33 protein-coding genes, 1 tRNA gene and 2 pseudogenes are annotated in these 45,315 nt (G+C 70.0%); 13 read left to right on the forward strand and 23 right to left on the reverse strand.

What is annotated here, in order from left to right; genetic code table 11:
• The first annotated feature begins 648 nt into the window (after window positions 1–648).
• The gene (locus tag VGR06_RS31675) at window positions 649–2,901 is read left to right on the forward strand and encodes a hypothetical protein (RefSeq protein ID WP_327562847.1); all 2,253 of its coding nucleotides are present in this window, start codon (window positions 649–651) and stop codon (window positions 2,899–2,901) included.
• Between the two features lie 43 nt (window positions 2,902–2,944).
• On the opposite strand, the gene VGR06_RS31680 is transcribed toward VGR06_RS31675, so the two are convergent.
• From VGR06_RS31680 to VGR06_RS31690, 3 genes are all read right to left on the reverse strand, one after another.
• The gene (locus VGR06_RS31680; RefSeq protein ID WP_327562848.1) at window positions 2,945–3,721 is read right to left on the reverse strand and encodes a hypothetical protein; all 777 of its coding nucleotides are present in this window, start codon (window positions 3,719–3,721) and stop codon (window positions 2,945–2,947) included.
• A gap of 105 nt (window positions 3,722–3,826) precedes the next feature.
• Complete coding sequence (locus tag VGR06_RS31685; RefSeq protein ID WP_327562849.1) at window positions 3,827–4,507, reverse strand: B3/B4 domain-containing protein; 681 nt, start codon at window positions 4,505–4,507, stop codon at window positions 3,827–3,829.
• Window position 4,508: 1 nt separating this feature from the next.
• Window positions 4,509–5,120, reverse strand: coding sequence for a LysE family translocator (locus tag VGR06_RS31690; protein WP_327562850.1), 612 nt, complete (start codon window positions 5,118–5,120; stop codon window positions 4,509–4,511).
• 77 nt (window positions 5,121–5,197) lie between these two features.
• Here VGR06_RS31690 and VGR06_RS31695 point away from each other — a divergent pair, with 77 nt between their 5' ends.
• Complete coding sequence (locus VGR06_RS31695) at window positions 5,198–5,671, forward strand: DUF1203 domain-containing protein (RefSeq protein ID WP_327562851.1); 474 nt, start codon at window positions 5,198–5,200, stop codon at window positions 5,669–5,671.
• Window positions 5,672–5,694: 23 nt separating this feature from the next.
• On the forward strand, window positions 5,695–6,486 hold the full coding sequence (locus tag VGR06_RS31700; RefSeq protein WP_327562852.1) for an SDR family oxidoreductase: 792 nt from the start codon (window positions 5,695–5,697) through the stop codon (window positions 6,484–6,486).
• Between the two features lie 19 nt (window positions 6,487–6,505).
• On the opposite strand, the gene VGR06_RS31705 is transcribed toward VGR06_RS31700, so the two are convergent.
• Window positions 6,506–7,069, reverse strand: a complete 564-nt coding sequence (locus tag VGR06_RS31705) for a GNAT family N-acetyltransferase (RefSeq protein ID WP_327562853.1) — start codon at window positions 7,067–7,069, stop codon at window positions 6,506–6,508.
• A gap of 80 nt (window positions 7,070–7,149) precedes the next feature.
• Entirely contained in the window at window positions 7,150–9,309 is a 2,160-nt protein-coding gene (locus VGR06_RS31710) for an MMPL family transporter (RefSeq protein ID WP_327562854.1), read from the reverse strand.
• 258 nt (window positions 9,310–9,567) lie between these two features.
• On the opposite strand from VGR06_RS31710, the gene VGR06_RS31715 reads away from it, so the two are divergent.
• Entirely contained in the window at window positions 9,568–10,398 is an 831-nt protein-coding gene (locus VGR06_RS31715; RefSeq protein WP_327562855.1) for a hypothetical protein, read from the forward strand.
• A 101-nt stretch (window positions 10,399–10,499) separates the two neighbouring features.
• Here the strand turns inward: VGR06_RS31715 and VGR06_RS31720 are convergent, their stop codons facing one another.
• Entirely contained in the window at window positions 10,500–11,306 is an 807-nt protein-coding gene (locus tag VGR06_RS31720; RefSeq protein ID WP_327562856.1) for an Fpg/Nei family DNA glycosylase, read from the reverse strand.
• 5 nt (window positions 11,307–11,311) lie between these two features.
• Window positions 11,312–11,773, reverse strand: a complete 462-nt coding sequence (locus VGR06_RS31725; RefSeq protein WP_327562857.1) for a ribose-5-phosphate isomerase — start codon at window positions 11,771–11,773, stop codon at window positions 11,312–11,314.
• A 17-nt stretch (window positions 11,774–11,790) separates the two neighbouring features.
• On the opposite strand from VGR06_RS31725, the gene VGR06_RS31730 reads away from it, so the two are divergent.
• Window positions 11,791–12,582, forward strand: coding sequence for a 2-phosphosulfolactate phosphatase (locus tag VGR06_RS31730; protein ID WP_327562858.1), 792 nt, complete (start codon window positions 11,791–11,793; stop codon window positions 12,580–12,582).
• Window positions 12,579–12,827, forward strand: a complete 249-nt coding sequence (locus VGR06_RS31735) for a hypothetical protein (RefSeq protein WP_414637377.1) — start codon at window positions 12,579–12,581, stop codon at window positions 12,825–12,827. Before VGR06_RS31730 ends, VGR06_RS31735 begins: the two co-directional genes overlap by 4 nt.
• 17 nt (window positions 12,828–12,844) lie before the next feature.
• Here VGR06_RS31735 and VGR06_RS31740 read toward each other — a convergent pair whose 3' ends face one another.
• The 3 genes from VGR06_RS31740 to VGR06_RS31750 all read right to left on the reverse strand — a co-directional run bounded on the left by VGR06_RS31740 (window position 12,845) and on the right by VGR06_RS31750 (window position 16,449).
• A complete protein-coding gene (locus VGR06_RS31740; RefSeq protein WP_327562859.1) occupies window positions 12,845–14,275 on the reverse strand; it encodes an aldehyde dehydrogenase family protein in 1,431 nt (476 codons plus the stop codon).
• A gap of 96 nt (window positions 14,276–14,371) precedes the next feature.
• Window positions 14,372–15,406: an FkbM family methyltransferase gene (locus VGR06_RS31745; RefSeq protein ID WP_327562860.1), complete on the reverse strand. Its 1,035-nt coding sequence runs from the start codon at window positions 15,404–15,406 to the stop codon at window positions 14,372–14,374.
• Between the two features lie 425 nt (window positions 15,407–15,831).
• Window positions 15,832–16,449, reverse strand: coding sequence for a disulfide bond formation protein DsbA (locus tag VGR06_RS31750; RefSeq protein WP_327562861.1), 618 nt, complete (start codon window positions 16,447–16,449; stop codon window positions 15,832–15,834).
• Window positions 16,450–16,558: 109 nt separating this feature from the next.
• Between VGR06_RS31750 and pepN the strand changes: the two genes are divergently transcribed.
• Complete coding sequence (gene pepN / locus VGR06_RS31755) at window positions 16,559–19,120, forward strand: aminopeptidase N (RefSeq protein WP_327562862.1); 2,562 nt, start codon at window positions 16,559–16,561, stop codon at window positions 19,118–19,120.
• Between the two features lie 419 nt (window positions 19,121–19,539).
• On the opposite strand, the gene VGR06_RS31760 is transcribed toward pepN, so the two are convergent.
• Window positions 19,540–20,031 carry a DUF5130 family protein gene (locus VGR06_RS31760; protein ID WP_414637378.1) on the reverse strand — a complete coding sequence of 164 codons (492 nt, stop codon included), beginning with the start codon at window positions 20,029–20,031 and terminating at the stop codon, window positions 19,540–19,542.
• Complete coding sequence (locus VGR06_RS31765; RefSeq protein WP_327562863.1) at window positions 20,018–20,266, reverse strand: hypothetical protein; 249 nt, start codon at window positions 20,264–20,266, stop codon at window positions 20,018–20,020. The genes VGR06_RS31760 and VGR06_RS31765 overlap by 14 nt, the downstream gene beginning before the upstream one ends.
• 390 nt (window positions 20,267–20,656) lie before the next feature.
• Between VGR06_RS31765 and VGR06_RS31770 the strand changes: the two genes are divergently transcribed.
• On the forward strand, window positions 20,657–20,791 hold the full coding sequence (locus tag VGR06_RS31770; RefSeq protein WP_327562864.1) for a hypothetical protein: 135 nt from the start codon (window positions 20,657–20,659) through the stop codon (window positions 20,789–20,791).
• Between the two features lie 4 nt (window positions 20,792–20,795).
• Here the strand turns inward: VGR06_RS31770 and VGR06_RS31775 are convergent, their stop codons facing one another.
• A complete protein-coding gene (locus VGR06_RS31775) occupies window positions 20,796–21,440 on the reverse strand; it encodes an HNH endonuclease (protein ID WP_414637379.1) in 645 nt (214 codons plus the stop codon).
• 142 nt (window positions 21,441–21,582) lie between these two features.
• Here VGR06_RS31775 and VGR06_RS31780 point away from each other — a divergent pair, with 142 nt between their 5' ends.
• From VGR06_RS31780 to VGR06_RS31790, 3 genes are all read left to right on the forward strand, one after another.
• Complete coding sequence (locus tag VGR06_RS31780; protein ID WP_327562865.1) at window positions 21,583–22,557, forward strand: mechanosensitive ion channel family protein; 975 nt, start codon at window positions 21,583–21,585, stop codon at window positions 22,555–22,557.
• A gap of 48 nt (window positions 22,558–22,605) precedes the next feature.
• On the forward strand, window positions 22,606–22,992 hold the full coding sequence (locus tag VGR06_RS31785; protein ID WP_414637380.1) for a globin: 387 nt from the start codon (window positions 22,606–22,608) through the stop codon (window positions 22,990–22,992).
• Between the two features lie 239 nt (window positions 22,993–23,231).
• Window positions 23,232–25,715 carry an ATP-binding protein gene (locus VGR06_RS31790; protein WP_327562866.1) on the forward strand — a complete coding sequence of 828 codons (2,484 nt, stop codon included), beginning with the start codon at window positions 23,232–23,234 and terminating at the stop codon, window positions 25,713–25,715.
• Between the two features lie 100 nt (window positions 25,716–25,815).
• Here VGR06_RS31790 and VGR06_RS31795 read toward each other — a convergent pair whose 3' ends face one another.
• The 8 genes from VGR06_RS31795 to VGR06_RS31830 form a co-directional block, all read right to left on the reverse strand.
• Window positions 25,816–26,451, reverse strand: coding sequence for a hypothetical protein (locus VGR06_RS31795; RefSeq protein WP_327562867.1), 636 nt, complete (start codon window positions 26,449–26,451; stop codon window positions 25,816–25,818).
• Window positions 26,444–26,890, reverse strand: a complete 447-nt coding sequence (locus tag VGR06_RS31800; RefSeq protein WP_327562868.1) for a thioesterase family protein — start codon at window positions 26,888–26,890, stop codon at window positions 26,444–26,446. Before VGR06_RS31800 ends, VGR06_RS31795 begins: the two co-directional genes overlap by 8 nt.
• On the reverse strand, window positions 26,890–31,851 hold the full coding sequence (locus VGR06_RS31805) for an NAD-glutamate dehydrogenase (RefSeq protein WP_327562869.1): 4,962 nt from the start codon (window positions 31,849–31,851) through the stop codon (window positions 26,890–26,892). The genes VGR06_RS31800 and VGR06_RS31805 overlap by 1 nt, the downstream gene beginning before the upstream one ends.
• Before the next feature lie 154 nt (window positions 31,852–32,005).
• Window positions 32,006–35,026 (reverse strand): diguanylate cyclase domain-containing protein, encoded by a 3,021-nt coding sequence (locus VGR06_RS31810; protein ID WP_327562870.1) that lies wholly within the window; start codon window positions 35,024–35,026, stop codon window positions 32,006–32,008.
• 14 nt (window positions 35,027–35,040) lie between these two features.
• Complete coding sequence (ettA, locus tag VGR06_RS31815) at window positions 35,041–36,717, reverse strand: energy-dependent translational throttle protein EttA (protein WP_327562871.1); 1,677 nt, start codon at window positions 36,715–36,717, stop codon at window positions 35,041–35,043.
• Window positions 36,718–36,875: 158 nt separating this feature from the next.
• Window positions 36,876–37,328, reverse strand: a complete 453-nt coding sequence (ssb, locus tag VGR06_RS31820; protein ID WP_327562872.1) for a single-stranded DNA-binding protein — start codon at window positions 37,326–37,328, stop codon at window positions 36,876–36,878.
• A gap of 728 nt (window positions 37,329–38,056) precedes the next feature.
• Window positions 38,057–40,048 carry a cytochrome c oxidase assembly protein gene (locus VGR06_RS31825; protein WP_327562873.1) on the reverse strand — a complete coding sequence of 664 codons (1,992 nt, stop codon included), beginning with the start codon at window positions 40,046–40,048 and terminating at the stop codon, window positions 38,057–38,059.
• Between the two features lie 51 nt (window positions 40,049–40,099).
• Complete coding sequence (locus VGR06_RS31830) at window positions 40,100–41,314, reverse strand: MFS transporter (protein ID WP_327562874.1); 1,215 nt, start codon at window positions 41,312–41,314, stop codon at window positions 40,100–40,102.
• Between the two features lie 73 nt (window positions 41,315–41,387).
• Between VGR06_RS31830 and VGR06_RS31835 the strand changes: the two genes are divergently transcribed.
• Window positions 41,388–42,470: a LacI family DNA-binding transcriptional regulator gene (locus tag VGR06_RS31835; RefSeq protein ID WP_327562875.1), complete on the forward strand. Its 1,083-nt coding sequence runs from the start codon at window positions 41,388–41,390 to the stop codon at window positions 42,468–42,470.
• A 131-nt stretch (window positions 42,471–42,601) separates the two neighbouring features.
• Window positions 42,602–42,674 (forward strand) — tRNA-Arg (locus VGR06_RS31840).
• Between the two features lie 622 nt (window positions 42,675–43,296).
• Here the strand turns inward: VGR06_RS31840 and VGR06_RS44100 are convergent.
• Together VGR06_RS44100 and VGR06_RS31850 are read right to left on the reverse strand one after the other, a co-directional pair.
• A pseudogene (locus tag VGR06_RS44100) lies at window positions 43,297–44,355 on the reverse strand (recombinase family protein); the annotation flags it as partial.
• A 333-nt stretch (window positions 44,356–44,688) separates the two neighbouring features.
• Window positions 44,689–45,315 (reverse strand): annotated as a pseudogene (locus VGR06_RS31850) (cell division protein FtsK); the annotation flags it as partial.

The raw sequence follows: 45,315 nt of genomic DNA on the forward strand, positions 1-45,315 counted from the left end.
GCGTCGCTGCGCGATGGCCTTCGGCCACCCTTGACCCCGACGTCCCGGTGCTAACTGCGGCAAGGGCGAGGGTGACGGGCGGCGACTGAGCCGGCAGAACCTTACTTTCGATCTTGTCGGCTCACCGGTACAGGAGGGCAGATGCGAGGCAGCAGGGCGAGACCCCGGTCCGAATCAGCTCGCGTTCTGGAACTGCTTTGAGCTGGAACGACGGCCAGCGCGGCGGGCCATTGACGGGCCATTAGGGCGGTCAACCAGGGTCAACAGCGGGCAGCGCGGACACCCTGCGTGCCCAGATCGAGGGCAGGGCGCGCGGGAGCCGGCCGCTCGCTCTTTCAAGCTGGCCATGCGGGTTCGATTCCCGTCACCCGCTCACGTTGACGCGGTTCACGGTACGGAACGTGATTCTGGGCAAATTGTGGCGGGCAAATTTGTCAATTGGGGCTCTCACCCGCGTGGGGGAATTGGGTGGTTGGGGTAACGGATTCGGTACTGGGTGCGACCCATGGTTGGGCCCTATCCACCTTCCCGGGAGCAATGTCCGGATTTTGACTACTCCTGCTCGGTAGTGCCACGAAGGCCGCCGGGGAAGGAAAGATTATGCGTGCCCGAACATATTTGACACGAAGACCTGCACGGTGGGTTGCGGTGCTGGCGGCGGTGTTGCTGCCGGGAGCGCTGGTCACGGTCGGGACACCGGCTGTGGCGGTGGTCGGCGGGACGAACGTGTTGTACACGTTGGACGCCGATTTTGATCAAGGTGTGTTGCAGGACGTCAACCACAATGCGCCGAACAACAACCAGTTGCAGTTGGACCGGCGGAGTGTGTTCTTTCCGTATGTCAACATTGCGAACTCCGGCCGCGGCACGATGGTGCGCATCGACGTCGATACCGGGGCGATCATCGGTGAATGGTGGTCGGCGCCGGACGGGCGGTTCCGCAACCCGTCGCGGACGACCGTGGACCGGCTCGGCAACACGTGGTTGTCCAACCGGGACGAGTCGCAGGACTACAACGGCGACGGCAACCCGGACGGCTCGGTCACCAGGATCGGTGTGGTGGTCGGCGGGACCCGGGTGAACGCGGACGGCAGCGCCAACTCCAGCGGCGACTTCCTGGCCGGGCCGTTCGCCTACAACACCTGTGTCGACCGCAACGGTGACGGGCTAGTCGCCACCTCGCGCGGATTGACCGACATCCGGCCGTGGACCAACGCCGGCGGGGTGGACAACGACGGCGGGGTGGACACCGCGGCCGACGAGTGCCTGATCAACTACACCAGGGTGCCCGGCACCAACACCCGCACGGTGGCCGTGGACACCAACAACGACATCTGGACCGGCGGCGCGGACAACGAGCACCAGCAGGTCTCCGGGATGACCGGGGCGACGTTCGGTCCGGTGGTCAACCTCGGATGCGGTGGCTACGGCGGCCTGATCGACCAGGCCGGCACGCTGTGGTCGGCCCGGTTCGGCAACAATCTGCTGCGCTACGTGCCGAGCGCGGGCACCGGTGCCTGCCTCGACACCAGTCACGGTGACTACGGGCTCGGCCTGGATCCGAACACCAACCACGTCTGGCACACCACGGTCGACCGCGGCCTGGTGATGGAGCTCGACCCCGGCGGGACGGTGCTCAACTCCTACCCGCACGGCAACCAGTTCGCCCAGGGTGTCGCGGTGGACCGCAACCACAACGTGTGGGTGGCGCACTCGATCCTCGGGCCGCAGACCACGGTCGGGCATGTCCGGACCGACGGCACGTTCGTCGGCAACGTGCCGCTGCCCGGCGGCGCGGGACCGACCGGCGTCGCGGTGGACAGCAACGGGAAGATCTGGGTCGCGAACCTCAACACCAGCAACGCGATGCGGATCGACCCGAATGCCGGGCCGATCGGTGGCGGCGGCTTCCCGGTCGGCGCGGTCGATCTGACCGTCGACCTGGGCGCAGGCGCGTTCCCATACAACTACAGCGACATGACCGGTTCGGTGCTCGGCGAGATCACCGCGCCGGTCGGCACCTGGTCGGTCGTCCAGGACGGCGGCAGCGCCGGGCAGACCTGGGGCACCATCACCTGGAACACCGAGCCGCAGGGCAGGGTGCCGCCCGGCACGAGCATCACGGTCGAGGCCCGGGTGGCCGACACCGAGGCGGCGCTGGCCGGCCAGCCGTTCACGCCGGTCGGCAACGGCACGCTGTTCTCGTTGACCGGGCGCTTCATCGAGGCCCGGGCGACGTTGCGGGCCAGCCCCAGCGGCACCAGCCCGGTGCTGTCCGACCTGCGGATCAAGACCGCGGAACGCACCGGCGTGTTCTCCTGCCAGGCGACCGCGCTCAACCTGGCCGGCATCATCGTGGCCCGGGCGAACCCGCCGGACGTGCCGTGCGTCGACGACCACGCCAACGTGGCGAACATCAACCTCAACGCCGGGATCCTGTCGGTGCGGGCCAACGTGCTGGACGCCCGGACCGACCAGACACCGGACAGCCTCACCGGCGTCCCGCCCGCCGCCGGGGACAGCGCCACCGCCACGGCCCAGGTGGACTCCACCCGGGTGACGGCGACGCTGGTGAACATCGAGATCGGGGTGATCAGGTCCACCGCGACCGCCCGCTGCGTGGCCGGGCCGACCGGCCTGAGACCGGAGTTCAGCGGCTCGTCCACGATCGCCAGCCTGAAGATCAACGGTGTCTCCATCACGGTCGGCAGCGCGCCGCTGACCATCCCGCTGCTGATCGGCTCGCTGAGCCTCAACCGCACCGTCACGACCGGTACCAGCGTGACCCAGCAGGCCGTCGTGCTGGACACGGTGCTCACCGACCTCGTGCTCGGTGAGTCCAAGGCGAACGTGGAGGGCAAACCCGGTACTCCCACCGGAAACCCCTGCGCCGTCGCTTAGCGCACCCCCGCGGCCCCGGCACCTCCCCGTGCCGGGGCCGCGATCACATGACCGGTCGGATGCTGGCCACGAGGAACTCTATTTCTCCTTCGGTGGGGACGGGCGCGTCGTCGGTGTCGCCGTCGAGGCTGGCCAGCACGAAGACCAGGTAGTAGGTGTTTCCGTGATCGAGCACCAGACCTTTCAGAACGCCGAAGCGGCTTCCGCACATCAGCGGAGATCTCGCCCGGATGGTCGCCTCTATCTGGATGCCGTCGTAGGTGCTACCGCTGACCGACGCCCGGCGGACCCTGCGAAACGGCCAGTACTGGATGGCAACCCGGCCTTCCCAGAATTGTTTGATCAGCCGCTCCGCATATTTATGGGCGACGACGGACAGCTCGGTCGGACGCCTGCCGATCTCCAGGGAGAAGATGTTCACGCGGGCGTACATGTCGCTTTCGCAGGGAAATACCTGGAGGGATCGCAGGTAGACGGGTTCGGGGATGTTCATCCGAAGTTCGCGGGTTGCGTTATCGATGCGCGGGGGAACGGTCAGCATCGGCGGGATGTGGAGGATCTCCCTTTCCGGAACCGGTGAGCCGGCGACCGGGTTGCCGGCCGATGGGAGCCGGATCAGGGCGGAGATCGCGATGCCGCTGATCGCGGTCAGGACGGCACAGGTCACGCTCAGCCAGCGGTTCGCCCGGGTCTGCGGCGGGTGATACAGGTGGATTCCGCCGTAGACGATGCCGGCTTGGGCGGCGGTTCGGGCGGCACCGCTGAGCTCGTTGTGCGTGGCGTCGACGGGCTGGGTCGGCTCATCGTGTCGCTCGCGCATGGCGGCCGCCCCCTCAGCGAACGCCACCCTGTTTGGACAAGGGTGCTGGCTACCACAGCTACGGACAAAGGCTGTGAGGGCGCTGAGGGTGTGCCAAGAAGTTGGTCAGAAGTCGAAGCGGGGACTGGATTCGGTCAGGATCGCCGAGCGGGGTGGGCGCGGCCAGGTCGTGGCGAGCGCGTCGGTCAGATGCTCGATGTCGGTGCGGGCGGTGGGGTGGAGGGCTTCGGCGACGATGAGGGCGGTGGTGGTGGTGGGGCGGATGGTGGAGTGGGCGCTTTGGCGGTGGCTCCAGCGGCGGGCGTGGGCGTGGTTGGCGGCGTCGGCGAAAATGATTTCTTGGGGGGCAGGGTGCTCGGTGGTGCCGGTGAAGGTTGAGTGGGTTTCGGTGCCGGTGGCGCGGCGGACTTCGAGGAAATCGGTGACGTGGGCGGTGTCGAAGACGGCGATGGGGATGGCGTAGGCGAGGGAGACGGCGTTGCAGAGGTCGACGAGGGGGTGGATGGTGGGGAGGGTGCCTTCCTTCTTGAACCGGCGGAGGAGGGATTCGGCGGCGCAGCGGTATTGGGTGGGTTTGAGGCCCATGGCGCTGAAAGTCCGGCGCCAGGCCTGGATTTCCGGGAGGGCGCCTTCGGATGTGGTGGCCAGGCGGGCGGCGGCGGTGGCGTAGAACGGCGTGAGCCGGTCGTCGATCGCGACGTCTGGGGTGATGCCGTCGATGACGAGGGCGGCCGGGACGAGGGTGGGGAAGTCGCGCCAGACTTCGGGAGCGTGCTGGAAATGCATGTCAGTTGTTGGTGAACGCGAGGCGGGCGCCGAGGGCGACGAAGGCGGCGGCGAAGGTGCGGCGCATCCAGGTCAGGATTCTGGGGCGGGAGATGACGTGGTTTCGGATGGCGGCGGCGAAGTAGCCGTAGACGACGAATACCACGAGGGTGAGCAGCATGAACACGGCGCTGAGCTCAATCATGCGGAGCAGCGCGCGGGGTTCGGTGGTGGACACGAACTGTGGGAGGAACGCGAAGAAGAAGATGGTGAGCTTGGGGTTGAGAATGTTGATGAGGATGGCGGACACGACGACCCGGGCGGCGGAGCGCGGGGCGGTGTCGCGGTCGACGGTGAGCGTGCCCTTGTCGCGCAGCATGGTCCAGGCCAGGTAGAGCAGGTACGCGACACCGAGGTACTTCAGGGTCTGGAACGCGACGGCGCTGGTGTGCAGCAGCGCGGCGAGGCCGGTGCTGGCGGCGATCATGTGCGGCAGGATGCCGAGCGTGCAGCCGACAGCGGCGATGACGCTGGCGCGGGCGCCGCGGGACAGGCCGGCCGCCATCGTGTAGAGCACGCCGGTGCCCGGTGTGGCGACCACGATGAGCGACGTCAGCAGGAACTCGAGGGTCACGGCCGATCATGCTACCCGGTCAACGCAATGGCGGATTTCCGCCAGAACGGGACCGGCCGCACGGGCAGGCTGGGGACATGGGCGACGTGAGATATCTGGCGATTGATCCGGAGCGGCTGCGGCGCATGCGGGAGCGGGGTGCCGACGAGTTCGGCAACGAGTGGGCACGGCGGACGGCCGAGGGGTGGGAGCCGTTGCGCTGCTGCCTCACGATGGCGGAGCGGGGCGCGGACATCGCGCTGATCTGCTACACGCCGTGGACCGAACCGAGCCCGTGGTCGGAGGCCGGGCCGGTTTTCGTCCACTTCGGACAGTGCGGCGGGTACGAGACACCCGAGTTGTACCCGGAGGCGTTGCGGGGCGGGCGGCGCATGCTGAACCCGTTCGACCGCAGCGGGGCACGGGCGTACGACCACATCACGTTCGTGGGGCCGGACGATGACCACGACGCGGCCGTCCGGCACATCCTGGCCCAGCCGGACGTGGCGTACCTGCACGTGCGCAGCGCCACGGCGGGCTGCTTCACGTTCGAGGCGCGACCGGTGCGCTGAGCCCGGCCGATAGCATGCACCGCATGGAACTTCGCGGGAAGTCGGTGCTGGTGACGGGGGCGACCGGTGGGCTCGGGCAGGCCATCGCCCGGCGCCTGCGCGCCGAGGGGTGCGAGCTGACGCTGACCGGGCGCCGAGCGGACCTGTTGGAGCCGCTGGCCAAGGACGTCAACGGCACGGCGCTCGTCGCCGATCTGTCCACTTCGGACGATGTGGACCGGGTGGCCGCGGCGTGCGCGGAGGTCGACATCCTGGTGGCCAACGCCGGGGTACCCGGCAACGGGCCGCTCGAGGAGTACACCGTCGAGCAGCTGGACCGGGTGCTGGACGTGAACCTCCGCTCCCCCATCGTGCTGACCAGGCTCATCGGTGAGCGCATGCTGGAGCGCGGCCACGGCCATGTCGTGTTCATCTCGTCGTTGTCCGGCAAGACCACCACGCCGGTGACGTCGCTGTACAACGCCACGAAGTTCGGGCTGCGCGGGTTCGCGTTGGCGCTGCGCAGCGACTGGGTGCCGCGCGGCGTCGGGGTCAGCTGCGTCAACCCCGGGCCGATCGCCGGGGCGGGCATGTTCCACGACGGCGGCGCAACCTTGCCCGCCGGGGTGAAGCCGCGCACCCCGGAGGACGTCGCGGCGGCCGTGGTGCGCGCCGTGGTGCACAACAAGGCCGAAATCGACGTGGCGGATCTGGCGACCAGGGCCGGCGCCACGCTCGCCCTCCTCGCTCCGCAGACCGCCGCCCGGCTCGGCAAGTTCGTCGGCGCGGACAAAGTCGCCTACCACTTGGCCGAGGCGCACAAGGACAAGCGGTGAGCCAACCCTCGGGACGCGCTCACCGGGTAGACCGGGTGTACTCCACCTCGAGCACCGGGCGGCCGTCGCCGAAGTCACGTTCCCGTTGGTTGCCGCTCTCCTCGAAGCCGTACCGGGTGTAGAACCGGCGGGCCCGGTTCGCGCCGGCGAGTGTCCACAGGCGAACGCGCCGGTACCCGGCGTCGGTCAGGGCGTCCCACGTGCCGTCCATCAGGGTGCCCGCGACGCCGGTGCCCCACACGGACGGATGCGCGTAGAAGCCGTAGATCTCGCCCTCGCCCAGACGTGGCCGGAACGGTGGCCGCACGGCCGGCGGCTCAGCCGTCCGGCCGTGCGGTCCAAAGTAGGCGAACGCGCAGACAAGATCACCGCGCACCGCCACCAGGAGCGGGGTGGCGGCGAAGTCCGGCTCGGCGAAGCGGCGCGCCCACCGCTCGCGCCGCTTGGCCACGAACCGTTCCAACCACAGCGGTTCGAACAGGTCCCGGTAGGCCACCTGCCACGCGTCGGCGTGCACGTCCCCAATGGACGCCGCGTCGGAGATGGTGGCGTCGCGCAGGAGGACCGGTACGTCGACCCTCATCGATCATGCTTCCGCTTGGCTACCACGCGAACACGATACGTCCATCCGGAGCGGGACTCCACCTTTCTCCGGAGGTGGAATCAGCCCGTCCGCGACTCTCCGACCAGCGCATGTGTCGGCTCGGCACCGGAAATTTCCTCCGGTTCCACGTCATGCTTTCGGAAAAGCCTGTGCGGCCACCACATCCAGCGCCCGACGTCGAGCGTCAGCGAGGTCACCAGCACGGCCCGGACGATGATCGTGTCGATGATCACGCCGACCGCCACGGCGAACCCGAGCTCCGCGGTGAACGTCAGCGGCAGCGTGCCGAGCACTGCGAACGTGCCGGCCAGCACCAGCCCGGCCGACGTGATCACACCGCCGGTGGCGGACAACCCGATCAGCGCGCCGCGCCGGGTGCCCCACTGCCTCGACTCCTCGTGCACCCGGGTCATCAGGAAGATGTTGTAGTCGATGCCCAGCGACACCAGGAACACGAACACGAACAGCGGGAACGACGCGTCCGCGCCCTCGAAGCCGAACACGTTGTTGAAGAAGAACGCACTGATGCCGAGGGCGGAGAAGAACGACAGCACCACGGTCGCCATCAGGATCAGCGGCGCCACCACCGCCCGGAGCAGGCCGGCCAGGATGAAGAACACCACGACGAGCACGATCGGGATGATCAGGTTGCGGTCGTGGGTGTTCGCCACCGACGTGTCGTGCAGGATCCCGGCCATGCCGCCGGCCTTCGCCTCGGCGCCCGGCACCTGGTGGATCGCGGCGCGCACCCGGTCCACCGTGTCCGCCGCGGCCGGGCTGTCCGGCGCGTCGGTCGAGGTGCCCTCCAGGTAGGCCCAGCCGTCCTTGACCACCGGGTCCTTCACCGAGCCCGGCACGATGCCCGGCACCGACCCGAACACCTGACGCACCTGGTCCGCCTGGTCCGCCTTGGCCACCACCTCGACCGGCTGGGCACTGCCGGCCGGGAAGTGCCGGGCCTGCACCTGCTCGCCGATCACCGACTCCTTGGGGTCACCGGTGAACGAGCCGGCGTTGGTGAGCCCGCTGGCCTTCAGCGACAGCGAGCCGAGCGCGAACACGCCGAGCACCAGCGCGGTGGCGACCCAGGTGACCCGCGGGCGCCGCCCGATGAAGCCGCCGACCTTGGACCAGAAGCCGGTCTCGGTGTGGTCCGCGGTGCCGAACGCCGGCCGCACCGGCCAGAAGATCCACCGTCCGACGATCACCAGCAGCGCCGGCAGCAACGTGACCATGGCCAGCAGCGCCACGCCGACGCCGATGGCCGCCACCGGGCCGAGCCCGGCCGTGGAGTTGAGGTCGGCGAACGTCAGGCACACCATGCCGACGATGACCGTGGCGGCGCTGGCCCAGATGGCCGGGCCGGCGCGGTGCAAGGCGAACGCCATGGCCTCGTGCCGGTCGTCGTGCCGGCGCAGCTCTTCCCGATATCGGGCGACGAGCAGCAACGCGTAGTCGGTGCCGGCGCCGAACACCAGCACGGTGAGAATGCCGGCGCTCTGCCCGTTCACGGTCAGGCCGGCGTACTTGGCCAGCAGGTAGATCACGCCCTGGGCGGCGAACAGCGCGATGCCGACCGTGATCACCGGCAGCAGCCAGAGGATGGGGCTGCGGTAGGTGATCAGGAGTATGACGATCACCACGGCCAGCGCGGCGTAGAGGAGCGCGCCGTCGATCCCGCCGAACGCCTCGGCCTGGTCGGCGCCCATGCCCGCGGGACCGGTGACGTAGACGGACATCCCGTCGTTCGCGGTGGCGATGCCGCGCAGCTGGTCGACGATGCCGGGCAGCTTGTCCCAGCCGTCCTTGCCGGCGTTGATCGGCACGATGACCTGCACCGCCTGCGGGTTCGGTTGCTCGGCGGACGGGATCGGGCCGACCACGTCGCGGTCGACACGCTCCACGTCGCCGAACTTCCTGGTCTGCTCGGCGATCGTGCCGAGGTCCGATTGGCTCAGGCCGGACTGCTTCTCGTACACCACGATGGCCGGGATCTCGTTGCTGGACCGGAACCGCTCGGTGACCTCCAGTACCTTGGTGGACTCGGCGTCGCCCGGCAGCCACGACTGCATCTGGTTGTCCTCGACGCTGGTCAGCTTGTTCGCCAGCGGCGAGAGCGCGGCGAACGCGACCAGCCAGAGCACCACCACGGCCCATTTGCCTATCCGGTTCGACGGCAGCTTGGCCAATCTGCCGACACCACTCATCAACGCGTTCACGTCACGATTCCCCTCGTTACCCCGGCCCGCCTGCCGTCAGGTTAGCCGTGGGCACCGTCGTGAAGGGACTTATTTGCGCGGTGATTTTGGCTACGTCTCAGCGTTTTCTCAGAGTTAACACAGTTATGCGGCGTACTGTGCGCGGGCCGTTACGCAGCGGTGGTCGCGCCGCACGGGAACCGACACGGTAGCGTCCCCGTTGTCGAAGATAGGTTGTCCGGTTTGTGGCAACGAGGCGGTGTCCACCCAGGAGGTTCCATGGCCGCGACGATCATCGTGATAGTGCTGGTCCTCGCCGTCATCGCGGGCGCGCTCGTGCTGAACCGCAACCGTGCGGCCGCGCGGGCACACCAGCTTGAGGACGCCAAGGCGGACGCCCGGCGCTGGGTGGAGCGGCTCGGCGGCCAGGTGATGAACCTGACGGGTACGAACGAGGCGGCCAAGCAGGCGCTGGCGGACGCGGCCGAGCGATACACCGCGGCCGGTTCGCAGATGGAGCAGACCCGCACCGCTGAGCAGGCCCGGCTGGTCACCAAGACCGCCATGGAGGGCCTGTACTACGTGCGCGCGGCGCGCACCGCCATGGGCCTCGACCCCGGCCCCGAACTGCCCGAGGACCCCGAGGCGCGGCGTGCCGGGCGGGTCACCGAGGACCGGCGGGTGGACGTCGAGGGGCACTACTACGAGGCCTCCCCCGAGCCGGGATCCCGTACGCCGCACTACTACCCGGGCGGCCGGGTGGCCGGTCGTCCGGTGCCGCAGGGCTGGTACAGCGAGCCCTGGTGGAAGCCGGCGTTGATCGGTGGCGCCTGGGGGCTGGGGTCGGTGCTGCTGTTCGGCGCGATGTTCTCCGGCATGGACGGCATCGCCAGCGCCAACGCGTGGGAGTCCGGCTACGACGCCGGTCAGGCCGACGCGCTCGAGTCCGGGGGGGACTTCGGCGACGGGGGCGGGGACGGTGGTGGCGACTACGGCGACGCAGGCGGGGACTACGGGAGCGACTTCGGCGGCGGGGACTATGGCGGCGGCGGGGACTTCGGCGGTTTCGGAGACTTCGGCGGCGGCGATTTCGGCGGCGGAGACTTCTGACCCCGGCGCTCCGGCCGCCGGAGCGTACGACTCACTTGCCTGGGCGTACGACTCACTTGCTCGAGCGTCGAACTCGGTTGCCGGAGCGTCGAACTCGCGGGTCAGGGTTGGCAGGTGGGGCACCAGTAGAGCTTGCGGCCGGCGAGCAGTTGGGTGGCGATTTCGGTGCCGCAGATGAGGCAGGGTTGGCCGGCGCGGCGGTAGACGTAGACCTCGCCGCCGTGGCGGTCCTGGCGGGGGGCGCGGCCGGTGACCTCGGGCAGGTGCTCGTCGCGGACGGTGTCGATGCGGCCGCGGCGGACTCCTTGGCGCATCAGGGTTACCAGATCCAGCCACATGTCCGTCCACAGCGGATGGTCGAGGGTGCGGCCCGGCCGCAGTGGCGGAACCTGGTGGCGGAACAGGACTTCGGCGCGGTAGACGTTGCCGATGCCGGCCAGCACGGCCTGATCCATGAGGAGCGCGGCGATCGGGACGCGGGAGCGGGAGATCCGGGTCCAGGCGCGCTCCGGGTCGGCGTCCTTGCGCAACGGGTCCGGGCCGAGGCGGGCACGCAGGGCCGTCACGTCGGCTTCGGTGAGCAGTTCGCAGGCGGCCGGTCCGCGGAGGTCGGTCCAGTGCGTGCCGCCGACCATCCGCATCCGCACCTGGCCGACCGGCGGCTGCTCGGGGAGCGGGTACTCGGCGAACGTGCCGTACAGGCCGAGATGGACGTGCACGACGGCGTCCGGGCCGTAGCGGTGGAACAGATGCTTGCCGTGTGCCTCGGCCGTGCGCAGCACCCGACCGTCCACAAGGGACGCCGCGGCGGCGAACCTGCCTTGGGGACTGGAGATCCGCACCGGCGCACCGGCGAAGCAGCGTTGGTGCCGCCGGGCCAGGCGGTGCAGCGTGTGTCCTTCCGGCACGGTCGTCAGGCGGGCAGTTCGCCGGTGCGCTCGTAGTCGGCGAGCAGGGCGATCCGCCGCGCGTGCCGCTCGCCGCCGGAGAACGGGGTGGCCAGGAACGCCTCCACGATGGCCGTCGCCTCCTCGGCCGTGTGCATGCGCGCGCCGACGCCGGCGACCTGGGCGTCGTTGTGCTCCCTGGCCAGGGTCGCCGTCTCGACGCTCCAGGTGAGCGCGGCGCGGCAGCCGGCGACCTTGTTCGCCGCGATCTGCTCACCGTTGCCGGAGCCGCCGATCACGATGCCCAGGCTGCCCGGCTCGGCGACCACCCGACGGGCCGTCTCGATGCAGAACGGCGGGTAGTCGTCCTGCGGGTCGTACTCGTGGGCGCCGACGTCGACCACCTCGTGGCCGGCGCCCGTGAGGTGGTTAATCAGGTGAGCTTTCAGCTCGAAGCCGGCATGGTCGGCTCCCAGATACACACGCACGGCTGGGAGGGTAGCCGGTGACGGTTTACCAGCAGGACGGGTACTCGGTTCGCCTGGAATGGGGGCCGGACGGGGTGCGCTCGCTGGCCCCGCACTGCGCCGTGGTGATCATCATCGACGTGCTCGTGTTCACCACCTCCGTGGACGTGGCGCTGGGCCGCGGCGGGCGGGTGATGCCACTGCCGTGGCGGGACGCGGAGGCCGACGAGCGGGCCCGGCGGGCGGGTGCCGTGGTCACCCGGTCCGGGCTGCGGCGCACCGCCGAGGGCTTCGACGTAACCCCGGATGTCAACATCTGGACGTTGCGGCCGTCGTCGCTGGTGGAGCTGCCGGCCGGGACGCTCCTTGCGGTCGCCTCGCCCAACGGGGCCACGCTGTGCGTGCGGGCCGCCGGCAGCGGGGCGACCGTGCTGGCCGGCTGCCTGCGCAACGCCACGGCCGTCGGCAAGGCGGCCCGCGAGTTGGCCGGGGACGGGGTCATCGGCGTGGTGCCGGCCGGCGAGCGCTGGCACGACACCGGGGAGCGCGGGCTGCGGCCGTCGCTGGAGGAGTTGCTCGGCGCCGGCGCGATCGTCGAGGCGATCGGCGACCGGAACCGCTCCCCCGAGACCGAGCTCGCCGCGCTGACCTACGCCGCGGCCCGGGACCGGCTCCGCGATCTGCTGACCAACTGCGTCTCCGGCCGCGAGCTGGCCCACGCCGGTGTACCGGTCGACGTCGAGCTGGCCGGCGATGTCGACATCAGCAATGTCGTCCCGATCCTCGTGGACGGCGTGTTCGAGCCGTGGGCTGGTAGGACGGACCCATGACGCGCTGGATCGAGGTCGGCGACGGGGTGCACGGCGCGGCCGTCCGCGAGGTGACCCCGCTGCCGCGGACGCTCATGATCACGCACGCGCACGGGGACCACTTCTTCGGCACGGCGGCGTTCACGCCGTGCCCGGTCTGGTCACACCCGCGGTGTGCCAGGGAGATCGCCACCAACGCGCAGGAGCATCGGGCCCGGTCACGGAAATCCGGTCGACCAGGCATACGTGATCGCTCAGCGGGGTGAGCTGGCCGCGCGGTACGTCAACGCTGGATTGACTTGAGCTCGGTGAACTCCTCCAGCCCGTAGCGGCCCAGCTCGCGGCCGTTGCCGGACTGCTTGTAGCCGCCGAACGGCGCCACCGGGTTGAACGCGCCGCCGTTGACGTCGACCTGGCCGGTGCGCATCCGCTTGGCGAACTCGACCGCCCGGTCGGTGTCCGCGGAGAACACCGCGCCGGCCAGCCCGTAGATCGTCGAGTTGGCGATCTCCGCCGCCTCGTCCTCGTCGCCGTACGGGAGGATCGACAGCACCGGCCCGAAGATCTCCTCCTGGGCGACGACCATCTCCGGGCGGACGCCGGCGAACACGGTCGGCGGCACGTACGCGCCCCGATCCGGCAGCCCCGGGGTGTCCGGGCCGCCGAACGCCACGCTCGCCCCCTCCTCGACCCCCTGGCGCAGGTAGCCGTACACCCGCTCGTGCTGAGCGGCGGAGGACATCGGCCCGATCCGGGTGGCCTCGTCGGTCGGGTCACCGACGGTGTACTTCGCGGCGGCGGCCGCGGCCAGCTCGGCCGCCTCGTCGTGCCGGGCCGCCGGCACCAGCATGCGCGTCCAGGCCGTGCAGGTCTGCCCGCCGTTGATGAACGCGTTCGCCAAGCCGATCTTCACGGCCTTGGTCAGGTCGGCGTCGTCCAGTACGACGTTCGCGGACTTCCCGCCGAGTTCCAGCGCCACCCGCTTGACCGTCTCGGCGGCCACCGCGGACACCCGCCGCCCCGCCTGGGTGGACCCGGTGAACGAGACCATGTCCACGCCCGGATGCGCCGCGATCGCCTCGCCGACCACCGGACCGAGGCCGTGCACCAGGTTCACCACACCCGCCGGCACCCCGGCCTCGGCCAGGATCTCCAGGAACAGGTTGGCGTTGAGCGGCGCCACCTCGCTCGGCTTGAGCACCACCGTGCAACCCGCGGCCAGCGCCGGCACCACCTTGTTGGCGATCTGGTGCAGCGGGTAGTTCCACGGCGTGATGCAGCCGACCACCCCGATCGGCTCGCGCAGCACCAGCGAGTTGCCGACCTCCTCGCTGAACGAGTAGCCGCCCTCGAGCACGCCGGCCAGCCCGCCGGAAGTGGCCGCCGGCAGGCTCGCCTGCACCTTGCGGGAGAACGTGATCGGCGAGCCCATCTCCGCGGTGATGGTGGCCGCGAGCTCCTCGCGCCGCGCCGCGACGCCCGCCGAGATCCGCCGCACCACCGCGGTCCGCTCCGCGACAGGGGTCGCCGACCAGGACGCGAACGCCTCCCGGGCGGCGGCGACCGCGGCATCCACGTCCGCCGCGATCCCCGCCGGAACCGACCCGATGACCTCCTCGGTCGCCGGGTTCACCACGTCGATGCGCGCGCCTGCCTCGTCGATCACCTCGCCGCCGATGACATGTCCGGTGCGAGCAGTCGTGGGAGCAGCCATAAGACGACAATAGCCACATCCCAGCCGTGCGAAGGCGGATCGGCTACGCCAGGACCGAACATGACGACACGGACGCGGAACACGCCGCGCAGGGGATCAGGTGATGAGCGGGGCGATCTCGGACAGGGCGTCGTGGTGAACGGCAAGGTAGTCGTGGCCGTCATAGGCTCCGTCGAACTGGCGTAGGCGCATGCGGACCAGTGCGCGGGGGATCGTGAAGACCTGATAGCCGCGGTCGCGGTGAAACCGCATTGTGGGGTGCTCAGCGGGGTGCTCGCTGTAGAGCTCGAAGATCACCGCCTCGGGTGGAGTGCGGTCGAAGTATTCCGCGCCACCGTCAAGGACCTGTGGCTCGTAGCCTTCCACGTCGAGTTTCACCAGCCTGACGCGATCGCGGGCACCGGACATGATCTCCGACAGCGTGCGCACCGGTACGACGATCTCCTCCTGGTCTGGGGATCTGCGCTCGGGTAGGAAGCTTGCCGATCCGGCGTGGCCAGGAGGCACGAACAGGGGCAACTCGGCCGCCTCGGCGCCGAGGGCCATGCGGTGCAGGCGCACGTTGCGCAGCCCGTTGTGCACGATCGCCTGCTGGAGCAGGTCGCACATTTTCGGGATCGGTTCGAATGCTTCCACGTGACCGGTCGGACCGACGAGTTTGGCCAAGACCATTGTCACCAGCCCGAGGTTGGCACCAATGTCGAGTACCCGGTCACCCGGCCTGACGAGTCGCCGGCACACCCAGGTGATCTTGCGGTCCAGATCGCCGGCGTAGAACGCCGCCCGGCCGATGAGGTCGTCGAGCGGCGCAGCTACTTGGTAGCCGCCGTGCACCGGGGCCCAGGCCACCTCGGCACTGATCCCCGCGATCCTCTGTACGACGTTGTGGTTGGCAAGTCGGCCGCATCCGCTGAGCAGCGGGTAACGTCGCACAACGGCGGCGAGCAGAGATTGGCGATAGGTGGGCATTTCAGCCTCCAGGCGCCGACAAAGTGGAGCCGTTTCCCCACATGTCGTTGCCGAGACGGATGTCGCCCACACCCTGCGTGCCGTTACGTGGCCGCACATCCAAAAGGTGGACATTTCCGGGACATTTTCGACCGTCTGGCCGGGATCACCGGTTGAGTCCACGTAATCCCCTCCGGTGCGGTTTCCGCAACCTCGGCAGGGTTGGGTTTGAGACCTTCTTTTGGCGTTGCCGTGGTGAGGGTCTTTTGGACATCATCGGCCATATGGCGTTTGAGACAGCGGATGATGCCGTTCGTGGACGGTCCTTGGGGTAATGGAGGCCTCGGGCCCGAAGCGGCCGGGTTCGTCACCGATGGTGATCAACGGTCGGGGTCTGTTCGACCGCGTGGGTGGGGTCGGTCGGCCAGCGGATCGAGGGCAGGCTTGGGCTGCGCCCGAACTCGCCCGGCCATCATCGCCGTGGCGGCGGCGCGTGCATCCAGCGGTCCGGCCTTACCCCTGCGCTCGGCGCTGCCGCCGGTCCGGGTGACAAGGACCCGCGCGACCGCCGCCCGGCCCTGAACCGGTCAATCTACGGGGTCACCGCTCTAGTCGAAGTTGAGCTCCCCGGTCCGGGTGCGCTTGATCTCGAAGAAGTTCGGGAAGCTCGCCACCGCGACGGTTCCGTCGAACAGCTTCAGCGCGTCCTCGCCGCGCGGGATCGAGGTCAGTACGGGGCCGAAGAACGCCACGTCGTTGACGTGAATGGTCGGCGTGCCGACGTCCATGCCGACCGGGTCCATGCCCGCGTGGTGGCTCTTGCGCAGCGCGGCGTCATGGTCGTCGGTGTGCGCGGCCTCGGCGAGCTCCGCCGGCAGGCCCACCTCGGCGAGCGCCTCCTTGATCACGATGTCGTAGTCCTTGTTGCCCTGATTGTGGATCCGGGTGCCGAGCGCGGTGTACAGGTCGCGCAGCACCTCCTCGCCGTGCTTCTGCGCCGCGGCGATCGCCACCCGCACCGGACCCCAACCCTTGTCCAGTAGCTCGCGGTACTGCTCCGGCAGCTCGTCGCGGCCCTCGTTGAGCACCGAGAGGCTCATCACCCGGAACCGGAGGTCGATCTCCCGGTGCTGCTCGACCTCGAGGATCCAGCGCGAGGTGATCCAGGCAAACGGACAGATCGGGTCGAAATAGAAGTCAACCTTGGTCTTCCCAGGGGCAGTCATGACCACATCAACCCATGCGGGCAACGGCTTCTTCCCCCGTCACCGGAGAACTTGGGGCTCCGACGTGATTGGATGCGATTGTCAGTACCGCTCCCAGCCGAGGTGATCAGTGGCCGCCCCCAACCTGACCCGTGACGATGCCCAACGGCGCGCGGCGTTGCTCGAGGTCGAGTCGTACGCCATCGAGTTGGACCTCACCAATGGGCTGGGCCAGCCCGGAGAGGGCACGTTCCGGTCCACCACGACGGTCCGGTTCGGCAGCCGGGAAGCGGGCGCGTCCTGCTGGATCGACCTGGTGGCCGACGACGTGTTGCGCGCCGAGCTGAACGGCGCACCGCTGGACGTGTCCGGTTACCGCGAGGAGGACGGCGTCGCGCTGCCGGACCTGGCCGAGCGGAACACCCTGGTGGTGCACGCCAACTGCCGGTACATGAACACCGGTGAGGGTCTGCACCGGTTCGTCGACCCGGTGGACAAGGGCGTCTACCTCTACACGCAGTTCGAGACCGCGGACGCCAAGCGCATGTTCGCCTGCTTCGACCAGCCCGACCTCAAGGCGGTGTACCAGCTCACCGTGCTGGCGCCGGGCGACTGGCTGGTCCGGTCCAACGCCGAGACCGAATCCCGGCAGGAGCTCGGCGATTCCGGCATCCGGCACGTGTTCGCCACCACCAAGCCGATGTCCACCTACCTGGTCGCGCTCGTCGCCGGCCCGTACGCGGAGTGGCGTGACGAGTACCGCGACGACGCCGCCATCATCCCGCTCGGGCTGTACTGCCGCGCGTCGCTGGCCGAGCACATGGACCACGAGCGGCTGTTCACCGAGACCAAGCAGGGGTTCGCCTACTTCCACCGCAACTTCGGCGTGCCCTACCCGTTCGGCAAGTACGACCAGGTGTTCGTGCCGGAGTTCAACGCCGGCGCGATGGAGAACGCCGGCTGCGTGACGTTCCTCGAGGACTACGTGTTCCGCAGCCGGGTCACCCGGTACGCCTACGAGCGCCGGTGCGAGACCGTGCTGCACGAGATGGCGCACATGTGGTTCGGCGACCTGGTCACCATGCGCTGGTGGGATGACCTGTGGCTGAACGAGTCGTTCGCCACCTTCGCCAGCGTCCTGGCGCAGGCCGAGGCCACCGAGTACGTGCACGCCTGGACGTCCTTCGCCAACATCGAGAAGTCCTGGGCGTACCGGCAGGACCAGCTGCCGTCCACGCACCCGATCGCCGCGGACATCCCGGACCTGCAGGCCGTCGAGGTCAACTTCGACGGGATCACCTACGCCAAGGGCGCGAGCGCGCTCAAGCAGCTCGCCGCGTACGTGGGGATCGCCAACTTCATGTCGGGCCTGCGGGTGTACTTCAGCAAGCACGCCTGGGACAACGCGACGCTGGCCGACCTGCTGGCCGCGCTGGAGGAGGCCTCCGGGCGCGACCTGTCCTGGTGGAGCGCGCAGTGGCTGGAGACCACCGGCCTGAACGCGCTGCGCCCGGCGTTCGCGGTGGACGCCTCGGGCGCGTTCACCGAGTTCGCCATCATCCAGGGCGGCGCGAAGCCCGGCGGCGGGGAGCTGCGCACCCACCGGGTCGCGATCGGCGTCTACGACGACGACGGCGGCAAGCTGGTCCGCACGCACCGGCTCGAGGTGGACGTCGACGGCGAGCGTACCGACGTGCCCGCGCTGGTCGGCGTCCCGCGCGGCAAGCTGTTGCTGGTCAACGACGACGACCTGAGCTACTGCACGATGCGGCTGGATCCGGACTCGCTGACCACGCTGATCGACCGGATCGGCGACATCACCGAACCGCTCCCCCGCACCCTGTGCTGGTCGGCCGCCTGGGAGATGACCCGCGAGGCGGAGTTGAAGGCCCGCGACTTCATCACCCTGGTCTGCCACGGGCTGCCGGCCGAGACCGAGGTCGGCGTCGTGCAGCGGCTGCTGATGCAGGCCCAGGCCGCGATCGGCTCCTACACCGACCCGGCCTGGGCGCCGCGCGGCTGGCGCCTGTTCACCGACCGGATCCTCGAGCTGGCCCGCGCCTGCGAGCCGGGCTCGGACCACCAGCTCGCCTACGTCAACGCGCTGTCCTCCTCGGTGCTCGAGGACGACCACCTGGCCGTCCTGCGCGGCTGGCTCGACGAGTCCGCGCCGCTGCCCGGCCTGGTCGTCGACACCGATCTCCGCTGGCGCCTGCTGCAGGCGCTGGTCGCGCACGATGTCGCCGACGACGCGGAGGTCGAGGACCTCCTCCAGCGCGACTCCACCGCCACCGGCCACCGCCAGGCCGAGCGCGCCCGCGCCCTGCGCCCCACCCTCGAAGCCAAGGACGAAGCCTGGCGCCGCGCCGTGCACGACGACGGGCTGCCCAACGCCATCAACGAGTCGATCATCTCGGGCTTCGCCCACCCGAAGCAGAGGGAGCTGCTCGCCCCCTACTCCGACCGCTACTTCGCCGACGTGGCCGGTGTCTGGGAACGCCGTTCCAGCGAACGCGCCCAGCCGACCGTGCTCGGACTGTTCCCCTCCTGGGCCATAGCCCGGGAGACCGTGACAGCGGCCGACGAATGGCTCGCCAACGACGACCACCCACCGGCCCTGCGCCGCCTGGTCTCCGAAGGCCGCGCGGGGATCGTGCGGGCGCTGGCGGCGCGCGAGTTCGACCAGTCCTGAGGTTCCTGGATTCGAGCTGCGGAGGGGCCGGGGTGGGGGGCGCCATGGTTTGGCAGGGTTTGCAGGCTGCGTTGGCGTGCGACGGTTGAGTGGGATGGGGCGCCCGGCTCGCCTGCCGCACGAGTCTGCGTCGGCGAGCGGCAATTGGCGGGTGGTCAAGTTCAAAGACAGCTTGCGAAGGCGGGGCCGGGCTTGATCAATTAGGCGCGGCTCGGCGGGGCGGCCGTGGCGGCTGAGTTGATCTCTCGGGTACCGGTTGACGGGTCATGATCGCCAGTTCTGTGCGATCTTGACGCTGGCGCCCCATCCCACACAACCGCCGGCCGCCAACACAAAGCGCATGCCAACCAACCCAGGGCGCTCCCACCCCCGGGCCCCTCCCCCGGACCCGCCCGGCCCGGCACCTCGCACAACCGCCCCTACCGGGGCGCGCGGCCAGCCTGGTCGCTGAGCATGCGCAGGGCGCTGACCAGACCGCCGATGAGGTCGCCTTCCTTGAACGAGGCGACCATGCTCATCACCGCGAGGTTGCAGGCGCGGTCCGGGAGGCGGCGGGCGGATTCTTCGCCGGTGACGACCTCGACGCGGCGCTGGCCGGGGGAGGCGGCGATGAGGACCGACTCGGCGGCGGCGCCGTGCGAGGAGTGCAGGGCTTCGGCGGTGGCACGGGTGTCGTCGCCGAGCTCGCCGAGGTAGACGCTGAAGTGGAGGCCGGTGGCGCGTGACGAGAGGGTGAGGGCCTCGTCGAGGCGGGCCAGCTGGACCGGGGTGAACGGAAGTTCGGGCGCGGCCAGCTGGCGGACCCGCGCGATCGAGATGCGGCCGCTGGCGGTGACCGCGGCGGCGTAGCCGTGCTCGGGGTCCTCGGCGAGTTGGATCTCGCCGGCGGGGACCAGCTCACCAGCTGCCACGGGCACCTCCCTTGGCGGTGCGCTTCGAACCGCCGGACGGGGCCGGGGCGGACAGCCCGGCCTGGCCGGAGCCGGCCGGGTTGGCCGTCCACCACACCGGTGGGTGGTCCCAGCTCTGGCCCGGACGGTAGCGCGGGGCCCTGGCCACCTTGTCGCGCAAGGTCAGCAGCGCGACCACGGAGTAGATCCCCAGCGGAATCCCCGCGAACACGAGAACGGTTTGGACGACGCTCACGCCATCACCTCGCAAGCTCGGTGATGGCAAACCCCGCCGCCTCGCAAGCTCGGCGCCGGAGCAGTGTTCGATGGTTCGCTCGCAAGCTCGCTCACGACCGGAACCGTATCGGATGCCCGGCCGGCGCACGCTCGTGCCTGGCTGGTCAAGGCTGGTCGCCCAGTCGACGGTAAGGCCGGTCCAGCGGAAAGCGCAGCGCCGACCGGCGTTCGGGGGCAATAACGGCCCGGTGACCGGGTTGGCACCGTACAGCGACTTGTCGGTTACTAGACAGGCCCATACTTTCACCTGGATAGCCCTTGTGTACCGATGGACACCGCCTCGACGCCCCCCGGAGGTCACGCTATGTGCTCTATGCATTCACCCGATCAGACGACTATCGTCGCTGCCGTGAACAAGAAGAGCGTCGTCACCAGCCTGGGCACCCGGATCACCGCCGGTACGAGGATCACTCGCGGTACGCGTATCACCCGGGGTACCCGGATCACCGCGGGAACCCGGATCACCCGGTCGCTGGCTGCCTGAGCTGTCACGCCGCCGGTTCACCCAGGTAGGGCAACCACAGCGGATCGGCCTCGACCACACCGGCCAGCAGCCGCCAGTGCGGCCCGCGCGGCGCGGTCGGCACCACCCGGAGCCGCCAGCCCAGCTCGGAGAGCAACTTGTCGGCCTTGCGGTGGTTGCACCGCGCGCAGGAGGCCACGCAGTTCTGCCAGGTGTGCAGGCCGCCGCGGCTGCGCGGCACGACATGGTCGACGGTCTCCGCACGCGCCCCGCAGTAGCCGCACCGGTAGCGGTCGCGGTGCATCAGGCCGGCCCGGGTCAGTGGCACCTTCGCCCGGTAGGGCACCCGCACATAGGTGGCGAGCCGGATCACCGACGGCACCACGAGGCTGGACGAGGCCGAGTGCACCATCAGCCCGCCCGGGTCGCCGTGCACCACCTCGGCCTTGCCGCACACCACCAGCACCACGGCTCTTCGCAGCGGCAGCGCGGTGAGCGGCTCGAACGTGGCGTTGAGCAGGAGAACCCGGCGGCGGCCCCACGGCGGCAACCCGATCGGCGGCGACTCGGCGGGCGGCGGCGCTGCGGCGGTGTCCAGTTCCGGACACGAAGCGACCCGCGGCGCGAGCCCGAGAGGGGCGCCGATCGGGGTTGGATGTCGGTCGGGCACGCCCACCACCTCCACCATGCAGCAGGCAAATTCGACCACAAACCACCCACGGAACGCACGCGGCTTGGGCAACGTGTCTTGCTTCACTGCATCGAAGATCCGGTGAACCGCCGGCGAACGGCCGGTCGTAAGGTCGCACCCGATGACCACAGCGCTTCCGTTCCCCACCGACCCGCCCGCCTGCATCCGTGCGGACGGCACCTGGTGCCAGCAGGTCTTCAAGCTGACGCACAACGAATGGCTGGCCGCCTCGGCGGACTGGCTGGTGGCCAAGCCGCTGCGGATCCTGATGATCCTGGTGATCGCGTTCGTGGTCCGCCTCCTGGCCCGGCGGCTGATCGACCGGCTGACCCGGGACACCGGCGACAAGACGCCGACTCTGCTGCGGCCGCTCAAGGAGCGGGCCCCGCAGGCGTTGGGCGTCCTGGTCTCCGAGCGGCGCAACCAGCGGGCCAGGACGATCGGCTCGGTGCTCAAGTCGATCATCTCGTTCGTCGTCTTCGGGCTGACGTTCATCCTGGTGCTCGGCGAGCTCGGGCTGAACCTGGCGCCGATCGTGGCGTCCGCCGGGATCGTCGGCGTGGCGATCGGCTTCGGCGCGCAGAACCTGGTCAAGGACTTCCTGTCCGGGATCTTCATGGTGCTCGAGGACCAGTACGGGGTCGGGGACGTGGTCGACGTCGGCCCGGCCAGCGGGACGATCGAGGCGGTCGGCCTGCGGGTGACCACGCTGCGCGACGTGAACGGCACGGTCTGGTACGTGCGCAACGGGGAGATCCTCCGGGTCGGCAACTCCAGCCAGGGCTTCGCCGTGGCCGTGCTCGACCTGCCGGTGGCGCACGGCACCGAGGTGGACCGGGCGATCGAGATCCTCGGTCGGGTGGCCGGGGAGGCGACCACGACCGAGCCGGTGTCCGCCGACGTGCTCGAGCCGGCCGAGGTGCTGGGCGTGGAGAAGATCACGTCGGAGGGCGTCATGCTGCGGCTGACCGTGAAGGTCCGGCCCGGCCGCCAGTGGGCGGTGCAGCGGGCGCTCCGGGCCAAGATCATGAACGGCTTCGAGGAGGCCGGCATCGAGCATCCGATCGCCCGGCTGTTACCCCCGCCCGGGGCGTGAGCGAGGATTGAACTGGCGCTACGCCATCGAGCAAAGGGAATAAGCACAGTGACGGCAGCGGAGCAGAGCTTCTACGAGGCGGTCGGTGGCAAGGAGACGTTCCACCGGATCGTGGCGCGGTTCTACGCCGAGGTGGCCAAGGACGAGCTGCTGCGGCCGCTCTACCCGGACGAGGACCTCGGCCCGGCGGAGGAGAAGCTGCGCCTGTTCCTCATGCAGTACTGGGGCGGCCCGCACACCTACTCCGAGCAGCGCGGCCATCCCCGCCTCCGGATGCGGCACGCCCCGTTCGTGATCGGGCCGCTGCAGCGCGACGCCTGGCTGCGGTGCATGCGGATCGCGGTGGACGAGGCGGGCCTGACCGAGCCGCAGCGCCGGCAACTCTGGGAGTACCTGGAGATGGCCGCACACAGCCTGATGAACAGCTGGCTTTAGCGGGTCGCCTGGGCACAGGCACCTCGCCAGGAATAGTCGCGCACACCTGACGTGATCCTCCGCATCGGTGGTCGCTCCTGCGTGCCTACCCCTCGAAGGCGCGCGCTCGCGGGTGATTGCGGGTGGATCGGCGTCGGCGGCATGTTGCTAGTCTCATCGGGCGGGCTGTCCGCAACCAGGAGCGGCTCCGGAGACATTCCGGAAATTGACAGGAAGATTCGGCCTTCTACGGAGTGGACGTGCCAGGGCCCCCGACAGCAAAACGCGGTGGGGAGTGGCTGCGGGGCCGTCGCGAGCGGAGCATGCTCACCCAGGAAGAGCTCGCCGAGCGGGCCGGCGTGGATGCCCGGACGATCCGCGATATCGAGACGGGACGGACGGCTCAGCCTCGCGCCAGCACCGTCCGGGCGCTGATGGATGCTCTGACCGAGGCCGAACAACAGCGACTCGGAACTCCCGTCACCGACCTTCCAGGCCCGCAATCAGCGCCGCGACCGCGCGAGCTACCACCGGATCCGGTCGGTTTCGTCGGCCGGTCCCAACAGCTCACGGAGTTGGAGCAGCTCCTCGACGCGGCCGCGCGGCAGCCGAACGCGGTGGTGATCTCCGCGGTCTCTGGCACCGCCGGGGTCGGCAAGACCGCTTTGGCGGTGCACTGGGCACACCGGGTAGCCGACCGTTTTCCGGACGGGCAGCTGTACCTCAATCTGCGCGGCTACGACCCCGACCAGCCCGTGGCGCCGGCCGACGCGCTCGCACGGTTTCTGGCCGCGCTCGGCGTGCCGGGCTCGGACATCCCGCTCGACGTGGACGAGCGATCGGCCCGCTACCGGACCGCGATCGCCGGGCGGCGAATGTTGATCCTGCTCGACAATGCGTCGTCGGTCGAGCAGGTCCGCCTGCTACTGCCCGGGACCGACTCCTGTCTGGTAATGGTGACCAGCCGCGACAGCCTGGCCGGATTGGTCGCCGTGCACGGTGCATACCGGCTGAACCTCGAACTGCTTCCCGCGGCGGACGCGCGGGTCCTGCTGCGCGAGCTGATCGGCAACCGGGTCGACGCCGAACCCGACGCCGCTGCCACACTCGCCGCCCAGTGTGCATACCTGCCGCTGGCCTTGCGCCTCGCCGCGGAACTCGCGGCCTCCCGGCCCAGCACCCCGCTCACCGATTTGGCCGGCGAGCTGGCCGACCAGCAGCGGCGCCTGGACCTCCTGGACGCCGGCGGTGACCCCCGATCGGCGGTGACCGCAGTGTTCTCCTGGTCGGTTCGGAACCTGCCACCGGACGTCGCCCGCACCTTCCGACTGCTGGGCCTGCATCCCGGGCCCAGCATGGAGCCGTACGCGGTTGCCGCGCTGACCGGCACCGACCTCGAGCACGCCCGCCGCTCTTTGGGCCTGCTGGTCCGCGCGCACCTGGTCAACACCACTGGCCCCGTCCGGTACGGCATGCACGACCTGCTCCGGGCCTATGCCACCAACCTGGCGACCGCCAATGACACCGACGCGGCCCTTGACCGGCTGTTCGACTACTACCTCGCGACCTCCGCGGCGGCGATGGATCGCCTCTACCCCGCGGAAACCTACCTGCGGCCCCGGATCCCGCCAGCGGCAACCCCGATGCCGGAGCTGTCCGACCCGAACCTGGCCCGAGCCTGGCTGGATGCCGAGCGGCCCTGTCTGGTGGCGGTCGCCACGCACACCGCCGCCCACGGCCGGCCAGGCCACACGGTGCGCCTGTCCGCCACGTTGTACCGCTACCTCGACGGAGGGCTCTATACCGACGCGTTGACCATTCACGATCACGCCCGCGACGCCGCCGAGCAGGCTGGTGATCGCACCGGCCAGGCACAAGCGCGGCACGGCCTTGGCACCGTCTACTGGCAGCTCGGCCGGTACGAGTCCGCCATCGAATATTTCCAACAGGCTCTGGCCCTGTTCCGGCAGTCCGGTGACCGGGCCGGTGAAATCCGTGCCTTGCACAACTTGAGCGGCGTCGAACTGCGGATGGGTCGGTACGGGCCGGCCGCCGACAACCTCGACCTCGCTCTGGCAAAGGCGCGGGAGGCCGGTGACCGCCTGGGCGAAGCTCGGGTACTCACCGCCCGCGGCGTCGCCGAGAACTGGTTCGGGCGTTACGGATCGGCCAGAGACTTCCTGCGGCAGGCGCTGACCCTGTCCCAGTCGGCCGGTGACCGGGGCCTCGAGGCCACAGCACTGTGCAACCTCGGCGACGCTGAGCAGGGAGTTGGACATTACGACTCGGCAATCGAACACTACGGGGAAGCCTTGGCCCTGAGCCGGGAACTCGGACATCAGTCAGGCGAGGCATTCTCGCTGACCGGGCTTGGCACCGTCCATACGCGCCTCGGCCAGCCCGAGCAAGCGGCCAAGTATCACCGGCAGGCGCTCGCGCTCTTCCGGGACATCGGCGACCGCGACGGCGAGGCATGGGCGCACAACGGCCTCGGCGAGACCGCGCTCGCCGGCGACCGCCCGGCCGAGGCCCGCGACCACCACACCGCGGCACTCACCACGGCCTCCGACACTGGCGCGCCCGACCAGCAGGCCCACGCCCACCTGGGTCTCGGCCACGCCTACCGCGCCCTCGGCGAGCCAGCACAGGCCCGCCGGCACTACCGGCGTGCCGTTGCCCTCTACACCGAGCTCGACTCTCCCGAGGCCGAGACCGCGGGAGCCTACCTGGCCGAGGACCCCTAGAGGTCACGGCGCTGCCGCGATACTTCTGTCCTGAGTGGACTGACGGGTCCCGCGCCGAGGCGCTTTCCGGAGTGGAGCGCAACGTGACGTTGCTTTCCGCTCAGACCAGCAGGGGCAGCAGGACGTGGCGGCGGCGGACGACGGCGCCGTAGCGGGCGTCGAGGCGGAGCCAGGCGTCGGTGGCGGTGACCCGGACGCGCTCGTCCGCGTCGTTGGTGCCGAGGAAACCCATGCCGGCCATGGCGAACAGGCAGCGCAACGGCACCTTGATCTCCAGGCCGTCGCCGGCGACGGTGAGCACCGTCTGGTCCAGCAGCGCGGCCGGCGGGGTGCCGTGCGGGCCGGCGTTCTCCCGGGCCACGGCGATGCCGCGGTCGGCGAGGTCCGAGACCACGCGGGCCGGGAGCTGGTCCACGACCTGCCAGTGCGCCTCGGGCGGCAGCGCCGAGCGCCACTGGAGGTCACGCGCCCGGCCCGGGTCGACGCGCTCCCCGCGGACCACGGCCAGCGCGGCGAGCAGCTCGGAGCCGGACACCGTGACGTCCGCCGGCTGGACCTCGCCGTGGACGGTCCGGGTGGCCAGCACGTCGAACGGGGTGGCCACCCACGCGTCGATCAGGCTGCCGGCGCGGCCGCGCAGCCGGACCACGGCCTGACCGTCCAGCCGCACCGCGCGGGCCACGAACGCGCCGAGGTCGTCCCGCTCGGAGCGGTCGGCGAACACCAGCTCAGGCACCGCTGATCCCCGCCCCGCCGCTGGAGTCCTTCCAGGCGGCCAAAAAGTCCCGCTCGTTCTCGGAGAGCCGGCGCGGCCGGCCGAGCTGGACGTCGAAGGGCACCAGCATGGTCTCCGCGGTGGCCACCACCGGATCGTCGTGCGAAAGTCCACTGTGGACGGTGTAGCCCAGGGTGAAGGACACCCGGCGCAGGTCCCGCACGGACATCTCCACCCGCACCTTCGTCCCGTTCGCCAGCAGCGGCTGGTGGTAGTCCACCACCAGCCTGGCGACCACCACGCCCTCGGCCATCCCGGCCGCGCCGTGCCGGGAGGCCTCCACGAACAGCAGGTCGATCCGGGCCTCTTCCAGCAGCGTCACCGTGTTCGCATGGTTGACGTGCCCGAACGCGTCCATGTCCGACCATCGGGGCCGAATCTCGGCGACGAAAACTCCCACTAGCGGACCATACTGCGGATCTGCCGGGCGGCGACGGACAGTGTCGCCAGGTCCAGCCGGCCGGCGCTCTGGATCTCCTCCAAGGCGCTCCGGGCCCGGGCCAGCCGGGTGTCGTTGCTCCGCTCCCAGGACGCGATCTTCTCGTCGGCCGGCGCGCCGGGATCGCTCTGCCGCAACACTTCCAGCGTGATCGCTCGCAGCGAGGAGTAGAGGTCGTCGCGCAGCGAGAGCCGGGCCAGCGCGTGCCAGCGGTTGCCCCGCTCCAGCATGTTCACCGAGCTCTGCATGAGGTCCAGGTTCAGGTGGTCGGCCAGCGCGTAGTACAGCTCCGCCGTCTCGGCCGGGCTGCGCTCGGCGTCCACGGCCGCATCCTGCTCGGCCAGCTCCGCCACCTCGGTCACGTCCAGCAACCCGTAGGCGTCCAACAGCGTCGCCACCCGCATCGCCACCGACGCCGGCACCCCGTCGGCGATGAGCTTCTCGGCGTTCTGGATGGCCGCCTCCCGCTGCCGCCCGCGCAGCAGATCTGTCATGCCCGGCACCAGATCCTTGGCCACCGGGCCGAACCGGGAGATCTCCGCGCCCACCGCGAGCGGCTGCGGCCGGTTGGACAACAGCCAGCGGGCCGCCCGGTCGAGCAGCCGCCTGACCTCCAGCGCCATGGCATCCTGGGTCGCCGTCGGCACCGCGTTGTCCAGCGCCTCGATCTCCCGCCACAGCGCCGGCAACCCGTACACCCCGGTCACCACCGCGAACGCCCGAACCGAGTCGGTGGCCGTGGCGTTCATCTCCTCGGCCAGCCGGAACGCGTACGACACGCCGGCCCCGTCCACGACCTCGTTCACCAGCAGCGTGGTGGTGATCTGCCGGTGCAGCGGGTGCGCCGGGATGGCGTCGGCGAAGCGCTCCCGCAGCCGGGTCGGGAAGTACTCGGGCAGGCGCCGGGCGAACGCGTCCGCCTCGGGCAGCTCGCTGGCCAGCACCTCCTCCTTGAGCGCGAGCTTCACGTGGGCCAGCAACGTGGCGAGCTCCGGCGAGGTGAGGCCGCGGCCGGCCTTCTCCAGCTCCTGGAACTCCAGCGCGGAGGGCAGGTCCTCGAGCTCCCGGTCCAGACTCGTGTTGCGCTCCAGCATGTCCACCAGCCGGGCGTGCACCGACAGCATGCCCACGGCGTGCGCACGGCTGACCCCGAGCACGGCGTTCTGCCGGTAGTTGTCGGTGAGCACCAGCTCCGCCACCTCGTCGGTCATCTCGGCGAGCAGCTCGTTGCGCTGGTTGGGCAGCAGCCGGCCGTCCAGCACCAGCTGGTCCAGCAGGATCTTGATGTTCACCTCGTGGTCGGAGCAGTCCACCCCGGCCGAGTTGTCCAGCGCGTCGGTGTTGATCTTACCGCCGGCCCGGGCGAACTCGATCCGGCCGCGCTGGGTCAGGCCGAGGTTGCCGCCCTCCCCCACCACCTTCGCCCGCAGGTCGGCGCCGTTGACCCGGAGCACGTCGTTGGCCTTGTCCCCCACCTCGGCGTTGGTCTCCGTGGACGCCTTCACGTACGTGCCGATCCCGCCGTTCCACAGCAGGTCCACCGGCGCCAGCAGGATCGCCTTCATCAGCTCGGGCGGCGAGAGCTTCCCGGTGCCCTCGGGGATGCCCAGCGCGGCGGCGGCCCGCGGGCTGATCGGGATCGACTTGACCGTGCGCGGCCACACCCCGCCGCCCTCGCTGATCAGGCTCCGGTCGTAGTCGTCCCAGGAGGAGCGGGGCAGCTCGAACAGCCGGCGGCGCTCGGCGAAGCCCGCCGCGGCGTCCGGGTCGGGATCGACGAACACGTGCCGGTGGTCGAACGCCGCGATCAGCCGGATGTGCTGGGACAGCAGCATTCCGTTGCCGAACACGTCGCCGGACATGTCGCCGATGCCGACCACGGTGAACTCCTCGGCCTGGGTGTCCACGCCCAGCTCACGGAAGTGCCGCTTCACGCTCTCCCACGCGCCGCGCGCGGTGATGCCCATGGCCTTGTGGTCGTAGCCGACCGACCCGCCGCTGGCGAACGCGTCGCCCAGCCAGAACCCGTAGCTCTTGGCCACCTCGTTGGCGATGTCGGAGAACGTGGCCGTGCCCTTGTCCGCGGCCACGACCAGGTAGGTGTCATCGCCGTCGTAGCGCACAACGGAGTTGGCCGGAATGGTCCGGCCGCCGCGCAGGTTGTCGGTCAGGTCGAGCAGGCCGGACACGAGCATGCGGTAGCAGGCCACGCCTTCGGACAGCGACGCCTCCCGGTCCGCGGCCGGGTCCCCGGTCGGCACCGGCGGCCGCTTCACCACGAACCCGCCCTTGGCACCGACCGGAACGATCACCGCGTTCTTCACCGCCTGCGCCTTGACCAGGCCCAGCACCTCGGTGCGGAAGTCCTCCCGGCGATCCGACCAGCGCAGCCCGCCGCGGGCCACCGGGCCGAACCGCAGGTGCACACCCTCCACCCGGGGCGAGCACACGAAGATCTCGAACCGCGGCCGCGGCTCCGGCAGCTCCGGCACCGCGCCCGGGTCCAGCTTGATCGCCAGGTACGGCCGCGGCTGGCCGTGCTCGTCCCGGACGTGGTAGTTCGTCCGCAGTGACGCCCGGACCAGGGTGAGCAGGCTGCGCAGGATCCGGTCCGCGTCCAGGCTGGTCACCTCGTCGATCATGCGGCTGATGTCCTCGACCTGGGCGTCCGCCCGCTCCCGCCGGGTGCCCTCGGGCTCGTTCGGGTCGAAGCGGGTCTCGAACAGCCGCACCACCGCGGTAGCCACCTCGCAGTGCGCGAGCACCGTGTCCTCGATGTACTCCTGGCTGTAGGTGGTACCGGCCTGGCGCAGGTAGCGGGAGTAGGCCCGGAGCACCGCGATCTGCCGCCAGCCCAGCCCGCCGCGCAGCACCAGCGCGTTGAACCGGTCGGTCTCGGCGTCACCGTGCCAGGTCGCCGCGAACGCGTCCTGGAACCGGGCCCGCAGCGACGCGGTCTCCTCCGGCGAGCGGTTCTCCACCACGGCCGGGTCGACCCGCAGCCCGAAGTCGTAGATCCACCACTTGGTGCCGTCCGCCGGGCGCAGCTCGTACGGCCGCTCGTCGACCACCTCGACGCCCATCTGCTGCAGCACCGGCAGAACCTGGGACAGGCTCACGCCGGGGCCGGCCAGGTAGAGCTTGAACCGGCGCACCCCCGGCTCGGCGTCCAGCGGCACGTAGAAGCTCATGTCCAGGTCGCCCTCGCGGGTGAGCGCCTGCATCCGGCGCAGGTCCGCCAGCGCCTCGGTAGCCCGGAAATCCTCCTTGTAGGCCTCCGGGAACACCGCGGCGAACCGGTGGCCCTGCTCGGTGGCCGACTCGGCGCCGATGGTGACCGCGCCGCTGGCCGGCTTGCTGCCTTCGAGCTTCTGCCGCTGCTCGTCGAACACCGCGTCGACCATGCGGTCGTCCCAGGTGCGGGCCGCCTCGGCCAGCCGCTCCTGGATGTGCTCGACGTCCGGCTCGATCATCCGGGACGGCTCGGTGTGCACGGTGAAGAACACCTGGGCGAGCGCGGTCTCCCCGATCCGCGCGCTGTACTCGAGGTTGGTTCCGCCCAGCTCCTCGAGCAGGACCTGCTGCATGGCCAGCCGGGAGGTGGTGGTGTAGCGGTCGCGCGGCAGGAACACCAGGCAGGAGTAGAACCGGCCGTAAGGGTCGCGTCTGAGGAACAACCGCAGCCGGCGCCGGTCGGCCAGCGCGATCACGCCGGTCGCGGTCTGGTACAGCGTGTCGGTGCTGGCGGAGAACAGCTCGGTGCGCGGCCAGTTCTGGATCACCTCCAGCATCTTCTGGCCGCTGTAGGACTCCATCGGGAAACCGGCCCGGTGGATCACGTCGCGCACCCGGCGTTCCACGACCGGGATGTCCAGCACGTCCTCGTGCAGCGCGTTGGTGTTGAACACGCCCAGGAACCGGTGCTCGCCGGTGACCTTGCCGCCCTGATCGAACGTCTTGACCCCGACGTAGTACGGGTAGACGCTGCGGTGCACCGCCGAGGGCGCGCTGGCCTCGGTCAGCACCAGCAGGTTCGGGGACAGCGCGTACGCGGTCGTGTCCGGGCCTTCGGTCAGGCTCTTCTCGACCAGGCTGTCGCCGCGGAGCACACCGAGGCCGGTGGCCAGCACGGCCTTCAGCGCCGGCTTGTTGTCGCTGGTGACGAGCTCGTAGCTGCGGTAGCCGAGGAACGTGAAGTGCCCGTCGGCGAGCCAGCGCAGCAGGCCGGCACCGTCGGCCACCTGGTTGGGGTCCAGCGGCGGCGGGTCGGCCTCGAGCTGGTCGGCCAGCGCGCGGGCGGTGCCGGTCATCCGGTCGGTGTCCTCGACGACCTCGCGCACCGCGGTGAGCACGGACATCAGGCGGTTCTCGGTGTCCCGCTCCCGGTCCGGGTCGGTGATCAGGTCGACCTCGATGGACATCCAGGACTCGGCGATGCTGTCGCCGGGCGGGTCGTCCGGGTCGGCGGTGGGCAGCACCTCGCGCAGCCGGCCGGCGACGTCGCGGCGCACCACCACGATCGGGTGCACCACGCGGTGCACCTGCAGGCCGGCCCGGGTCAGGTCGGCGGTCACGGACTCGACCAGGTACGGCATGTCGTCGGTGACCAGGTGCACCACGGTGCCCGGCGTGCTCCAGCCGTCGCGGGCCCGGTCCGGGTTGAAGATGTGCACCGCGGGGCGGCCGGGGACCCGGTCCATGGCCAGCTCGTGGTGCGTGCGGACGGCGCCGACCAGGTCGACCGGGTTGTCGTCGATGATCTCCTCGGGCGGCAGGTACCGGAAGTACAACCGGATCAGGTCGGCCATCTCCGGCATGAGCCCCGCAGCCTGCTCGATGCGCTCGTCTCGGATCTGCTCGGGACTGGCCGGCTCGGTCCCTTCCGTTGTGGTTGCTCGGGACCGTACTCCAGTCGAGGTCATTTCTTCCGGACTCCACGCGTCGGCGGCACCCCTGCGTGCCACATGCAGTTACACCCTAATCCGGGTCCCCGGAGCGCCCGTCGACCCACACTCTGCTTGATCGAACCCTGAATCGTGCCAAGCAGATCGACGTTGACCGGTTCTTCAGCTCCGCTCAAGGCGTGTCGTAGTCCAGGGACGCCCAGTCGGGCATCCGGTGCCGGCCGGCGCCGGTGCGGTGGGCCGGCGGGGTGGCTTCCGGCGTGGGCGCCGGGGGCGCCGGAACCGGTGGCGCCAGCTCGGGTTCGTCGTCCTCGGGGGCGGTCGCCTGGTAGGCGACGAGCGCCTCGGTGAGGAGGTCGGCGATGCTGGTGGTGTCCGCGGCGGGGCGGCGCAGGGTGGCGCGGTCCGCGCGCGGCGGCAGATCCGGCGGGCGGGGCTCGGGACCCTGCACCGGACCGAGGACGGCGTCGAGGTGATCGTCCTCGGGCCGCTCCGGCTCCTGCGGGATCGAGGCCGGTGGCGGCACCTCGGGGGTCGGTTCCGGGCCGGGCGCCATGGGCGGAACGTTGTCGGGCTCCGGCGGAATGATGATGTCCGGCTTCCGCGGCGGGCGGGGTGGCTCGTCGTCGGGATCGGTCGGGAAGATGCCGGGCCGCAGCGGGAGTGGCTCGGGCTCCTCGTCGGGCTCCTGCTCCGGCGTGGTGTAGCGGTCCTCCGGATGCGACAGCGTGGGATGGTCGAGCAACGGCGCCAGCAGCTCGCGGATCGCCAGGCCCGGACCGTCTTCCCCGCCGGACGACTCCCGCACACCGGTCAACTCGCTCGCCTCGAACGTGTACAGCGCCCTCCGCCGCCCGGCCGCCGGCTCCTCGTCATCCGCAACCCCGTGCCACTCCGGCAGATCAGCCCACTCACCGAACTCAGCCGGGAACTCCGTCGGGCCATGCGGCTGATCCGCCACGAGCGAGTCCCGTTCGAAGTCGCGCGGGTCCTCAGCGTCTCCGGGCCCACCGGTCGCACCGGTGAACGCCGGCGTGTCGTTCCACTCGAAGGGGTGACCTGCCGCACCGTGGGCGGTCGAGGTACCGGTGGGCTCGATCGTCACGGTGGGCGCATCCAGGGCGTCGACCGGTGCCGGATTCTGGGCTGTGGCGGGACGTTCGGCAGATTCGGCCCGGTGGTGCGGGGCGGAGGGTGGTTCTCGGGGGGTAGGGGGTTCAGCGGCGGAGAAGGTGCTCTCGGTGAAGCTGTGCCGGACCTCGGCAGCGGGGGTCCCGGTGCGGTCGCCGGGTTCGAGGGTGTGCCGGCGGGTTTCGGGGTCGGTGGCGGCGGCGAGGGCGGTGAGAAAGGACTCCTCGGCATTCAGGTCCGGTCCGGGCGGATCGGGGCGGTCGGCGGTCGTCAGGGTTTCGCGGGCGGCGGTGAGGAGGTAGTCGGCGTCCTCGCCGGGCGCGGGATCGAGGCCGGACTGGGCGACACCGGTGCTGATGCTGACCTCCGGACCGGTGGCCTCGGCGAGCCAGTCGGAGCCGAGGGCGGATTCGCGGATCGTGGCGGCGAGCCGTTCCGCCTGGTCCCGGGTGGTGTGCGGGAGCAGCACCGCGAGCTCGCTGCCGGCCGGCCTGGCCAGCTCGGCACCCTCGGGTGCGATATCCCGCACGCGACCGGCGAGCGTCGTGAGCGCCTCGGTTCCAGGCCCGGACGAGCCGGCGCCGGCGCCCGGACGGTCGCCGGTCTCGGCGCCGGCGCCGCCCTCGGTTTCCAGGCGCACCAACGTCAGCGCCACCGGACGGTCGCCGCGGCGGACCGCCGCGAGCCGGCGGGAGAGCCCCACCCGGGTGAGCAGGCCGGTCGCCTCGTCCGTCTCGGGCTCGCCGGGCTCGGACGGCGCGGCGTTCACCTCGTCCGCCCGCGCGCCGACGCCTCCGGGCGGCGTCACCGTCCGGGATCGGGCGGCGAGCGGGTCGGGCGCCGTCGGCCGGGTGGCTGGGAGCGGTGACGGGCCGGCCGGTGGCGGGGGCACCGCGCGGGCTCCGGCCGTCTCCGGGGCCGCCCGGACCGCGGGCGCGACCGCGGGGCGAATCACGTTACGCAGCAACGAGTGCACGATGTCCAGAGGGTAGTCGCCGGCCCCGAACTCGGTCATCAGCCGCCGCCGGGCGAACTCGACCGAGCGCCGGTGCCGGTGCTCGGCTGCGTGTGCCTCGCGCAGGGTGCGCAGCGCGTCGGCCGGCCTGGCCGCGCTCTCCTCGAGGTCGGCCCGAACCGCCAGCCCGTCGGCCAGCAACCAGTCCAGCCCGTGCCGCTCGGCGATCCACGTGGCGTGGTCGAGCAGGCCGCGCCCGGCCTCCACCCGGCCGGCCGGCAGCAGCACCCGGATCGCGACCGCGAGCAGCAGCCGCCCGACCGCGGGCGCCGACGCGGCCCGGACCGGCTGGGCGAGCACCGGGCCGGCCTCCTGCTCGGCCTCGGTCAGGTGGCCGTCGTCCAACAGCGCGCAGACCAGCTCCAGCGTCAGCCCGGCCCGGACCCGGCCACCTTCCAGCCGCGGATCGCGCAGCCTGGCGACCAGGCCCAGCCCGTTGCGTGCGGCCTCGACCGCGTCCTCGGTCTCACCCCAGCGCCGGTGGTAGGCCGCCGTCCGGGTGGCCAGCAGCGCCCGCTCGAGTCTCCTGGCGTCGGCCGTGAACCGGTCGTCCGCGGCCAGCAGCCGGTCGGCCTCGGCGAGCGAGTCCTCGAGGTCGTCCCGCCGACCCACGTGCGCGGTGCAGCCGACCAGCTGCGCAACCGCCGCAGCCCGGGTACCCGGCCGGGCACCGGCCGGGTCCAGCAGGGGCCGCAGGATCGGACAACCCAGCAACGGCTCACCCAGTCCGACCGAGCAGGCGGCCAGGTCCAGGCGGACCGACGAGGCCAGCTCCGGCACGCCGGAGTGATCCGCACCGCGCAGCGCGACCAGCGCGGGCTCGACCGCCTCGGCATGCCGGCCCAGCCGGACCAGCGCCGCGGCGAGCAGCGCCTGGGCCCGGATGACCACTGAGCCCTCCGCGCCGGGGCCGTGCTCGAGAACCCGCCGGGCATACCGAACCACCAGTTCGGGCGCGCTGTCGTGCAGCCGCTCGGCGAGCTCGACGAGTGCCGCGCACTCGGTCGGCTCACCGCTCGGAGGCAGGTCGTTCCAGGCCGCCACCACCGGGTGCGCTCCGCCTAGTCCCTGGTCAGTTTGCGGTAGGTGACCCGGTGCGGGCGGGCCGCCTCCTCACCGAGCCGCTCCACCTTGTTGCGCTCGTATCCCTCGAAGTTGCCCTCGAACCAGAACCACTTCGCCGGGTTCTCCTCGTCGCCCTCCCAGGCCAGGATGTGCGTCGCCACCCGGTCCAGGAACCACCGGTCGTGGGAGATCACCACCGCGCAGCCGGGGAATTGCTCCAGCGCGTTCTCCAACGAGCCGAGCGTCTCCACGTCGAGGTCGTTGGTCGGCTCGTCGAGCAGGATCAGGTTGCCGCCCAGCTTGAGCGTCAGCGCCAGGTTGAGCCGGTTGCGCTCACCGCCGGAGAGCACCCCCGCCGGCTTCTGCTGGTCCGGCCCCTTGAAGCCGAACGCGCTCACGTACGCCCGCGACGGCATCTCCACCTGACCGACGTGGATGTAGTCCAGCTTCTCCGACACCACCTCCCAGACGTTCTTCTTCGGGTCGATGCCCGCGCGCTCCTGGTCCACATAGGACAGCTTCACCGTGTCGCCGACCCGCACCTCGCCGGCGTCCGGCTGCTCCAGCCCGACGATCGTCTTGAACAGCGTCGTCTTGCCGACTCCGTTCGGTCCGATCACGCCGATGATCCCGTTGCGCGGCAGCTTGAACGACAGCCCGTCGATCAGCACCCGGTCGACGAAGCCCTTGCGCAACTTCTGGACGTCGACCACGACGGTGCCCAGCCGCGGACCCGGCGGGATCTGGATCTCCTCGAAGTCGAGCTTGCGGGTCCGCTCGGCCTCGGCCGCCATCTCCTCGTAGCGCTCGAGCCGGGCTCGCGACTTGGTCTGCCGCGCCTTCGCGTTCGACCTGACCCAGGCCAGCTCGTCCTTGAGCCGCCGCTGCAGCTTCTGGTCCTTCTTGCCCTGGACCTCGAGCCGCTCGGCCTTCTTCTCCAGGTAGGTGGAGTAGTTGCCCTCGTAGGGGTAGGCCCGCCCGCGGTCGAGCTCGAGGATCCACTCCGCCAGGTTGTCCAGGAAGTACCGGTCGTGCGTCACCGCGAGGACGGCGCCCTGGTACTGCGCCAGGTGCTGCTCCAGCCAGAGCACGCTCTCCGCGTCCAGGTGGTTGGTCGGCTCGTCGAGCAGGAGCAGGTCGGGCTTGGACAGCAACAGCTTGCACAGCGCCACCCGGCGGCGCTCGCCTCCGGAAAGCACACTGACGTCCGCGTCCGGCGGTGGGCAGCGCAGCGCGTCCATCGCCTGCTCGAGCTGGGAGTCGAGGTCCCAGGCGTCGGCGTGGTCAAGGTCCTCCTGGAGCTTGCCCATCTCCTCCATGAGCTCGTCGGAGTAGTCGGTGGCCAGCTGCTCGGCGATGGCGTTGAAGCGGTCCAGCTTCGTCTTGACCTCCCCGACACCCTCCTCGACGTTGCCGAGCACGGTCTTGCCCTCAGTGAGCTTGGGCTCCTGCTCGAGGATGCCGACGCTGAAGCCTGGCGTGAGGAACGCGTCGCCGTTGTTGGGCTGGTCCATCCCGGCCATGATCCGCAGCACGCTCGACTTGCCGGCGCCGTTGGGCCCAACCACCCCGATCTTGGCCCCGGGGAGGAAGGACAGGGTCACGTCGTCCAAGATGACCTTGTCCCCATGCGCCTTGCGCACTTTCCTCATGGTGTAGATGAACTCCGCCATGCCCGCGATCGTAGAGCGCTGCCCGTGCGGACCTGAGCGCGGACCGCGACATCGACCGGATCGATCCACCGCCCGTCGCCGACCGGCTCGGGCACACACCCCCTTTCAGGTGCGTCAACCGGTTCGGACCGCCACCGCGGCCCGCCACCGGAATTGGATCAGGCCGCGAGGGGCTCGGCCACCTTCGTCCCCGCCGCCGGCTCGGCCAGCTCGAAGTCGTCGCGGGTGAGGGCGTCGACGGGGACGTGGTCACGGGCGGCCCGCCCGATCATGACCGGGCTAATGATCAGGTTGGGGCCTACCGCCCTGGCATCCAGCTCGAGGCTCGACCGCGGCTCGCCGTTGACCTCGTACTGGCTGACGTACAGCCGACCGGTCACCACTACGTGGTCACCCTTGAACAGCGACACGGACACGTTCTCCGCGAGCTTTCGCCAGCAGGTGACCCGGACGTAGACGTGGTCTCCATCGACCCATTCGTTGTTCTCCCGGTTGAACTTCCGCTCGTTGGCCACGACGCGGAAGCTGCACACCTTGTCGCCGCTCTGCGTCGTGCGCTGGTTGATGTCGCTGATCACGCGGCCCACGACGGTGAGAGGGGTCTCGAACATTGCTCGCCTTCCTTCCTGCGGTTCGCCGCGGCGCCGTGGTCGCGCCGCGTGCATGAGACCCACGATGCCGGGCGGGGTGAGCAGTCCGGGCCGCTGCGCGGTGATCTGTGGACAGGGGGTCGGCCTGTGCACAACCACCCTCAAGACGATCTTGGGACGGTGGGGGTGTCGGTGGGGTGTGCTAGGCGGTGTTTCGAACTCATTACCCTTGGCCGGATTCCCTCTTCGCGCAGGCCCTGCGCCTGCTTGTCCCCCTCGGGTTGTCCTGGCAGGTGCCGGTTCCTCGGAGTGGCTGGATCGCAAAGACGAGCTGGAGACCAGGATGAGCTGACGGATCTTGCGAGTGCGGTTGGCGGGGCGGGAATCGAGCGAAGTGATCTTCGGTCGGTCTGGCGCGGGGCCGGTGTCCGCGGTGTGATCATCGTTTGGGGACGGAAATGCTGGGAGATCAAGCACTTCCGTCCTCAAACAGCGATGGGTGCGGCTCCTCTGGAGTTGTGGATCTTGCGCGGGTGATCGTGACCCATGTGACGGGTGGGGCCAGTGGGGTGGTGGCTAGTGCTCTGAAGGGGCCCCTTCAGGACGCTCAACGTCCCGAAGGGCCCCTTCAGGGCATACAACGCTGCCACCGGAGAACCCCTCGTCACACCAGCACCACCGGCTTTTGAGACGCCAGCCACCGCCAACAGCCACATCCAGGCACCCCGACGCGGCATTTCGAAACACACCTAGCGGCCGTCGCGTTCGGCGAGCTGGCGGAGCATCGCGTTGTAGGCCTCGAGCTCGGCGTCACCGTCGGCGTCCGCCCGGCGATCGGCGCGGCGGGCCTCCCGCTCGTCGGCCCGGGCCCACTGCATGAGCAGCGCGATGAGCACGACCAGCAGCGGCAGCTCGCCCGTCGCCCAGGCGATCCCGCCGCCCAGGCGCTGGTCGGCCAGCAGGTCGATGGCCCAGGGCAGGCCGAGCCCACGGTAGAACCGCTCGCCGATCACGGTCTGCATGCTCATCAGGATCACGCCGAAGAACGCGTGGAACGGCAGCGACGCGAACACCATGCCGAGCCGCGCCACGTGCGGAAGTCGGCGCGGAGCCGGGTCGATGCCGATGACCGGCCAGTAGAACACGTACCCGACCAGCAGGAAGTGCGCGTTCATCGCCAGGTGCGCCCAGTGCAGCTCGAGCGCGGCGTCGAAGAGCCCGGACATGTACAGCACGTAGAACGACCCGACGAACAGCACCAGCGCCACCACCGGATGGGTCAGCGCCCGCGCCACCGGCGAGTGCACCGCCGCCAGCAGCCACTCCCGCGGACCCGGCGGCGCGTCCTTGCCGGCCGGCGGGATCGCGCGCAGGGCCAGGGTGACCGGCCCGCCGAGCACCAGCAGCACCGGCGCCAGCATGGACAGCATCATGTGGGTTTCCATGTGGATGCTGAACATCGCCGGCGCGTAGCGGCCGAAACCCGAGCTGGTCGCCATGATGATCACGAAGCAGCCGCCCAGCCAGGCCACCGTGCGGCCGACCGGCCAGGCGTCCCCCCGGGCCCGCAGCCGCCGCACCCCGACCAGGTACAGCGCCGCCAGGGTGCCGGCCACGACCAGGTAGACCAAGTCAATCCGCCAGTCGAAGAGCAGCCGGAGCAGGGTCGGCGGACCGTCGAGCCCGTAGCCGATCTGTAGTTCGACCGGGTCCGGCAGGGTTCCATCCGGCGGCGGGGGTGTCCGGGCCAGCGCCGTGGCCAGGCCGATGGTGGCGAACATGATCAGGACTTCCATGGCCGCCAGCCGGAACAGCGCGTGACCGCCCCGGCCGGCCACGATGTCCTTCACCCCGCGCTCCCGCTGGAAATAGCCGACGACGCCGAGCAGCCCGAGCGCGCTGGCCTTGCCCAGCACCAGCACGCCGTAGGAGGTCGTGAACAGGTCCCCGAGCGGCAACCGGATCAGCGCGTTGATCACGCCGGAGACCGCCATGGTGATCCAGCAGACCAGGGCGATCCTCGAGAACCGTGACGCGGCGAGGCCCAGGTGCTGTCCGGCGCGGCGGCCGTGCACCAGCAGCGCGGCCAGCCCGCCGACCCAGAGTGCGGCCGCGAACAGGTGCAGCAGCAGGCTGTTGCTGGCCAGGTCGTGCTCCCGGCTGGACGAGTGCCCGGTCACCGCCACCGGGACGATCCCGCCGAGGGCCACCAGGAGCAGCGCCACGGTCCAGCCCCAGGACAGCACGACGCGCGCGCCGACGGCGAGCAGCAGCGCGACCGCCGCGGTGATCATCCAGGCCTTCGCGTCGGGTAACAGGTTGGCCAGGCTGAACAGCGTCCGCGGCTCGAGGACGGCGGACACCGGCTTGCCGACCGCGCTTGCCACGGTGAACGGCACGAGCACCGCGGCGCCGGCGAACCACAGCGCGGCGCACCAGCTCGCCATCCGCAGGGCCGCGTACCCGGCGACGTCGAGGGTCCCGGATTGCTGTGGCGACACCAGGAACGCGGCGAACAGCAGCGAGCCGACGGTCAGCACGCCACCGAGCTCGGCGATCACGCGGACCACCGTCGGGCCGTAGGCGTTGATCACGTCCCGGTCGAGCGGACCGGCCGCGAGCGTCAGCAGGGCGGCGGCGATCAGCGCCGCGAACAGGCCTCCCACGACCAGCAGCGGCACCGCGCCAGCGCCGGAGACCTTCAGCGGAGCCGGTTTCTCCGGAGGGCTGTCGACGGACACGGGTTTGAGCCTAGGCGTGCGCAGGTTGCCAACGAGTCAAGGCTCGGCTGTTCAGGTCGACGGCACCGCCGCGGTCTGCGGTGCTGGCTCGACCTGGTCGGGCACCTCGCGACGCCGGGCCCACCGCGCGGCGAGCACGCCCGGACCCATCATCGCGGCGACCAGGCCGGCCATCCCCAGCGCCACCGCCAAGTTGGTGACCTGGGCGATCCACCCGATCAACGGCGGGCCGAGCAGGAAGCCGCTGTAGGCGATCGCGGTGACGAACGCCAACTCCCGCTCGCCGCCCGAACCGTCCGCCCGCCGGCCGGCCGCGCCGGCGAGCCCCAACCCGACCGGGAACGTGTAGGCCAAACCGGCTCCGGCAAGCGCGAAACCGATGAAACTGGCCCAGCCGGCCGGAACGAGGACGGCGAAGAGCAACCCGCTCCCACTCACGGCGGCCCCGGCGACCAGCATGCGCTCGGGACCCCAGCGCCGTTCGGCCCGCTCGCCCAGCAGCCGCGTGATCGCCATGGACACGGAGAAGCCGGCGTACACGATCGCCCCGGTTGCCTCGCTGAGACCGCGATCGCGCACCGCGAACAGCGACGACCAGTCGGCGCTCGCGCCCTCGGCCATCGCGGCGCACAGCACGGTGACACCCAGCAGCCAGAGCACCGGCCGGCGCGCCGGGATGCGGCCGCCGAGCTGCCTGGCCGTCTTCGTCACGGCGAGCACCGGCTCGTTCGGCACGTGCCGGGCGACCGCGACGATGATCGCCGCAGCAAGCAGCCCGACCAGACCGAAGTGCAGGCCCAGGTCGAGCCCACGGGCGGCGGCCAGCGCCGCGCCGAGCGCGCCGAACAGCCCGCCGAAGCTGAAGCCCGCGTGGAACACCGGCATCAGCGGGCGCTCGATCTGCCGCACGACCGTGACCGCGGCGACGTTCATGGCTACGTCCACGGTGCCGGCGGCGCCGGCCAGGCCGACGAACACCAGGCCGAGCAGCGCCGGGGTCGGCACCAGCGCGAGCAGCGGCAGCACGGCGGCGGCGATCAGGGCGGCGACGGTGACGACCCGGCGGGCGCCGAACCGGGCGCACAGCCGGCCGGCGATCGGTGCCGTGACGATCAGCCCGACACCGCCGCCCAGCAGGGCCAGGCCGAGCTCGCCGGCCTCGGCGTGCACCTGGGCGGCCACCGCGGGCATGCGCGGCGCCCAGGTGCCGACGATGACGCCCTGCAGTACGAACGCCCAGAGGACCGCGATCCGCGCCTTTGCCATGGGTCGAGCCTAACTGAAGCGCTTCAGTAGCCGCTACTCAAATTCTTCGGGCGGCGACCTTAGGCTTGTCTTCGTGAGTCCAGACCGGGCACGGCGGCCGACCCTGGACACCGTGGCCCTCGAGGTCGGCGTGTCCCGGGCGACGGTGTCGAACGCGTACAACCGGCCCGACCAGCTCTCCCCGCAGCTCCGGGACCGGATCATCGCCGCGGCCGAACGGTTGGGCTACCCGGGTCCCGATCCGACCGCGCGGAGCCTCGCCACCCAGCGCACCGGATCGGTCGCGTTCCTGCTGGGCCAGGGCCTTTCGTCGGCGTTCTCCGACCCGGCCTTGTCGATCATGCTGGACTCCCTGGCGTCCACAGTGGACAGTGGGGACCGGGCCCTGCTGCTGCTTCCCGGGGTGAACGACCTCGGCCCGCGCCCGGAAAGCGTGGCGCGGGCGCAGACCGACGTCGTGGTGGCGTATTCCCTGCCCGACCGCGCGCCCGCGCTCGACGCGGTGCGGCAGCGCAAACTGCCGCTCGTGGTGGTGGACCAGCCGGTGGTGCCCGGGTCCGCGCGGGTGGAGGTGGACGACACCGGCGGCGCGGAACTGGCCGCCCGGCACGTCGGTGAGCTGGGGCACCGCCGGGTCGGCATCCTGGCGTTCGGGCTCAGCCCCGACGGGAAGCACGGGCCGGCGTCACCCGCCCGAGTGCAATCCGCGCGCTACCGGGTGACCCGGGACCGCGTCGCCGGGTACCTGCGCGGCCTGGCCCAATTCGGCATCGATCCGGACTCGGTGCCGCTCTGGGAGGCGCGCTGCGGCGACCAGCACCTCGGCCGCGAGGGCGCCCGCTGGCTCATGACGCGCTCCCCGCGACCCACCGCCCTGCTGTGCATGTCCGACGAACTCGCCCTGGGCGCCATCCGCGCGGCCCGCGAGCTCGGCCTGTCCGTGCCGTCCGAGGTGTCGGTGGTCGGCTTCGACGACACCCCCGGCGCCAGCTGGTCCGACCCCCCGCTCACCACCATCCGCCAAGATCTCGTCGACAAGGGTCGCCGCATCGCTGACCTGGCCCTTCGCCTCCTCGACGGGGCCAGACCAGGCCAGCCCACCACCCTCAGCGTCGAGCTCGTCCCGCGCGCGTCCACCGCTCCCCCGCCGGCTTAACCACTCCCTTAGCGAAACGGACATCACTCGGACATCACTCATCCGAGGCGATTCAGAAACGGCCGGCCCGTCCCGAGCGATCAGACCCCACGGGATGGCTAGCCTGCCTCGCCGGCGACGACGCCGTCCACGCCCTCGTAGCTCAGCGGATAGAGCAAAGGACTTCTAATCCTTGGGTCGCAGGTTCGAGTCCTGCCGGGGGCACCCATGTGGTCTTACTCGAACTGTGGCCACGTTGTGTTAGCGCTGGTGACGACGCGTGTCTGGGTGGGTTGGTGGGTCGGTTGTGGCCGCCGGGTCGTGTGGTGTCGTGGTGGAGTGGTTGGGGGTTGGGTAGCTGTCGGTGTTGGGTGTAGTGCCGGCCGGCGGGGATGAGTTGGTCGAAGGGTTCGGCTAGCTGATCACTGGTGACCCCGGTCATGTCGAGGGTGAGCCGGGTAAAGATGATGTTGTTGAGGATCTTGCGCTGGGCTGGTGGACAGGCTCGGTAGAGCCGCTGGGGACGGTCCAGGAGCTTCAACGCGGTGTCGAGGATGTCACGACCTACACTGACGTCAGCGGCGAGCGCATCAATCTGGTTGAGGATCTTGTCGCGTTCGGTGCGGATGGTCACGATCCGTTGGGTGAGTTTGTCTCGTGGCCAGTCGGGATCGCCGACTAGGTCGAGGTAATGGTCTTCCTGTGTGGACAGTTCCGCGAGTCGTTTGTTGAGTGTCTCGCGGTGGTGCCTGGTGCTGTCGGTGTTCGCTGCTAGCTCGCTGTCGAGTTGTTTCCGCACCGCGTCGCGGAAGTCAGCCGGAAAGCTGATCGTGGCGTAGTACTCTTTGATCGCCTTTTCAACGTGAGTAACGGACATATAGGGTAGGTCACACACGCCTTGTTGACGACCACGGCAGAAGTAGTATTCATATGTTCCTTTTGCCACTGCGATAATGAGCCGATGCCCGCAGCGTTCACACCAGAGAACACCTTTTAGATAGTGGGTATGTTTGCGTTGCCGGATCCCCGCGCCTGAGTGCGCGTTGAGAATTTCTTGAACGCGGTGAAACAGTTCTGTAGGGATGAGGTGCGGATGCCGGCCTTTGTATTCAACTCCCTTGAAGGTGACGTAACCGATGTAGTAGCGATCTCGGAGCATCCGTCCGATTTGACTACGCGATATGGGCTTGATCGGCTGCTTACCGTGCGGCAGCGCATAGAGTCCGGCGTCAACCATCGCCTCATGGAGACTTTCTATTGTGTACTGATCAGTAGCGAACATCTCAAACGCGAGTTTGACGAGAGGACCGCGTTGCTCGTCTACCACGACGGTAGCCACTTCGCGGTCTTCGTACCGCTCTCTCACATTGAGATAACCGATTTTAGCGCGACCGGGGGTTCCGCCAATACTGGCCTTATACTCCATTTTCCGGCTGATAATGAGACCATCGGAATCAGAGCGGAACTGATTAACTGCCGCCATGATTCCGTGCAGGAGTTGCCCCGGCGGAGTATCGTCAATGTTTTCCGTTGCCGAGACCACCGTAACGCCGGCTTTTCTAAGTTCTAACATCATCAAGACGTCATCAGTCCGGTTCCGGTTTGCCCGTGACAACGAGTCAACGATCACATAGTCGATGTCGCCTCGTTCTTTGATCAGGGCAAGCATCCGTTGGAATTCCGGCCGCTTTTCTACCGACCGACCCGACACGCCACGCTCGCGAAATTCTTCCTCGATATCGGCGTTCAATTCGTCGGCTTTGCGCCTGGTAACAATCCTTTGATCTGGCAGGGAAATACCTTCCGGGTCATACTCCCGCTTCACTTGCTTAGGATCAGACACCCGCAACAGCGTAAAAGCCTTCTTACGATGCTCGCGCTTGCGCGCCGCCGATGCTGCCGTCATCTCGGCCCCCCGTCCCCACCCCGTGCCCGCACCTCGGATCGCGCCTGCTGCATCCTGACTTGATCACGTCGGACAACGCTGCGAGCGTGGCTACTCTGGCGTGCTCGTTGGGCTCGGTGGCGGCTGAGCGCGATCACGACCTGAGATACACGGCCGGGGTCGAGGGTGCGGCGGAGCTGACCGCGCACCCGGATGCGGCGATGCCTACCCATGTCGTCGTGCCTCCCTCTCTGTCGGGCTCATCAGGGCCCGCCGGGCCTGGTACCAGCTTGGTCTGCTAGGTGCTAGTTGCCTGGTCATGGGGTGTTTCCTTGGCTAGTGGGTCTGCTAGGTCTAGCGGGGTGGCCGGCTAAACGGTGGGCCGCTCGGACCGGGCTTGCGCTGCCCGTCCGGGCTCCGTCGCTGCCGCCGTTCGTCGGCGGTGAGGAGGTCGGCTAGGGCGAGGCCGCGCCGGTTGGCACCCTTCCCGCTGCCGGTGCTGCCCCACACCTGTAGCGGCGTGAGTCCGTAGGGTTTGAGGGCAGCGGAGAGTTGCCGTGCCCTGGTTTCACCGTCCACTGTGGCCCAAGTGCCGTATGTGTCGGGCCGTAGCTCCGCCAACCGTGCCGCCAGGGTCTCTAGCCACACTTTGGGTTCATCTGCGCGGGTGACGGCCACCAGATCGTCCAACAGCGACACTGTGGACTCTCGCTGTGCCATGTCGTCGTCAGCGCCGATGGCGTGGCCGGTGAGGGTGCCGGCGGCGGCACGGAGGGCGTGGGCGCGGGCGGTGATCTTGTCCGCTTCCGGTGCGTCGATATAGGCGGTCCGCACGATTTGCGGGTCGTCGGATGCGCCGGCCAGGTATCCGATTCCTTTATCCCGTTGCGTAAACGTGGTCGCCCGCAGCCCGTTTTTGTAGGCGCTGGTGCCCAGGATCATATCGTTTTCCAGTTGACCCATGACACGCAAACAAAACCG

The sequence above is a fragment of the Actinophytocola sp. genome (genome assembly GCF_036002505.1).
Classification (GTDB): domain Bacteria; phylum Actinomycetota; class Actinomycetes; order Mycobacteriales; family Pseudonocardiaceae; genus DASYTH01.

What these genes read in the sequence shown, in the direction of transcription:
- VGR06_RS31680 (WP_327562848.1), bottom strand. Translation starts at nt 3,721, where the DNA reads ATGCGCGAGCGACACGATGAGCCGACCCAGCCCGTCGACGCCACGCAC.
- VGR06_RS31685 (WP_327562849.1), bottom strand. Translation starts at nt 4,507, where the DNA reads ATGCATTTCCAGCACGCTCCCGAAGTCTGGCGCGACTTCCCCACCCTC.
- VGR06_RS31695 (WP_327562851.1), top strand. Translation starts at nt 5,198, where the DNA reads ATGGGCGACGTGAGATATCTGGCGATTGATCCGGAGCGGCTGCGGCGC.
- VGR06_RS31700 (WP_327562852.1), top strand. Translation starts at nt 5,695, where the DNA reads ATGGAACTTCGCGGGAAGTCGGTGCTGGTGACGGGGGCGACCGGTGGG.
- VGR06_RS31705 (WP_327562853.1), bottom strand. Translation starts at nt 7,069, where the DNA reads ATGAGGGTCGACGTACCGGTCCTCCTGCGCGACGCCACCATCTCCGAC.
- VGR06_RS31715 (WP_327562855.1), top strand. Translation starts at nt 9,568, where the DNA reads ATGGCCGCGACGATCATCGTGATAGTGCTGGTCCTCGCCGTCATCGCG.
- VGR06_RS31735 (WP_414637377.1), top strand. Translation starts at nt 12,579, where the DNA reads ATGACGCGCTGGATCGAGGTCGGCGACGGGGTGCACGGCGCGGCCGTC.
- VGR06_RS31740 (WP_327562859.1), bottom strand. Translation starts at nt 14,275, where the DNA reads ATGGCTGCTCCCACGACTGCTCGCACCGGACATGTCATCGGCGGCGAG.
- VGR06_RS31750 (WP_327562861.1), bottom strand. Translation starts at nt 16,449, where the DNA reads ATGACTGCCCCTGGGAAGACCAAGGTTGACTTCTATTTCGACCCGATC.
- VGR06_RS31780 (WP_327562865.1), top strand. Translation starts at nt 21,583, where the DNA reads ATGACCACAGCGCTTCCGTTCCCCACCGACCCGCCCGCCTGCATCCGT.
- VGR06_RS31805 (WP_327562869.1), bottom strand. Translation starts at nt 31,851, where the DNA reads ATGACCTCGACTGGAGTACGGTCCCGAGCAACCACAACGGAAGGGACC.
- ettA (WP_327562871.1), bottom strand. Translation starts at nt 36,717, where the DNA reads ATGGCGGAGTTCATCTACACCATGAGGAAAGTGCGCAAGGCGCATGGG.
- ssb (WP_327562872.1), bottom strand. Translation starts at nt 37,328, where the DNA reads ATGTTCGAGACCCCTCTCACCGTCGTGGGCCGCGTGATCAGCGACATC.
- VGR06_RS31830 (WP_327562874.1), bottom strand. Translation starts at nt 41,314, where the DNA reads ATGGCAAAGGCGCGGATCGCGGTCCTCTGGGCGTTCGTACTGCAGGGC.